Source organism: Bordetella ansorpii, from assembly GCF_900078315.1.
Taxonomy (GTDB): domain Bacteria; phylum Pseudomonadota; class Gammaproteobacteria; order Burkholderiales; family Burkholderiaceae_B; genus Bordetella; species Bordetella ansorpii.
This window is the reverse complement of the sequence record NZ_FKBS01000029.1, coordinates 135,758-193,428: the sequence shown is the minus strand read 5'-3', so window position 1 is coordinate 193,428 and position 57,671 is coordinate 135,758. Positions and strand designations below refer to the sequence as shown.

The 57,671-nt window shown below is 66.1% G+C and carries 43 protein-coding genes; 30 read left to right on the top strand and 13 right to left on the bottom strand.

The window, feature by feature from the left end; genetic code table 11:
* Window positions 1-321 precede the first annotated feature (321 nt).
* The 3 genes from A7W11_RS22650 to A7W11_RS22640 form a co-directional block, all read right to left on the bottom strand.
* Window positions 322-1,101 carry an NRDE family protein gene (locus A7W11_RS22650; protein ID WP_066419653.1) on the bottom strand — a complete coding sequence of 260 codons (780 nt, stop codon included), beginning with the start codon at window positions 1,099-1,101 and terminating at the stop codon, window positions 322-324.
* An 18-nt stretch (window positions 1,102-1,119) separates the two neighbouring features.
* The gene (locus tag A7W11_RS22645; RefSeq protein WP_066419652.1) at window positions 1,120-1,602 is read right to left on the bottom strand and encodes a YbaK/prolyl-tRNA synthetase associated domain-containing protein; all 483 of its coding nucleotides are present in this window, start codon (window positions 1,600-1,602) and stop codon (window positions 1,120-1,122) included.
* A gap of 78 nt (window positions 1,603-1,680) precedes the next feature.
* A complete protein-coding gene (locus A7W11_RS22640; protein WP_066419651.1) occupies window positions 1,681-1,932 on the bottom strand; it encodes a type II toxin-antitoxin system Phd/YefM family antitoxin in 252 nt (83 codons plus the stop codon).
* 163 nt (window positions 1,933-2,095) lie between these two features.
* Between A7W11_RS22640 and A7W11_RS22635 the strand changes: the two genes are divergently transcribed.
* On the top strand, window positions 2,096-2,779 hold the full coding sequence (locus A7W11_RS22635; RefSeq protein ID WP_066419650.1) for a type 1 glutamine amidotransferase domain-containing protein: 684 nt from the start codon (window positions 2,096-2,098) through the stop codon (window positions 2,777-2,779).
* A gap of 106 nt (window positions 2,780-2,885) precedes the next feature.
* On the opposite strand, the gene A7W11_RS22630 is transcribed toward A7W11_RS22635, so the two are convergent.
* From A7W11_RS22630 to A7W11_RS22620, 3 genes are all read right to left on the bottom strand, one after another.
* Window positions 2,886-4,493 carry a glycerol-3-phosphate dehydrogenase/oxidase gene (locus A7W11_RS22630; protein ID WP_066419649.1) on the bottom strand — a complete coding sequence of 536 codons (1,608 nt, stop codon included), beginning with the start codon at window positions 4,491-4,493 and terminating at the stop codon, window positions 2,886-2,888.
* A 370-nt stretch (window positions 4,494-4,863) separates the two neighbouring features.
* Complete coding sequence (locus A7W11_RS22625; RefSeq protein WP_156523207.1) at window positions 4,864-5,988, bottom strand: hypothetical protein; 1,125 nt, start codon at window positions 5,986-5,988, stop codon at window positions 4,864-4,866.
* Between the two features lie 62 nt (window positions 5,989-6,050).
* Window positions 6,051-6,518: a winged helix-turn-helix transcriptional regulator gene (locus A7W11_RS22620; RefSeq protein ID WP_066419645.1), complete on the bottom strand. Its 468-nt coding sequence runs from the start codon at window positions 6,516-6,518 to the stop codon at window positions 6,051-6,053.
* Window positions 6,519-6,655: 137 nt separating this feature from the next.
* Between A7W11_RS22620 and A7W11_RS22615 the strand changes: the two genes are divergently transcribed.
* The 21 genes from A7W11_RS22615 (at window position 6,656) to A7W11_RS22515 (ending at window position 40,822) form a co-directional block, all read left to right on the top strand.
* Window positions 6,656-7,951: a D-amino acid dehydrogenase gene (locus A7W11_RS22615; protein WP_066419643.1), complete on the top strand. Its 1,296-nt coding sequence runs from the start codon at window positions 6,656-6,658 to the stop codon at window positions 7,949-7,951.
* 148 nt (window positions 7,952-8,099) lie between these two features.
* Window positions 8,100-9,281 (top strand): metallophosphoesterase family protein, encoded by a 1,182-nt coding sequence (locus A7W11_RS22610; RefSeq protein ID WP_066419641.1) that lies wholly within the window; start codon window positions 8,100-8,102, stop codon window positions 9,279-9,281.
* Window positions 9,278-11,920 carry an AAA family ATPase gene (locus tag A7W11_RS22605; RefSeq protein ID WP_066419639.1) on the top strand — a complete coding sequence of 881 codons (2,643 nt, stop codon included), beginning with the start codon at window positions 9,278-9,280 and terminating at the stop codon, window positions 11,918-11,920. Before A7W11_RS22610 ends, A7W11_RS22605 begins: the two co-directional genes overlap by 4 nt.
* Window positions 11,921-12,026: 106 nt before the next feature.
* Window positions 12,027-14,954, top strand: a complete 2,928-nt coding sequence (locus A7W11_RS22600; protein WP_066419638.1) for a monovalent cation/H+ antiporter subunit A — start codon at window positions 12,027-12,029, stop codon at window positions 14,952-14,954.
* Window positions 14,954-15,298, top strand: a complete 345-nt coding sequence (locus A7W11_RS22595; RefSeq protein WP_066134168.1) for a Na+/H+ antiporter subunit C — start codon at window positions 14,954-14,956, stop codon at window positions 15,296-15,298. Before A7W11_RS22600 ends, A7W11_RS22595 begins: the two co-directional genes overlap by 1 nt.
* The gene (locus A7W11_RS22590) at window positions 15,298-16,935 is read left to right on the top strand and encodes a monovalent cation/H+ antiporter subunit D (protein WP_066419636.1); all 1,638 of its coding nucleotides are present in this window, start codon (window positions 15,298-15,300) and stop codon (window positions 16,933-16,935) included. The genes A7W11_RS22595 and A7W11_RS22590 overlap by 1 nt, the downstream gene beginning before the upstream one ends.
* Window positions 16,935-17,414 carry a Na+/H+ antiporter subunit E gene (locus A7W11_RS22585; RefSeq protein WP_066419634.1) on the top strand — a complete coding sequence of 160 codons (480 nt, stop codon included), beginning with the start codon at window positions 16,935-16,937 and terminating at the stop codon, window positions 17,412-17,414. The genes A7W11_RS22590 and A7W11_RS22585 overlap by 1 nt, the downstream gene beginning before the upstream one ends.
* A complete protein-coding gene (locus tag A7W11_RS22580; protein ID WP_066419632.1) occupies window positions 17,411-17,692 on the top strand; it encodes a K+/H+ antiporter subunit F in 282 nt (93 codons plus the stop codon). Before A7W11_RS22585 ends, A7W11_RS22580 begins: the two co-directional genes overlap by 4 nt.
* Entirely contained in the window at window positions 17,689-18,039 is a 351-nt protein-coding gene (gene mnhG, locus A7W11_RS22575; RefSeq protein ID WP_066419629.1) for a monovalent cation/H(+) antiporter subunit G, read from the top strand. Before A7W11_RS22580 ends, mnhG begins: the two co-directional genes overlap by 4 nt.
* Before the next feature lie 208 nt (window positions 18,040-18,247).
* Complete coding sequence (locus tag A7W11_RS28315) at window positions 18,248-18,781, top strand: hypothetical protein (protein ID WP_066419627.1); 534 nt, start codon at window positions 18,248-18,250, stop codon at window positions 18,779-18,781.
* Window positions 18,782-19,098: 317 nt separating this feature from the next.
* Complete coding sequence (locus A7W11_RS22565; RefSeq protein ID WP_066419625.1) at window positions 19,099-19,947, top strand: HAD family hydrolase; 849 nt, start codon at window positions 19,099-19,101, stop codon at window positions 19,945-19,947.
* Window positions 19,948-19,957: 10 nt separating this feature from the next.
* Window positions 19,958-20,476 carry a tRNA adenosine(34) deaminase TadA gene (tadA, locus tag A7W11_RS22560; RefSeq protein ID WP_082887435.1) on the top strand — a complete coding sequence of 173 codons (519 nt, stop codon included), beginning with the start codon at window positions 19,958-19,960 and terminating at the stop codon, window positions 20,474-20,476.
* The gene (locus A7W11_RS22555; protein ID WP_066419623.1) at window positions 20,473-21,564 is read left to right on the top strand and encodes an LD-carboxypeptidase; all 1,092 of its coding nucleotides are present in this window, start codon (window positions 20,473-20,475) and stop codon (window positions 21,562-21,564) included. Before tadA ends, A7W11_RS22555 begins: the two co-directional genes overlap by 4 nt.
* 45 nt (window positions 21,565-21,609) lie before the next feature.
* Entirely contained in the window at window positions 21,610-21,810 is a 201-nt protein-coding gene (locus A7W11_RS22550) for a hypothetical protein (RefSeq protein WP_066419621.1), read from the top strand.
* 117 nt (window positions 21,811-21,927) lie between these two features.
* The gene (locus A7W11_RS27650; RefSeq protein ID WP_162270305.1) at window positions 21,928-23,274 is read left to right on the top strand and encodes an AAA family ATPase; all 1,347 of its coding nucleotides are present in this window, start codon (window positions 21,928-21,930) and stop codon (window positions 23,272-23,274) included.
* A 290-nt stretch (window positions 23,275-23,564) separates the two neighbouring features.
* Window positions 23,565-24,164 carry an imm11 family protein gene (locus A7W11_RS22535; protein ID WP_066419615.1) on the top strand — a complete coding sequence of 200 codons (600 nt, stop codon included), beginning with the start codon at window positions 23,565-23,567 and terminating at the stop codon, window positions 24,162-24,164.
* A 197-nt stretch (window positions 24,165-24,361) separates the two neighbouring features.
* A complete protein-coding gene (locus tag A7W11_RS29095) occupies window positions 24,362-38,275 on the top strand; it encodes a S8 family serine peptidase (RefSeq protein ID WP_162270304.1) in 13,914 nt (4,637 codons plus the stop codon).
* Window positions 38,276-38,534: 259 nt separating this feature from the next.
* On the top strand, window positions 38,535-39,110 hold the full coding sequence (locus A7W11_RS28150) for a hypothetical protein (protein WP_156523205.1): 576 nt from the start codon (window positions 38,535-38,537) through the stop codon (window positions 39,108-39,110).
* A 63-nt stretch (window positions 39,111-39,173) separates the two neighbouring features.
* The gene (locus A7W11_RS22525) at window positions 39,174-39,704 is read left to right on the top strand and encodes a hypothetical protein (RefSeq protein WP_156523204.1); all 531 of its coding nucleotides are present in this window, start codon (window positions 39,174-39,176) and stop codon (window positions 39,702-39,704) included.
* Entirely contained in the window at window positions 39,691-39,921 is a 231-nt protein-coding gene (locus A7W11_RS22520) for a hypothetical protein (RefSeq protein ID WP_066419612.1), read from the top strand. The genes A7W11_RS22525 and A7W11_RS22520 overlap by 14 nt, the downstream gene beginning before the upstream one ends.
* Before the next feature lie 484 nt (window positions 39,922-40,405).
* Window positions 40,406-40,822 carry a type VI secretion system amidase immunity protein Tai4 gene (locus A7W11_RS22515; RefSeq protein WP_082887517.1) on the top strand — a complete coding sequence of 139 codons (417 nt, stop codon included), beginning with the start codon at window positions 40,406-40,408 and terminating at the stop codon, window positions 40,820-40,822.
* Window positions 40,823-40,877: 55 nt separating this feature from the next.
* Here the strand turns inward: A7W11_RS22515 and A7W11_RS22510 are convergent, their stop codons facing one another.
* The 4 genes from A7W11_RS22510 to A7W11_RS22495 form a co-directional block, all read right to left on the bottom strand.
* Window positions 40,878-41,672 carry an enoyl-CoA hydratase/isomerase family protein gene (locus A7W11_RS22510; protein WP_066419609.1) on the bottom strand — a complete coding sequence of 265 codons (795 nt, stop codon included), beginning with the start codon at window positions 41,670-41,672 and terminating at the stop codon, window positions 40,878-40,880.
* A 29-nt stretch (window positions 41,673-41,701) separates the two neighbouring features.
* Complete coding sequence (locus A7W11_RS22505; protein ID WP_066419608.1) at window positions 41,702-43,729, bottom strand: TRAP transporter large permease subunit; 2,028 nt, start codon at window positions 43,727-43,729, stop codon at window positions 41,702-41,704.
* Complete coding sequence (locus tag A7W11_RS22500; protein ID WP_066419606.1) at window positions 43,726-44,349, bottom strand: TRAP transporter small permease subunit; 624 nt, start codon at window positions 44,347-44,349, stop codon at window positions 43,726-43,728. Before A7W11_RS22500 ends, A7W11_RS22505 begins: the two co-directional genes overlap by 4 nt.
* Window positions 44,350-44,504: 155 nt before the next feature.
* On the bottom strand, window positions 44,505-45,629 hold the full coding sequence (locus A7W11_RS22495) for a TRAP transporter substrate-binding protein (protein WP_066419605.1): 1,125 nt from the start codon (window positions 45,627-45,629) through the stop codon (window positions 44,505-44,507).
* Window positions 45,630-46,416: 787 nt separating this feature from the next.
* Here A7W11_RS22495 and A7W11_RS22490 point away from each other — a divergent pair.
* The 6 genes from A7W11_RS22490 to A7W11_RS22465 all read left to right on the top strand — a co-directional run bounded on the left by A7W11_RS22490 (window position 46,417) and on the right by A7W11_RS22465 (window position 52,803).
* Window positions 46,417-48,021, top strand: a complete 1,605-nt coding sequence (locus tag A7W11_RS22490) for an ABC-F family ATPase (protein ID WP_066421602.1) — start codon at window positions 46,417-46,419, stop codon at window positions 48,019-48,021.
* Between the two features lie 578 nt (window positions 48,022-48,599).
* The gene (locus A7W11_RS22485) at window positions 48,600-49,373 is read left to right on the top strand and encodes an ABC transporter ATP-binding protein (RefSeq protein ID WP_066134204.1); all 774 of its coding nucleotides are present in this window, start codon (window positions 48,600-48,602) and stop codon (window positions 49,371-49,373) included.
* 96 nt (window positions 49,374-49,469) lie between these two features.
* Complete coding sequence (locus tag A7W11_RS22480; RefSeq protein WP_066419603.1) at window positions 49,470-50,468, top strand: ABC transporter substrate-binding protein; 999 nt, start codon at window positions 49,470-49,472, stop codon at window positions 50,466-50,468.
* On the top strand, window positions 50,465-51,238 hold the full coding sequence (locus A7W11_RS22475; RefSeq protein ID WP_066419601.1) for an ABC transporter permease: 774 nt from the start codon (window positions 50,465-50,467) through the stop codon (window positions 51,236-51,238). The genes A7W11_RS22480 and A7W11_RS22475 overlap by 4 nt, the downstream gene beginning before the upstream one ends.
* Before the next feature lie 121 nt (window positions 51,239-51,359).
* Window positions 51,360-52,148, top strand: a complete 789-nt coding sequence (locus A7W11_RS22470) for a type 2 periplasmic-binding domain-containing protein (protein ID WP_235816983.1) — start codon at window positions 51,360-51,362, stop codon at window positions 52,146-52,148.
* A gap of 67 nt (window positions 52,149-52,215) precedes the next feature.
* On the top strand, window positions 52,216-52,803 hold the full coding sequence (locus tag A7W11_RS22465) for an IMPACT family protein (protein ID WP_066419596.1): 588 nt from the start codon (window positions 52,216-52,218) through the stop codon (window positions 52,801-52,803).
* 151 nt (window positions 52,804-52,954) lie between these two features.
* On the opposite strand, the gene trxA is transcribed toward A7W11_RS22465, so the two are convergent.
* From trxA to A7W11_RS22450, 3 genes are all read right to left on the bottom strand, one after another.
* Window positions 52,955-53,347, bottom strand: a complete 393-nt coding sequence (gene trxA / locus A7W11_RS22460) for a thioredoxin (RefSeq protein ID WP_066419594.1) — start codon at window positions 53,345-53,347, stop codon at window positions 52,955-52,957.
* Window positions 53,348-53,483: 136 nt separating this feature from the next.
* Window positions 53,484-54,521: an LLM class flavin-dependent oxidoreductase gene (locus A7W11_RS22455; protein ID WP_066419592.1), complete on the bottom strand. Its 1,038-nt coding sequence runs from the start codon at window positions 54,519-54,521 to the stop codon at window positions 53,484-53,486.
* 220 nt (window positions 54,522-54,741) lie between these two features.
* Window positions 54,742-56,034 carry an NCS2 family permease gene (locus tag A7W11_RS22450; protein WP_066419587.1) on the bottom strand — a complete coding sequence of 431 codons (1,293 nt, stop codon included), beginning with the start codon at window positions 56,032-56,034 and terminating at the stop codon, window positions 54,742-54,744.
* A gap of 126 nt (window positions 56,035-56,160) precedes the next feature.
* Here A7W11_RS22450 and tsaD point away from each other — a divergent pair, with 126 nt between their 5' ends.
* Together tsaD and A7W11_RS28310 are read left to right on the top strand one after the other, a co-directional pair.
* Window positions 56,161-57,195 (top strand): tRNA (adenosine(37)-N6)-threonylcarbamoyltransferase complex transferase subunit TsaD, encoded by a 1,035-nt coding sequence (tsaD, locus tag A7W11_RS22445; protein ID WP_066419586.1) that lies wholly within the window; start codon window positions 56,161-56,163, stop codon window positions 57,193-57,195.
* Window positions 57,196-57,381: 186 nt separating this feature from the next.
* On the top strand, window positions 57,382-57,671 hold a 290-nt coding region (locus A7W11_RS28310; protein WP_218188627.1), incomplete at its 3' end, for an STN domain-containing protein.

Genomic DNA, 57,671 nt, shown 5'->3' with positions numbered 1-57,671 from the left:
AGTCTAGAGAAGGCGATCCAGGACAACAATTAGAGTTTCATCAAATTAGGCTTGCTGAAAGTAGAAACCTTGCGGCGCGCCGGGCCGTCTCCCTATGAGAGAGGGCAGTATGGCGATGCCCCCGGGAGCGCGGCGGGCGCAGGGGCTTAGGTGAAATCCCCTACGGCGTGTGCGTGCGGAATGGCCGCAACCCGTTGCGGCCAGCTTGTGGGTACTTGAACGTGAACGGGTGGAACCCGCGCGCGATCTCGAGGGAGACGTCGCGGCGCCGCGGTGGCGGAACGGGTCGAAGGCCGTGCGCCCCGGAAGCGGCCCGAAAAATCAGCCGCGGTTCTTCCAGTGGAAAGCCAGGTCGGTGTCCCGGCTAGCCGTGCCCGCCGGGTCGAAACCGCGTTCGTGCAGTTCGCCGCGGCCATCTGCGTGCAATGCCAGGATCGAGGACGCGCGTGTGCCGTAGTGGGGGCTGACGATGAACGGGCTGCTGAGCATGCGTTCGCGCTCCAGTCCCACGCCGGTATCGGGCAGTTCGCTGTCGGCGGCGGGAGAGCGGTCGGCCAGCGCGCCATACAGCGCCGGCAGGTCGGGTTGCGGCGCCCGCGCGATCACCTCGGTGAACGCCGCTTTCAGCCGGGCCAGCTTGGGCCAGGGCGTGTCCAGCAGGTGGTTGGACAGTGCATACACGCCGGGGGGCAGTTCATGCGGCGCCGCGCCCCGGTTGCCGTAATACCAGGCCTCGTGCGCGTCGCCGACGATCAGGTTGAAGCCGTTGTAGCGCTGGCCTTCGCGGGCGACCGCCATCAGGTATCCGGATGGGCTGTCCGTGCCGCGCAGATAGGCCTCGACCAGCGCGCCGCGCGAGGGCGCGTCGGCCATCTGTGTGGACGGGTCGCGGAAATTGGTGACGACGGCGTATCGGCCCGTCTCGGTCACGCCCATCCAACTGCCACCGGCCAGCAGGTCGCGCCCGGCGTATACGGCCGGTCCATCGCCCTCCCAGCGCGCGGCGGGCGCCGTGGGGCGGGCATGGAACTCATCGCGGTTGGCGGCCATCAGCACCGGCAGGCCGGCCACCTGATGCAGGGCGAGTACGGCAAGGCACATGGCGGTCTCCGTCCGCGGTTACGGCCGGATGAAGGTCGCCTGCCTGGGCTGGGCCACGCGGAAGTAGTCTTCCGTGGGCATCAGGATGGATGCATCCAGCCGGCCCGCGTTGAACACGATCTCGTCGTGGCGCGTGCGCAGGGTCGGATCCACCAGCAGGGTCAATTCGGGGTTGAACGAGAAGGGCGGGATGGCGCCGATCTCGCAGCCGGTCAGTTCGCGCGCCAGGTCGTGGTCCACCAGCGAGGCCTTCTTGCCGCCGACGGCCGCGGCAATGGCGTCCAGGTCGGCCTGCCGGTCGGCGGGAAAGACGGCCAGCACGTGCTGGCGCAGGGTCGAGGTGAGCTTGACGCGGCACACCAGGGCCTTGGCGCCCTGGCTGACTTCGGTGCCGCGGATGACGGCGACTTCCTCGGAACGGCCTGCGGGCGGGTGTTCGAGCAGGCGGAAGGGAACGTTGTGGTCGGACAGCAGTTGCTGCAGGCGGTCGAAGACGGTCATGGTGGGCGGAAGGCTAGCGGATGAAGGCATCATACGCCGGGTCGTCATGGCTGCCCCATTGTCGGCCCAGCGCGATGTTCATCGCTCATCGCCGCTGAACAACCCCGCGATTCGTTGAGCGCCCATTTGATCGAAATCACTGGGTATGACGAGGCGTTCCTGAAAGAAGCCGAGCCTGTTCTTGCGCTCTGTATTCTCTTGCGATTTGATCGGCGAGACTTTGACGATTGGGTGGCCAGCCCTGGTAATGATGAAAGGTCCGCCGGTGGCGGCCTGCTCGAGCAGCTTGGATAATTGCGATTCAACCTCTTGGATATCAAAAGTACGCATGCGGGCACCAATGGAAAACCAATCTGATCCCGATCATAGGTTTGAGACGGCAAAGTTTCCGATGGCCATCGAATAAGCGGACGATGTCCGATCCACAGCTTTTTCCGCATGTAGTAGAGTTGCCTTGCAAGCGTCCGCCCGGACCAGACTCGGAGTCTCCCGCATGAAGATCCTGATGATCCTGACCTCGCACGACACGCTGGGCAACACCGGCCGCAAGACCGGTTTCTGGCTGGAAGAGTTCGCCGCGCCGTATTACGTCTTTGCGGACGCGGGCGCCTCGCTGACGCTGGCCTCGCCCAAGGGCGGCCAGCCGCCGCTGGACCCGAAAAGCGACGAGCCCGACGCCCAGACCGACGCCACGCGCCGCTTCGCCGGCGATCCGCAGGCCCAGGCGCTGCTGGCCGCCACGGCGCCGCTGGACCAGATCCGCGCGGCGGATTTCGACGCGGTGTTCTATCCCGGCGGCCACGGGCCGCTGTGGGATCTGGCCGAAGACTCGCGTTCCATTTCCCTGATCGAGAACATGCTGGCCGCCGGCAAGCCCGTGGCGGCGGTCTGCCATGCGCCGGGCGTGCTGCGCCATGTGAAGGCATCGGATGGCGGCCCGCTGGTGGCGGGACGCAAGGTCACCGGATTCACCAACAGCGAGGAAGACGCGGTGCAGCTCACCGCCGTCGTGCCGTTCCTGGTGGAAGACGAACTGAAAAAGCTGGGTGGGCGTTATGAGCGTGGTGACGACTGGCAGCCGTACATCGTAGGGGACGGCATGCTGATCACCGGCCAGAATCCCGCCTCGTCGGAGCCGGCGGCCAAGGCGCTGCTGGATTGCCTGAAGCGGGATTGATGCATGGCGGGTCAGCCCGTCCGGCTAAATGGACGTTCCACTACGAAAGCGATGTGTTCGTGCTCGCCGGGGAAGCGTTCCTGATGAGCCCTGCGACATCGGATGCCTAATCCAGCCGATATTGCGCGGCCACCGTCTCGAAGGCCGCTACGTCGCTGGCCTGCCGCGCGGCATCCAGGCCCAACTCCTCGGCCAGCAACCGCGCCACCTCCGGCGCCGCCTGCCGCGCCGCCGCCACATCCAGGAACAACGCCCGATTGCGCCGCGCCAGCACGTCTTCGGTGCTGCGCGCCATCTCGTGGCGCGCGGCGTAGCGCACATGCGCCTCCGTCAGCCCGCTGCCGGCCACCAGCATGCGGTCGATGCCGGGCAAGGCGCGTAGCGCGGGCAGGTCGCTGCCGTAACAGGCGTCGGGCGTGCCCGGCGCGGGCATGCCGCTGCCCGGCTTGCCCAGCATGTCGGTCGCGCCATGCAGCGCCAGCGTTTCCGTCTTGCACGGCGCGGGCGTCAGCAACTGATGCGACACCGCCGTATTCACCACGTCCTGCGCCATGCGGCGGTAGGTGGTCCATTTGCCGCCCGTCACCGTCACCAGGCCCGATGGCGATACGGCGATGGTGTGCTCGCGCGACAGCGACTTGGTCGACGCGTCGGCGGACGCCTTCACCAGCGGGCGCAGTCCCGCCCACACGCTGGTCACGTCCGCGCGCGAGGGTTTGCGGCTGAGATAGCGGGCGGCGGTCTGCAAGATGAAATCCACGTCGCGCGATTCGGCGCGCGGCTCCAGCGGCAGGTCGTCGCGCGGCGTGTCGGTCGTGCCCACGAGGGTGTGCCCGTTCCAGGGCACCACGAACAGCACGCGGCCGTCGTCGGTCTTGGGGACCAGGATGGCGTCGCGGCCCGGCAGGAAGTCGCGCGGCAGCGTCAGGTGCACGCCCTGGCTGGGCGCCACGATGCCTGCCGCGCCCGCGTCGTCCATGCGGCGCACGGCATCCACCCAGACGCCCGTGGCATTGATCACGCAGCGCGCTTTCAGCGCGAACGCCGCGTCGCCTTGCGCATCCTGCAGGGTGACGCCACTGATGCGGCTGCCATTGTGGGTCAGTCCCGTCACGCGCAGATAGTTGACCGCCGTGCCGCCCAGGTCCTGCAGCGTGCGCATCAGCGCGATCGCCAGGCGGGCGTCGTCGAACTGCCCGTCGTAGTACAGCACCCCGCCGCGCAGCGACCGCCCGCTCATCGTGGTGGACAGGGTGGGTACGTGTTCGAGCGTCTGCCGTTTCGACAGCCAGCGGCTGGGCGCCAGGTTCATGCTGCCGGCCAGCATGTCGTACAGTTTCAGGCCCGCGCCATAGAAGGGCTGGTCGAACAGGCCATAGGCCGGCACCACGAAGCCCAGCGGCCAGGTCAGGTGCGGCGCGTTGCGCGCCAGCAAGCCGCGTTCGTGCAGGGCCTCGCGCACCAGCGCCACGTTGCCTTGCGCCAGATAGCGCACGCCGCCATGCACCAGCTTGGTGGCGCGGCTGGACGTACCCTTGGCGAAATCCACCGCCTCGACCAGCAGCGTGCGATAGCCGCGCGCCGCGGCATCCACCGCGGTGCCCAGCCCCGTGGCGCCGCCACCGATGACGACGATGTCCCATTCGGAATCGGGCAGGCTGGCCAGCAGGGCGGCGCGATTGGCGGTGTCAACGGAAGTCGTGGGCATGGGCATGTCTACTGGCGGTCCGCGGCTGTGGCCCGCGGGCCTTTGGATCCGCCGCAGCGCATCCCGCACCAAGGGGACGCGCGATCGGCATGGAAGCGTCGGGCGTCCTTAGGGCCTGTTCACACTAAAAGGAGCCTCGCACAGCCGGGCAATCGGGCGGCAGGCTAGGCGTGCGGGCTGCCGCGTGGTTGATCCACGCAAGGCCTGCGCAACGACGCCTGCCGCCCGATTGCCCGGCTGCCCGAAGGGTGCGAACAGAAACGTACGCCTGTCTGCGTTGCGAATGCTCGCCGTGGTACCACCACGGCTGCGCTTCGCGCCTTGCCATTCGCACGTTTCTGTTCGCATGCGAGGCTCCTTTTAGTGTGAACAGGCCCTAGGCGGGGAAGTCCGGCAGCACGATGTCCGAGGTGCCCGGCCGCACCCAGCGCGCGCACTCGCGCGTGGCATCGATGCAGCCGCCTTCCTCGTACACGCCCTGCGGGTCGCGGATGCGCAGCATGCGGTCGAGCACCCGCGCGGTTTCGTCCGGATCGGCCAGTGTGACGGCCGAACGCGCCTCGACCACGGATTCGTCCATCGCCAGCTTGCCGGAGGCGTCCGTGCGCGCGCCGTGGCGCCAGTGGTAGATCTCGACGCACTTGGCGGTCAGCGTATAGGGCTGATCGCGCTTCCAGAAATTGTTGAACAGGCCGCTGCCCAGGTAGAACACCCACGAGCCTTCGTACCCTTCGATATTGGACGAATGCGAGTCCGGATTGCGGAACCACAGCCGGTCGCCGGGCACGTAATAGCCGGGCGGCAGGGGATCGTCCAGCGAGCCGTACTCGCGCAGGAATACCTCGTGGAAGCGCCCCGACATGACGGCGCGCGTTTCCCATTGTTGTTGCAGGCGGCCGTACTGTTCGGGATTCACCTGCTCCAGCTCTTGCGCAATGCCCAGCACGGTGACGTACTCGGTGGCGCGATAGCACGAGAAGGCGTAGAGCCTGCCTTCCTCGGGTTGCGTGGCCAGTTGCAGCGCCGTGATGAGCGACTTGCCGGGCAGGACGGTGAAACCGCGCTCGGTGTCGTAGGTCCAGTAGCCGGCCGGACGTTCCGCGGCCTCGGTGTCGAAGGCCAGCGCCGTGCGCCGCGCGCCTTGCACGATGCGGCGGCGGATGCGCACCGCCGACAGCAGTTCCTCGTGGTTGGGAAACACGAACGGCACCGGGCACGCCAGCATCGATAGCAGGATCTCGCGGTCGAGGTCGGCTTCGTCCTGCGTGTCCAGGCCCAGCGCATTGGCCAGGCCGATGGTGCCGCCGTCCTGCAGGGCGCGTTCGCGCAGCGCGTCGGTGGGCGTCAGCGCCAGCGTGGCGCCGGCCTCGATGCGGGTTTCGGCGATGTACTCCTGCACGCCCAGTTGCCGGGCGTATTCCTGGAATTGGGTATGCGCGGCATCGGCCGCGATGATGGTGCTGGCGGCAATGTGGATGCCGCCTTCGGAAATGGCATTCATGGGGGAGGGCATCATGGCGATTGGGGCGGCGGAGCCCGATGTCGGCATCGACGCGAGGCGTGTCAGCGGTCCACGGGCAGGAACAGCGTTTCCTTGATCTCTTCCATTACGACATAGCTGCGCGATTCGGCCGAGGCCGGCAGGCGCTTCAGGATTTCACCCAGCAGGCGGCGGTATTCGGTCATCTCGGACAGGCGCGCCTTGACCAAGTAATCGAAATCGCCGGACACCAGGTGGCATTCCATCACCTCGGGCACGTACAGCAGCTCTTTGCGCACCTTGTCGAACACGTCGCCGGACTTGGCCGACAGCTTGATCTCGAGGAACACCAGCAAGTTCTTGCCGAGCGCCGCCGGGTTCACCCGAGCATGGTAGCCCGTAATCACCCCTTCGCGCTCCAGGCGCTTCACGCGCTCGGAACACGGAGTGGCCGACAGGCTGATCCGCTGCGCCAATTCTGCAATGGAAATGCGGCCTTCGCGTTGCAGAACATCCAGGATCTTGAGGTCGAGACGGTCGAGTTCGCGCATTTCACTTCGCCAGGGCTGGAAGAGGAAAATTGGCAGAGGAATTCACTGCTTAATAGTAATAGTTTAGTGATTTCCCTGGTATATCCGGCCATAGACTACGTTAATTCGTCATCACAATGAAATTTACGGGGAATTCCATGCATGTCATCGTTCTGGGCAGCGGCGTGGTGGGCACCACGACCGCGTATTACCTGGCGCGCCAGGGCGCCCAGGTCACCGTCATCGACCGTCGGGAGGGGCCCGCGGCCGAGACCAGCTACGGCAATGCCGGGCAGGTGTCGCCGGGGTACTCCACGCCGTGGGCCGCACCCGGGATTCCGCTGAAGGCGGTGAAGTGGCTGTTCCAGAAGCACGCGCCGCTGGCGATCCGGGCGGATGGCTCGTGGTACCAATGGCGCTGGCTGGCGATGATGCTGGCCAATTGCTCGGCAGCGCGGTATGCGGTCAACAAGGAGCGGATGCTGCGGCTGGCCGAGTACAGCCGCGATTGCCTGCGCGAGCTGCGCGCCGAGACCGGGATCCAGTACGAACAGCGCACCCGGGGGACGTTGCAGTTGTTCCGCTCCGAGAAGCAGATGCAGGCGGCGCAGCGGGATATCGCCGTGCTGGAAGAATGCGGCGTGCCGTATGAGCTGCTGGACGCGAACCGGCTGGAATCGGCCGAGCCGGGGTTGGCGCATGCGCGCCACAAGCTGACGGGCGGACTGCGGCTGCCGAACGATGAGACGGGCGATTGCCGCCGCTTCACGCTGGCGCTGGCCGAATTGGCGCGCGCCCAGGGTGTCGAGTTTCGTTTCGGCCAGTCGGTTTCAGGCGTGGAAACCCGCAACGGCGAGGTGACGGGCTTGCGCGTCGGCGGCGAGATGCTGCGCGCGGATCGCTTCGTCGTGGCGCTGGGCAGCTACTCGCGGGACCTGATGCGGCCGCTGGGGCTGGATCTGCCGGTGTATCCGCTCAAGGGGTACTCGCTGACGATTCCGCTGATCGACGAATCGGCTGCGCCCGTGTCGACCGTGCTGGACGAGACGTACAAGATTGCCGTCACCCGGTTCGAGAACCGGATCCGGGTGGGCGGCATGGCCGAAGTCGCTGGCTACGACCTGAGCCTGCGCGAAGCCCGGCGGCGCACGCTGGCGTTCGTGGTGTCGGACCTGTATCCCGGCAGCGGCGACCTGCCGCGCGCCGAGTTCTGGACGGGACTGCGGCCGATGACGCCGGATGGCACGCCGATCATCGGGGCCACGCGCTATCGGAATCTGTTCCTGAACACGGGGCATGGCACGCTGGGGTGGACGATGGCGTGCGGGTCGGGGCGGGTGACGGCTGATCTGATCACGGGCAGTCAGCCCGGCATACGTACGGACGACCTGGCGCTGTCGCGTTATCTTCGAGACGCGGTGCCGGTGCACCGCCGGCTTGTTCCGGCAGGTTGAGCAGCGGGGCGCGCCCCACCCGCTCGGCATGCCGTGGACATGACATCCCGCCCGTGATCGCAGGGGGAGACGCCGCGGATGGATGCTTTTGACACCATCGCGGCGGGCCTTGCTCTATCATGTCCTGCCATCGCCCAGCCAGGTCCTCATGCCTCATTTCCTCCACACCGCCGACTGGCAGATCGGCCGTCAATACGGCCAGTTCGAACAGGAAGACGCCGCTGTCCTGGCCGAGGCGCGCATCGACGTGGTGGCGCGCATCGCCGATCTGGCGGTGCAGAAGAAAGTCGACGCCGTCCTGGTCGCGGGCGACGTCTTCGATACGCAGGCCGTGTCCGACCGCACCATCCGCCGGCTGTTCGGCGCGCTGCAGGCCTATTCGGGCCCTTGGGTGATGATCGCCGGCAACCACGACGCCATGCTGGCCGAAAGCGTCTGGACCCGCGCCCGCCAACTGGATTGCATTCCCGGCAACGTGCACATCGCCGATCACTGCGGCGTCATCGAGCTTCCAGAGGCCGGCATCGCGGTATTGGCCGCGCCGCTGACCCAGCGACACACCTACGACGACGTCACGCAGCCCTTCGACACTCTCGAAACCGCCCCGGGCCTGATCCGCGTCGGCCTGGCCCACGGCAGCGTCGAAGGCCACCTGCCTGGCGATATCGACTCGACCAACCCCATTGCCGCCGACCGCGCCGACCGCGCGAAGCTCGATTATCTGGCGCTGGGCGACTGGCACGGCTGCCTGTCGACCAACCCGCGCACCTGGTATGCCGGTACGCCGGAACAGGACCGTTTTCGGGGCAACGCGCCGGGGTATGTGCTGGACGTCAGCGTGTCCGCCCCAGGTGCCCAACCCGACGTGCGGCAAGAGAAAATCGGCCGCTACCAATGGGCCCTGTGGAATGAGCGGCTGGCGCTGCAGACCGATGCCGAAACCCTGGCCAGCAGGCTGGACGAGGTGCAGGCCGATGCGGTGCTGCGCCTGGTCATCGAAGGCGAAGCCACCTTGACCGACTGGGATGCGCTGCAAGCCGCCATCGACCGGGCTGGCGCTCGCGCCCGTGCCTTGCTGTGCGACAGCACCGCCCTCAGCCTGGAACCCCAGGCCGCCGACCTGGCCGCCTTGCAGGCGGGCGGCTATGTGGCCGAGGTGGCCGCGCGATTGCAGGCCATGCAACACGAGGACGAGGCCGGTGGCGCACAAGCGGGGGGAATGCAGCCCGTAGCCGGCCGGGCAGACCTGACGCAAGCCGAGGTTGCCCGGGAGGCCCTGCGCCAGCTATTGCGTCTGCAACGCGAAACCTCCGCGGCGGGGGCCGCATGAAGCTCGAACGCATCGCCCTGGAATCGTTCCGCCGCTTCCGCGATGGCGTCGAGCTGAGCGGCCTGCAGGACGGCCTGAACATCGTGGCCGGCCCCAACGAAGCGGGCAAGAGCACCTACGCCACCGCCATCCGTGCAGCTTTCCTCGAACGCTACAAGACCAGCACGGTGACCGATTTCGCCCCGTGGGGCGTGTCGGGCGCGCGTCCCGGCGTGGAACTGGCCTTCAGCCACGACGGCCACGATTATGTGCTGCGCAAGTATTTCCTGTCGCGCGCACGCTGCGAGCTGACGATCGATGGCGGTGCCCGGCGCCTGGAAGGCGAAGAGGCCGAGAACGCGCTGGCCGCGCTGCTGGGCTTCGAGTTTCCCAACCGTGGGCAAAGCAAGCCCGAACACGCCGGCGTGCCGGGCCTGCTGTGGATCGCCCAGGGGCAGGGGCAGGAATTGCTGGAGCCGGCGGGGCACGCCGCCACGCATCTGCGCGAAGCCCTCACCCAATTGACGGGCGAACTGGCCGCCAATGACGGCGATCGCCTGTTCGATCGCGTGACCGCCGAGCGTGCCGAATTGCTGGATGCCCGCAGCGGCAAACCCAAGGGCGCCTGGCGCGAGGCCGAGGAAGCGTATGCCCAGGCCGAGCAGCGCCGCACGGAACTGGAGCAGGCCAAGTCGCAGCTCGATGCCGACGTCGACCGCCTGGAGCGGTTGCGGGCGGAACACGTCCGCACGCAGCGCGAAGCCCCCTGGGCGGATCTCGAAGCCCGCGCTGCGCAGGCGCGGGAGCGCCTGGCCGGCATCGCGCGGGAACGCGACAGCCTGGCCAGCCTGCGCCGTGAGCAGGACCAGGCCGCGGGGACGCTGGCGCTGTTGCGCGAGCAGGCCGCGCGCGATGAGCGCGATGCCCAGGCCTTGGCGGCGCTCGACGGCCAGGTGGCCGAGGCCCGTTCGGCGGCCGGGCAGGCGGCTGAGACGGCCGCCTGGCACCGCGCGGCGTCGCAGGCGCAGTCCGCGCGGCTGGAGCAGGCCCGGGCGCAACTGGCCCAGGCGCAGGCGCACGCCGCCCGGCGCGACCTGGACGAACAGATTGCCCAGCACCAGCGCGAAGGCAGGCGCCTGGACGAGGCCTGGACCGAAGCCGAGCGCGTCACCCGGCAAATGCAGGCCTTGCAGGCCGAGCGCGTCCGCGACGAAACCGATCCGGCCGAACTGGCCCGGCTGCGCAAGCTCGAGCAGGCGTTGGCGACCCTGCTGGCGCAACAGCAGGCCGTGGCCACCCGCATCCATCACCGGTTGGACACGGGCATCGGCATCGATCTGGACGGCAAGCGGCTGACGGGCGAGGGGGACACGCTGCTGACCGGCGCGGCCGAGTTGCGTATTCCGGGCGTGGGCCTGCTGCGCATCGAGCCCGGTGGCAAGGATCTGCCCGCGCTGGTGTCCGAGCTGGCCGCGCGCCAGGCCGAACGCACCGCGTGCCTGGCCCGGCTGGGCGTTGCCTCGCTGGAAGAGGGCGAGGCGCGTGCGCGTCGTCATGAACGCAGCGGCCATGACCTGGAAGCCCTGAAGCGGGAACTCCGGATCCACGCGCCGAACGGTCCGGATGCCTTGCGATCCTCCATCGACGAACATGCTGTGCGGCTGGCGCGGCTGGTCGAGCGTCAGGAAAAACTGCCTGCTACGCAGAACGTCGGCGAAAGTGACTCAAATTCGGTTATTTCCGAGGCTTCGGCCGTGCAGACGCTGCAAGAGACGGAAGCCGCCAGCCGCCAGGCCGATGCCGCCCTGGCGACGGCCCAGTCCAATCAAGAGGCCATGCAGGCCCAGGCGCGCCTGCTGCAATCCCAACTGGACACCCTGCGTGCCGAAGCGGCCGATCCGGCCCGCCAGGCCCAGCGCGAGGCCCGCGATGCTCGCCTGGCCGATGCGCAGACCGCTGCCGACACGTTGCGCATGCGCGTCGCCCAGGCCGACGAGGCGCTGGCCCGCCAGCAGCCCGACCTGCTCGAGCAGGACCTGAGACGCTACGAGCGCTCCGCCACCCTGGCGCGCGAGGCCCAGCAGACCCGCCATACCGAACTACTGCAGTTGCAGGGCAAACTGGAGCAGGCGGGGGCCCAAGGCCTGGGCGAACGCCTGGCGGAAACCCGCGCCGAGGTCGAGCGCCTGTCGCGCCGCCGAGCCGAGTTCGCCCGGCGCGCCGCTGCCCTCGACCTGCTGTGGCGCCTGTTGGGCGAGCGGCGCACCGCCGCCACCCAGCGCCTGCTGGAGCCGCTGGCGCGCCGCCTGGGCCACTATCTGAACCTGCTGATGCCCGGCGCCCAGTTGCGCCTGGACGATGCCCTGTTGCCCGCCGGCCTGCGTCGAGGGGGAGAAGAAGACACCCTGGGGGCGCTGAGTTTCGGCACCCGCGAGCAGTTGGGCGTACTGGCCCGCCTGGCCTACGCCGATCTGCTGCGCGAGGCGGGCCGGCCGACCCTGCTGATCCTGGACGACGCCCTCGTGCACGCCGACGAAGGCCGCCGGGACCTGATGAAGCGGGCGCTGTTCGATGCCGCGTCCCGCCATCAGATCCTGCTTTTCACCTGCCATCCGCAGGATTGGAAAGACATGGGCGTGCCTGTCCGGCAGTTACCTTAGGGGCGTCGATCTTGTCGGCATCATGCATCGAACGGGGCGTATTCGCCGACATTCATGCATGACTGGAAATAATCTGATATTTTCCGGGTGATACCGCCGGAGTCCCATGCTTTTAATCCTAATCCTCGCATTGCCGTTCGCCGGCAGCTTGTGCGCAGCCATGCTGCCCGCCAATGCCCGCAACGCGGAATCCTGGCTGGCCGGCCTGGTCGCGCTGGGCTGTGCCGTCATCACCGCTCTGCTGTATCCGCAGATAGCGGCGGGCGAGATCATACGGATAGATCTGCCATGGGCCCCCGCGCTGGGGCTGCATTTCACCCTGCGCATGGACGGATTTGCGTGGCTCTTCACGTTCATCGTGTCGGCCATGGGGGCGCTGGTGGTGCTGTATGCGCGCTACTACATGTCGCCCAAGGATCCGGTGCCCCGGTTCTTCTCGTTCTTCCTGGCGTTCATGGCGGCCATGCTGGGGCTGGTGCTGTCCGGCAACCTGATCCAGCTGGTGCTGTTCTGGGAAATGACCAGCCTGGCCTCGTTCATGCTGATCGCCTATTGGCACCATCGTCACGATGCGCGCCGCGGCGCGCGCATGTCGCTGACGGTGACGGCGGCGGGCGGCCTGAGCCTGCTGGCCGGGGTGCTGATCCTGGGCTACATCGCCGGCAGCTACGATCTCGATGTGGTGCTCCAGTCCGGTCCGCAGGTGCGCGCCGACCCCTGGTACGTGGCGGTCCTGGGCCTGATCGCGTTCGGCGCCCTGACCAAGAGCGCGCAGTTCCCGTTCCAGTTCTGGCTGCCCAACGCCATGGCCGCGCCTACGCCGGTTTCGGCTTTCCTGCATTCGGCCACCATGGTGAAGGCGGGCGTATTCCTGCTGGCGCGTTTCTGGCCGGTGCTGGCGGGCACCGACGAATGGTTCTGGATCATCGGCGGGGCGGGGCTGTGCTCGCTGGTGCTGGGCGCCTATGCCGCCATCTTCCAGCGCGACATGAAGGGCGTGCTGGCGTACTCGACGATCAGCCATCTCGGCCTCATCACGCTGCTTCTGGGGCTCAACAGCTCCCTGGGCCTGGTGGCCGCCATCTTCCACATGGTCAACCATGCCACCTTCAAGGCCTCGTTGTTCATGGCGGCCGGCATCGTCGACCATGAAACCGGTACGCGCGACATCACGCGGCTAAGCGGCCTGTATCGTGCCATGCCCATCACGGCCATCCTGGCCATGGTGGCGGCGGCGTCGATGGCGGGCGTGCCGCTGCTCAACGGCTTCATCTCGAAAGAGATGTTCTTTGCCGAAACCACCTTCGTCAGCGGCGATTGGGCCGTTCAGATCGGTCTGCCGGCGCTGGCCACGCTGGCCGGGGCCTTCAGCGTGGCCTATTCGCTGCGCTTCATCGTGCAGGTGTTCTTCGGCCCGCCGCCTGCCGAAGACCTGCCGCGTGCGCCGCACGAGCCGCCGCGCTGGATGCTGCTGCCCAGCGCGCTGCTGGTGTTCACCTGCCTGGTGGTCGGCGTGCTGCCGGCCTATACCGTGGGACCGTTCCTCGAACTGGCCGCGCGCAGCGTGCTGGGCGACGCCATGCCCGAGTACGACCTGGCGGTGTGGCACGGTTTCAACCTGCCGCTGATGATGAGCTTCGTGGCGCTGGGCGTGGGCATCGTGCTGTACCTGGCGCTGCGCGCCCACCAGGGCCGCCATCCGGGCCGCGTGCCGTTCATCTACCGTTTCGACGGGCTGCGCACCTTCGAGTACCTGCTCGAAGCCGCTGGCCAGGGCTCGAGCTGGTTGCTGCGTCATGTGTCGTCCACGCGCCTGCAGGTGCAGATGATGCTGATCGTGCTTGGCACGCTGCTGGTGGCCTGGCTGCCGCTGCATGACGGCGGCTGGCTGTCGGGCGGCGTGCCGCCGTCGATGCCCGATCCCGCCTTCCTGCTGCTGTGGACCGTGGGCAGTGTCTGCGCGCTGGGCGCGGCCTTCCAGGCCAAGTACCATCGCCTGGCTTCGCTCACGCTGGCCGGCGCGGCGGGCCTGGCGGTCTGCCTGACGTTCGTCTGGTTCTCGGCGCCCGATCTGGCGCTGACCCAGCTGGCCGTCGAGGTCGCCACCGCGGTGTTGCTGCTGCTGGGCCTGCGCTGGCTGCCGCGCCGCGTCGAGGACATGGGCGCCGAGGGCGGCAAGGGCGGCCGCGCCCGCCTGCGCCGCGTGCGAGACATGGTGCTGGCCGCGCTGGCCGGCATCGGCATGGCCGCGCTGACCTACGCCATGCTGACGCGTCCCATTGGCGACACCATCTCGGCCTTCTTCGTGCGCAATGCCTTGCCCGAAGGCGGCGGCACCAACGTCGTCAACGTCATCCTGGTGGACTTCCGCGGCTTCGATACCCTGGGTGAAATCACCGTGCTGGGCATCGTGGCGCTGACGGTCTACGCGCTGCTGCGCCGCTTCCGTCCCGCGCCCGAGAGCGTGGCCGTGCCGCGCCAGCAGTACGACCAGGACGGCAGCGCCGCCGAAAAACTGACCGATCTGCGGCGTCCCATTCCCGAGGGCTTCATGATGGTGCCGGCCGTGCTGGCGCGCCTGATCCTGCCCATCGCCGCGCTGGTGTCCGTCTATCTGCTGCTGCGCGGGCACAACCAGCCCGGCGGTGGTTTCGTCGGCGGCCTGATCATGGCCACCTCCATCATCCTGCAGTACATGGTGGGCGGCGTGCACTGGGTCGAGTCGCGCAGCCGCCTCAATCCGCAGTACTGGCTGGGCCTGGGCCTGCTGGCGGCGGGCGGCGCCGCGCTGATGGCCTGGTTCGCCGGCCGGCCTTTCCTGTCCGCGTTGGCCGCGGATCTGCCGCTGCCCATCGTCGGCAAGGTGCACCTGTCCACCGTCATCCTGTTCGACGTGGGCGTGTACATGCTGGTGGTGGGCGCCACCGTGCTGGTGCTGGTGGCGCTGGCGCACCAATCGCTGCGCGCGCAGCGCAAGGCGGCGGCCGATGCTCAGGCCGCCGCGCAATCCGCAACCGAAGGGGGAGCAGCCTGATGGAAGCTGTCTATGCCATCGCAATCGGCGTGCTGGCGGGTTCGGGGGTGTGGCTCGTGCTGCGTCCTCGTACCTTCCAGGTCATCATGGGCCTGTCCCTGCTGTCCTATGCGGTCAATCTTTTCATTTTCGGCATGGGCCGCCTGACGGTCGGCCATCCGCCGGTCATCGATCCGGCCGTGCCCGTCGATCCCGCCGTCATGGCCGATCCCATGCCGCAGGCGCTGGTGCTCACCGCCATCGTCATCGGCTTCGCCACCACCGCGCTGTTCCTGGTGGTGCTGCTGGCGTCCCGCGGCCTGACGGGCACCGACCACGTCGATGGACGGGAGCCGCGATCTTGATGTCTTTGCTGTTGACGCACCTTCCCGTTCTGCCCATCGCCATCCCGCTGCTGGCGGGGGCGATGATGATGTTGATGCCCGAGGCGCAGCGCGCGCTGCGCGGCGTGATCGGCGTGGGCGCCGTGCTGCTGCAACTGGCCTGCGCCATGGCGCTGCTCGTCCTGGCGGGCGACAGCCTGGGGCAGGGCCCGTGGCCCACCGGCATCGGCGTGTACCTGCTGGGCGACTGGCCCGCGCCGTTCGGCATCGTGCTGGTGGTCGACCGGCTGGCCGCCGTCATGCTGGCGCTGACCGCCGTGCTGGGCCTGCTGTGCCTGGTCTACTCGCTGCCGCGCTGGGAACGCTCCGGCGTGCACTTCCATCCGCTGTTCCAGTTCCTGCTGATGGGCCTGAACGGCGCCTTCCTGACCGGCGACCTGTTCAACCTGTTCGTGTTCTTCGAGGTGCTGCTGGCCGCGTCCTACGGCCTGCTGCTGCATGGCTCGGGCATGGCGCGGGTGGGCGCGGGCATGCACTACATCGCCGTCAACCTGGTGGCTTCGTTCCTGCTGCTGATCAGCATCGCGCTCATCTACGGCGTCACGGGCACGCTGAACCTGGCCGACCTGGCGATACGCGCGGGCGGGCTGACCGGCGGCGACCGCCATCTGTTCGAGGCCGGGGCGGCCATCCTGGGCGTGGCCTTCCTGGTGAAGGCGGGCGCATGGCCGCTGAATTTCTGGCTGGTGCGCGGCTATTCCGCGGCCGGCGCGCCGGTGGGCGCGCTGTTCTGCATCATGACCAAGATCGGCATCTACGCGTTGCTGCGCATCGGCTCGCTGCTGCTGCCTACCGGCGCCCCGGCCGCGTTCAGCCTGGACTGGATGTATGCCGCCGGCCTGGCGACGCTGCTGTTCGGCGCCATCGGCATCCTGGCCACGCAGCAACTCAGCCAACTGGCGGGCTACTGCGTGATCGTGTCCGCCGGCACGCTGCTGACCGCGCTGGGCATGCCCGGCGTCACGCTGACCGGTCCGGCGCTGTTCTACCTGATCAGCTCGGTACTGGCCACGGCCGCGCTGTTCATGCTGGCCGAGCTGATCGAGCGCACGCAGTCCTTCGGCGCCAACGTGCTGGCCGTCACCATGGATGCGTTCCATCTCGACGATCCACTGTCCGAGAACCGCTCCGACGACGTGGTGGGCCGCGCCATCCCCGCCGCCATGGCCTTCCTGGGCCTGGCGTTCGTGTCGTGCGCGCTGCTGGTCACCGGCCTGCCGCCGCTGTCGGGCTTCGTCGCCAAGCTGTCGCTGCTGTCCGCGGCGGTGTCGGCCGCCAACGACCAGGTCCGCCACCTCGACGCCTGGATTCTCGTGGCCGGCGTGCTGATCTCCGGCCTGGCGGGCATCGTCACCTTCGGGCGCGTGGGCATCCGCATTTTCTGGAGCGCCGACGACCGCACCACGCCGCGCCTGCGCTGGAGCGAGGCCGGGCCGGTCGGCGTGCTGATCCTGCTGTGCGTGGCCTTGTCGGCCGGAGCGGGCCCCGTGTCGGCCTACCTTGACGCGGCGGCGCAGTCGCTGGACCAGCCCTCGGCCTACATCGAGGCGGTGCTGGCCCAGTCGCCGGTGCGTGCGCTGGGCGCGGGAGGCCACTGATGCGGCGCGATCAATTCGTCATTCTTCCGCTGTTCCTGCTGGTGCTGTGGCTGGTCCTGAATCAGTCGTGGTCGGCCGGACAGATCGTGCTGGGCGCGGGGCTGGCCATCTGGCTGGCCTGGGCGTCGCTGCGGCTGCGTCCGCTGGGCGCCCGCCCACACAGGCTGTGGCGCCTGGCGCCGCTGTTTCCACGGGTGCTCTGGGACATCGTCAAATCCAATGTCGCCGTCGCGAAACTGATCTGGCGTCCGGGACGCAACCTGACGCCCGGCTTCATCACCGTGCCGCTGCGAATGCGCGACCCGCACGGATTGGCCGTCCTGACCTGCTGCCTGACGTATACGCCCGGAACCGTGGTGGTCGATCTCAAGCGCGGCCAGAGCATCACCCTGCACGTGCTGGACCTGCAGAACGAAGCGGCCTGGGCCACGCTGGTCCGGGAACGCTACGAGCGCATCCTGCTGGAGGTATTCGAATGAACACGCTGCTTTTCTGGGCCGCCTGGTTCGCCTTGTTGTGTTTCGTGGTGGCCATGGGCTTCGCCACGTTCCGCATGCTGCGCGGCCCCACCGCGCAGGACCGCGTGCTGGCGCTGGACGCCTTCTACATCAACGGCATGCTGGCCATGCTGGCGCTGGGCGTGCGGTCTGGCTCCGAAGTGTATTTCGACGTGGCGCTGCTGATCGGCCTGTTCGGCTTCGTCGGGTCCACCGCCATGGCCAAGTTCCTGCTGCGAGGCGAGGTGATCGAACCATGACCGATATCCCGCTGTGGGCCGCGCTGCCGGCCTCGATCCTGTTGGTGTTGTCGGGCGTGCTGGCGCTGACCGGTTCGGTCGGACTGGTGCGGTTCCGCACCTTCGTCATGCGCATCCATGCGCCGACGCTGGGCTCGACACTGGGCGCGATGTGCATGCTGCTGGCCTCGGCGCTGGTGTTCTCGGCGCAATCCGGCCGGTTCGTGTTCCACGAGATCGTCATCGCGCTGCTGTTGCTGCTGACCTCGCCGGTGACGGCCATGCTGCTGATGCGCGCGGCGGTGTACCGCACGCGGCGCCGTGACGACGTGCCGCCGCCGGCAAAGGACGCCGCGGATAAGGCGTAGGTTTCTCTGCGGGTCCAGGCGCGCCTTGAGAGCCACGGAATGGTTTGCGCCGCGCTTTTCACTTTTCACGCGCCGTCCCCCATTTACGGTTTAGCGGGGCTTGTTACATTTTCAGGGCGACCGTCCCGTTGCAATCCCGTACCGTATCAGGGTGAGTGAGCTTCGCGGCGGACATCCTGTCCCGCCGACGGTTATTCAGGAGGGAACCATGCAGACTTCCGTTATTTCGCGTCTTACCACCCTGTGCGGCGCCCTGGCCCTGGGCGCCGCCCTCGCGCCCGCCGTGTCGATGGCCCAGAAGTCGGCCACCACGGCGCAGCAGCAGTACCAAGAGGACGTCAAGCGTTGCAACGCCGGCCAGACCAGCCAGGATCGCCGCACCTGCCTGCAAGAGGCTGGCGCCGCGCTGCAGGAGTCGCGCCGCAACCGCCTGGACGACAAGCAGCAAGGCCGCTACGACCAGAACGCCATGCAACGTTGCGCGGCCTTGCCGGCTTCGCAGCAGCAGGACTGCATGACGCAGATGCAATCGCCCACCCGCGTGATCGGCAGCGTCTCGGGCGGCGGCGTGCTGCGCGAGACCGTGATCCAGGTGCCGGCGGGGACGCCGGGCGCCATGCCTTCCACGCCGGCCCAGGGCTATGCACCGCCGCCGGCCGGTGGCCAGGGCGGCTATGCTCCCCCGGCGCCTCCGCCTGCTCCGGGCTCGGCGCCGGGCTATGCCCCGCCGCCGGTTCGCTAGTCTCGCATTGCATTGAAGGGCTCTTCTTTGAAGCCGGGCATTTGCCCGGTTTTTTTTGCCGCCGGGCCGCCCCAAGGCAAAAAAAGCCCCCTCGGGGGGCAGCAAGCCGAAGGCGCGGCGTGGGGGGCTTTTTTTGTCCGCTCAACCCAAAGCAGGCTCACCGCGCCGGGCGGATGATGAGCCGTTTGCACACCGTTGCCTCGCGATCCCTTTGCCCTGCACCCCGATGGCGCCAGTCGACAAAAGCGTTACCAATTTTGGTGAGGCCGCGCCGTTGAGGCAAAATGGCGGCTGTCTCACTGATACCGCCTCCCGCCATGTCCGACGTCATCGCACTGATCTTCGACTTCGACGATACGCTGGCCCCGGACAGCACCACGGGCTTTCTCGACAGCATCGGCGTCGACACCACGGCGTTCTGGAAGGATTCCGTCGATCCGCTGCTGTTGCAGCAGGATTGGGATCCGGTGCCGGCCTACCTGTACCGCATGATCGAGCTGTCGCGCGGCGGGCAGCACGGCGCCATCACCCAGCAGCGCCTGGCCCAGTGGGGCGCCAGCCTGCCGCTGCACGACGGCGTCACCACGCTGTTCCAGCGCCTGCGCGACGCCGTGCGGGCCGATCATCCCAAGGTGCAGCTCGAGTTCTACCTGATCTCCAGCGGCATCGGCGACGTGGTGCGCAACACGCCCATCGCGAAAGAATTCACCGAGATCTGGGCGTCCGAGTTCGCCTATGGCGAAGACGGCGGCATCACCTTTCCGCGCCGCATCGTCAGCTACACCGACAAGACACGCTACCTGTTCCATATCCAGAAGGGCATCATCGGCCGCGAATACCGGGGCAAGCCCTTCGAGGTGAACCGCAAGGTGTCCGAAGACCGCCTGCGCGTGCCGTTCGACCAGATGGTGTTCGTGGGCGACGGGTATACCGATATTCCGTGTTTTTCGCTGGTGCGCCGTGGCGGCGGCATCGCCTTCGGCGTGTGGGATCCGAAGCACAAGGACAAGCGCAGCCGGGCCTGGGGCTTCATCGAGGACGGCCGCGTGTCCAACCTCAACCATGCGCGTTTCGACGAGCAGGCCGAGCTTTATCAGTTGCTCGAAGCGGCGGTCAACAGCCTGGCCGGCCGTATCGCGCTGGAATCGCGCGCGTATCGTGGCTAAGGAGAGTGCAATGACCGCAGGCACCGGCACGACCCTCGATGATCCGGCCGAGACGCAGGCCGAGATCGACGAACGCATGATGAACCTGGCGCTGGAGCAGGCCATGCTGGCCGCGGGCGCCGGCGAGGTGCCGGTGGGCGCCGTGGTGGTGGATGCCGCCGGCAACGTCGTGGGCGCGGGCTACAACCGCACCATCACCGACAGCGATCCCACGGCCCATGCCGAGATCGTCGCGTTGCGCCAGGCGGCGCAGCGCCAGGGCAACTACCGCCTGCCGGGCTTCAGCCTGTACGTCACGCTCGAACCCTGCGTGATGTGCGTGGGCGCCATGCTGCACGCGCGCCTGACGCGCATCGTCTACGGCGCGCCCGACCCCAAGACCGGCGCCTGTGGCAGCGTGCTGGACGTGGGCGCGGTCGCCCAACTGAATCACCAGACCCATATCCATGGCAACGTGCTGGCCGACCCGTGCGGCAGCATACTGCGCGGCTTCTTCCGGGAACGCCGCCGCAAGGAACCGAACGAATGAGTACCCAGAACGACGGCATCACCCAAGCCCCCCGGGCGACGAAGACGCGCGGCAAGGCAGCCGCCGCGGCGCATGGCGATCATGCGCAGGCTCATGCCGCCCATGGGCATGACCACGAGCATGCCGGTCACGGCGAGCATGGCCATGAATGCGGTGAGGCTTGCGGCCACGATCACCATCATGCGCATCCCATGCCCGAGGCCGGCGGCATCTACCTGGTCTCGCCGTCCTCGGCGGTGCAGGATCCCGCCACCGTCGAACTCGCCTGCCAGCGCCTGGCCGCCGACGGCTTCCAGACCCGTGTCGACCGCGGCGCCTTGCTGACGCACCAGCGTTTCGCGGGGACCGACAAGCAGCGCGTCGCCGGCCTGGAGCGCGCCATCAAGCAGAAGCATCCCATCGTGATGGCCACGCGCGGCGGCTACGGCCTGTCGCGCATCCTGCCCGCCATCGACTGGAAGGCCATGGCCGACAGCGGCAAGCGCTTCGTGGGCTTCAGCGATTTCACGGCTTTCAACCTGGCCCTGCTGGCGCAGACGGGCGCCGTCAGCTACAGCGGCGCTTCCGCCGTGGCCGATTTCGGCGGCGCCGAGCCGGACGAACTGACGCCGCTGCTGTTCGGCGAGATCATGCGCGGCGAACTGGAGATCCTCAGTTTCGAGACGCGCGACGCCGATTCCGTGGATGCCCGTGGCGTGCTGTGGGGCGGCAACCTGGCGGTGCTGTGCTCGCTGCTGGGCACGCCGTACTTCCCCAAGACGCGCGGCATCCTGTTCCTGGAAGAAGTGGGCGAGCATCCGTACCGCGTCGAACGCATGCTGGCGCAATTGGCGCAGGCCGGTGTGCTGGATAAACAGAAAGCCATCGTGCTGGGGCATTTCTCCAACTACCGCCTGGCGCCGCACGACGCGGGCTTCGACATGCCCGAGGTGGTGAAGTGGCTGCGCCGCACGGTCAAGGTGCCGGTGGTGACGGGGTTGCCTTATGGTCATATTCCCACCAAGGCCACGTTGCCGGTGGGGCAGAAGGTGGGCATCGCCACCGAGCGCGGCATGGCGCATCTGGTGATCGACGAGCATGTGCACTAAGGTGCCGTGCCTGTGTCACGCCCGGTGTGCTGGCGTTGACGCATCGTGAGCCTGCATCAGGTACTGATCCTCGCCGCGCTGGTCATCGGCGGCCTGGCCGTCTTGGCCGTGTGCCGGCGCGCCTGGCGGGTTCTTGGGGCCACTGACGAAGGCGAGGCACGCAAGCCCGCCGGCAGATGGTTCTATCCGGTGATCGCGGTCTGTCTTGCCGCTTGGATGGCAACGCTGTATCTGCGTTTCGGCTGAAGCCGGGCGCTCGACAGGGAAGGGGCGTCAATGGCTGAGTGTGCCGCTACTGATCCGGGTAGCAAGGGCGATGGGGATGGCACGGTATCCGCCCTTGGAGGGGCAGAGCTGGCTCGCGTGCTCGATGTGGAGCTGAACTGGCTGGCGAGGGTGCTGGACACGGCTGTGCGCCTGCACTTCGGGCAGCCCTGCGACGTGGAAGACGTCACGGAGATTCCCGCGCCAGGCTTCGGTGACGACAGCACCGAGTATGCGCAGATCCTCCGGAGGGTCATGCCGTCATTCGACGAACGCCTTGTACTGATCCTGGCCCTGGCGCCTTATCTGCGTCCGCAATTGCTCGACCTCCTGCTCTTGCGCAACGAGCGTACCGGACGTGGGTTCACGGAATTCGGCGGCATGGTGGATGGGCCTCATGCCGGTTTCTGGCCGACTTTCGAAACGGCTGCGTTTCTCGTGGGCGGGACCCTGTGCCTGCAGCGCCGCCTGCATCTGGCACGGCTCATGGATCCGGCGCATCCCCTGCAGCGAGACCAACTGCTGCATTCCATTGTCCAGGCGCCTGCGCAGAATGGGTTCGCCGCGCCGTTGCGTGCGGGCAGCGGACTGTTGAGCCGTCTCTTGCCCGGCATGACGCCGGATGACGCCCTACCGGGGGCGCTTGCCTGCCGCCGCATGACCACCTCGCTGGATTGGGGCGATCTGGTGTTGCCGCAGGACACGCGCGAGGATGTCCAGGAGCTGCTTGCATGGATCCGCAATGCCGATGCCTTGCGCGGCATGGGGAAGCTTGCCCGCCATATCGGGCCTGGATGCCGCAGCTTTTTTCATGGACAGCGTGGCACGGGCAAATCATTGACCGCGGCGCTGTTGGGCAAGGTAATGGGCCAGGTTGTCTATCGCGTCGATACGCGGCAGGCGATTTCGGAAGTCTCGGAGGCGGCCGAGGCCTCTGTCGCGCGTCTTTTCGATGATGCTTCGCGGCACCGGTGGATCCTGTACTTCGATGAGGCGGACGCCTTGTTCCGCGAGCCGGGTGGCCTGCGGCTCGCCAGCCATGGCGAATGCGGCACGTCTGCTGCGGCGAATCGAGGATTTCCCTGGGGTGGTCATCCTCGCATCGCATCTGGACGATGGGGGCGACGGCGCTTTTGCGCGTCTGTTTCCAACCTGCATCCATTTTCCGATGCCGGGCCCCGAACAGCGCCTGGCCTTGTGGCGCAACGCTTTCTCAGCGTGCCCGTCACTGGCCGAAGGCGTCGACTTCACGGGCATCGCAACCGATTACGCCCTGACAGGCGCCGGGATTGTCGACGTGTTGCGCCGCGTGTCGTTGGCATCGATCCAGCAGGCAGGCGCGACAGTGCAGCACGCGGACATCGTCGCGGCCATACGGCGCCATCTTTCGCAGGCGCGGTCAGCAGCAGGCGGCCTGGCCGCTTCTCATTGATCTGCTGCCGGTGAGGCGTGGTTTGAGCTTGCGCCGCGCGCCGCCTGTTCCATACGGCGTTCATGCCTGGCGCGGATACCCTGTCGAATATCAGCCATGCCAATGCGTTTCGTTGGCGCGGATTTTTTCGCATGCCGTGAGGCGGAAATGATGACGTATTTGTGATGCCGGCTTGCACGGGTTCTGAAATGTCATTTTGCAGTCACCCTTTCATTTTTCTTTCCAATTATCATCCCATCCCTGTCGAGGGGTGGAAGCGCTGCGACTCATGAGTCGTATCTTTCAAGAATTACGAGGTTTTCCCATGAATCAAGATTCGAATCAAACCCGCGATTATTTTGTCCTGATCCAGGAACTGACCGGCTTGTCTGCCACGCCGGGTCGTATCTGGTTGAATGAAAAGGAAATCCTGGCGGGTACGCGGCTGGGCCCGGGCCCATTCCGCAATCTCAGCTTCCGCGAAAACCCCAAATTTGCATTCGATCGCACCAAGCGGCGCGGCGCCCTGTGGGACGCCTATGCAGTCGGCATGTTCGGATGGCTGGTGTCCGATCGGTTGAAGACGCTGCTGGAACAGTCCGGGTTCGGAATGCTGGCCTTCCAGCAGGTCGACGTCGACTACACGAACTTCGACGCGCCGGGCCCGGATTACTGGCTGTGCGATTTCATTGAATACCTGGATTGCGTGGACGAAGAAAAATCGGACATCGAATACCAGGACGACGCGCCTTTCAAGAATTATCTCGACTTGCGCCGGACCGTCATGAAGCAGGACGTGGTCGGGCAGCGGCACGCCTTTCGTTTGAAACATGCCACGCAGAAAGTGATTGTTGACGATGTTTTCGTCGCTGCGATGCATGCCGGAAAAGTGACAGGTTTCGATTTCCAGAAACTCAATCAGTGATTGCCTTCATATTTCGATAGGGATTGGTTATGGCACGGGCAGTAATGGAGCGCCACCACGTTCTTCAACAGAATGTTGGCGAAGCAAGTCCGGTTCTAGAGTTGCTGATCAAGGCGAATCTCTACGAAGTCGATGCCAAGGAAAACCTGCTTTTCCTGCCCCGCAATCAGGACATCTCCAGGGCTGCTGGAGTGCCGATGCATGAAACCAATCACAAACCCATCGAACTGGCCCAGCGGGCAATCTTCGATAAGTTCGGCGCCCGGGTGACGCCCTCGGGCATGACCTACGCCGACTTGATGGCCACCGCGGACGCCAATCTGTCGGCAGCCGAACGCGCTCTCAAGCCACAGGTCTTTTCCCAGGCGCAACAGTTGGCGCTGGACGTGCGGGACTATACGAACAAAGCCATCGTCAACGGCGATCTCGTTCTTACCGCCCGCGATCAGAAGTACGCGGCACTGAGCCCCGCCGCGGCGGCGACGCAGTGGCAGGCGGACATCGACAGGATGTTTGGCTCGGGCCCCGGCGGTTTCGACACGGGACGCCAGAACCTGGCTGCATTTCGTGCGGAGACGGCCGCGATCAGCGCCAGCGGCGGCGATCCGCGTTGGCGTGTGTTCAACACGCAGCAGAAGCTGGACAACCTGCTGGCCACGGCCAAGTCGAAGAACATCCAGCTGTTCGGCACGACGCATGCCTTTCCGGCGGATCTGGACGCGTTCGCCCGATCCCGAGGGCTGACGACCTCCGGCGCATCCGCGTCGCAACTCAAGGCCATGCTATCTTCGCAGCAGCAGAATCTGCAGAAGATATCCAACGAGATCGATGGCGCCAGGCTGGCGCGAGGCGTGCTGAGCGTGGGCGGCAAGGCGCTGGACCGGGCCATCGCGACCAGCGATTTCACGGTCAACTATCAGAAGGCTCGGCAAGAGGGCCAGACCGTCTGGCAAGCCGACGTCGCCGCCGGCAAGCAATTCCTGCATGACGCCGCCATCGGCCTGTTGGTGGTGGGCGGCACGGCGGCGCTGGTGGCCGTGGGCGTACCGGCCCTGACGGCCGGTGCGATCGTGGCGGGCGTGGGCATCGTGGGCGCGGTGGTGGACAGCGCCTGGGAGTACGCGGGCGCTCCGCTGGTGCGCATGGCCGGTTCCCTGAGCGATGCCGATTTCAGCCAGGCGCTGAAAGACCTGGAGGCCGTGCATGCCGGCATTCTCAAATGGACCCAGGAAGAGGTCATTCCTTTCCTGAAGAACGTCCAGTTCAACGCCGCGGCCTTCGCCAGCGATCCGGAAGGGTATCTCAAGGCGCTGGGGCAATCCGTCTGGAACGCCACGCGCCAGGGGCTCAGCGAGCGTTGGCGAGCTGGCGGCACGATGGTCGAAGAGAACATCTCGGCGCTGGATGCCGCCGTGCATGCCAATCTGCTCAATCCCTTGGGCCGTGAAGTGCATGGCCTCGTGCAGGGCTTCGGCGATACGGTGGGTGAACTGAGCACGGGTGTCCAGGACCTTACGAACCGCGTCTCCAGCCTGCTGGATCCGGTGCTTGCGACGACGCCGCGCAACGGCACGATGCTGGATGTGGCGACCGACACGCAGACCATGCAACCGCCCAATCTGGTACTGGGCTCGAGCAGCGCGGGCCAGGGCCTGGTGCAAGCCGGCGCCGGTTACGCCGTGACGATGCCGGAGCGCTACGTCAACCTGGATGGCATGCCGTACGTCTCGCCCGGCAACGTCGCCACGGGCGGCACCCGTCCGGGCAACAACAGCCTGAACGACCTGTCGGGCCAGTTGGCCGGTCTGCGCGCCCACGTGCAGCAGACCATGGCGGTGGAGTCCGATGGCCAGATCCAGTTGATCAAGGCGCCTAACTCGTTCCGCTCGGACGTGGTCACCTTCCGTGGCATGCAAATTGAAGCCACGGTCTATTTCGATGCGCAGGGCCAGTGGATCGGCTTCACGCCGAAGGCTGGCCAGGGCTCGATCACCAAGGCCGACGGCACGGTGGTGCAGCTCGATCCGGGCGTGACGATTCTGCTCGGGGACAACCGGGTGGGCAGCGACGGCGGGTTGAGCGCCTATCAATGGGTATCGATATCAGCCGAATCCATGGAGCAGGCGCTGGTCTCGCAGCAGGCCGCGAACCAGAGTCCCTATTTGGATCCCGTAACGCTGGATGCCGGTAACGACGGCGTCAGCCTGGGCGCGTTGCCGGTCAAGTTCGACCTGGACGCCGATGGCGTGCCCGAGTACGTGCGCTGGACATCGCCGACCGATCCATTGCTGGTCATGGATCGGAACTTCGACGGCCGCATCTCCACGGGGGCCGAGCTGTTCTCGCTGACGGCGGGCGCCGGCGGCAGGCCCACGCTGGGCAGCCTCGATACCAACGCCGACGGCAAGCTCGACGAAGAGGATTCGCATTGGTCCGACCTGAAGGTGTGGGTGGATCGCAATCAGGACGCCTACGCCAGCGACGGCGAATTGACCACGTTGGCCGATCTGGGCATCCGCTCCATCGATCTGAGGCCCGTGACGGGCACCGTGGCGGGTCAGGCAGGCATCAAGGGCGTGGTGGCCACCTATGCGGACGGCAGCCGGCGGACGCTATGGGACGTTCCCCTGGAGACAACCGCCGCGGCCGTATCGTCTTCCCGCAGCACCTATACCCAAGATATCGACCGGGTCACGCTCAATGGCCAATCGGCGCTGGTCGCCAAGAGCCTGCACGGGGTGCGGCTGGACCTGAACGGCAGCGGGGCGACCCAGGCGCAGGGTCAGGCGGGCAACGATACGCTGATCGGCGCCGCGACCAATGACTGGCTGATCGGCGGCGCGGGTTCCGACACGTTCTCGGGTGGCGCGGGCAACGACCTTCTGGTCATCGACGCGGACGACCTGCAGGCGAACATCAATGGCGGCACGGGTATCGATACGGTGCTGATCGCCGACGACCGTGGCGTGACGCTCAATCTGTACCAGGCCAACGTCGAAGTGGTCTACGGCGGCTATGGCAGCGATGTGCTGGTCGGCGGCGGCGCGGACAACTACTTCATCGAAGGCGCGGCGGGCAACGATTACTTCCGCGGCGGCAGTGCCGACGACGCGCTGTCCGGCGACGATGGCGACGATACGATCTATGGTGGCGATGGCGACGACCTGATCCGTGGCGGCCGGGGCAACGACCAGTTGTTCGGGGGCAATGGCGGCGACGTGATCGATGGCGGGGCGGGCGACGACATCATCGACGCGGGGGCCGGCAACGATGTGATCTCCGCCTCGGCGGGCCGCGACGTGATCGATGGCGGCGCCGGGATCGACCTGATCGAGCTGTCGGGGGCCTTGTCCGACTACCGCTTCGTGCGCACGGCCAACGGCGGTTACCAGATCACGGACAGCGTGGCCGACCGGGACGGCACGATGGTGCTGACCAACGTCGAGAAGTTCTCGTTCAAGACGGGCACGTCGACGACGACGCTGGATTTCGGGCTGGACGCCCCTTTAGCCGTGGATGATCGTATCTCGGTCGCCCAGGCCGGCACTATTTCCGTGGCGGCCAGCAGCTTGCTGGCCAATGACCTGGACTTCCAGCATCTGGACGCGGCGCAACTGTCGATCTCCTGGGTGGGAGACGCCGTGGGCGGCACCGTGACGCTCAGTAGCGACAGGAAGACCATCACCTTCACGCGCAAGCCCGGCTTTTCCGGGCCGATCGAATTCAGTTACCGGGTCAAGGACGCCCAGGGCAATACCGCGCCCGTCATCGCCAATGCCGCCGATCCGTCGGTGGCCGGCCAGATGAAGGCTCGCGTGATGATGGTGCCCGCGGGCGCGCCCGCCGATCCCGACTACGTCAAGCAATGGTACCTGGGCGCCATCGGCGCACCGACCGCGTGGAACTACGGCTATACCGGCAAGGGCATCGGCGTGCTGGTGCTGGAGCCGGGCGGGCCGTTCGCGGTGGACCGTCAGGTCGCGAACCTGAACCATGCGGATCTGGTCGCCAACAAGAGCGCGTACTTCAAGGACACGGTGGACCACGCGTTGCACGCCACGCAGGTGGCGGGCGTGATCGGCGCCGCGCGTAACGGCATCGGCGGCGTGGGGGTGGCGTACGACGTGACGCTGGACGCGAAGTCGTTCATTCCGTTCTCGAATCCGACATCGACGGTCGCGGCTTTTCGCGCCGACTTGATGACGATGAGCTACTACGACGTCGTCAACAACAGCTGGGGCCAGAGCAATCCCGATCAGTTCGGGTGGTACGCCGCCCTGTCCGCGGGTGATCTGGCCATCACGCTGCAGACCGAAGCCGAGTTCACGGCGCAACGCACGGCCGCGACCTTGGGCCGCGGCGGCTTGGGTACCGTGATGGTCTATGCCGCTGGCAACGATCGGGCAAAGGGCTACGACGCCGGACTGAGCACGCTGGCCACGAACGAATACACCATCACGGTCGGCGGCGTGAATCTGATTGGCGACGTGGGCGGCAGCAGCCAGCCTGCCAAGCCTTTCAGCCAACGGGGCGCCAACGTCCTGGTGTCGGCGCCGGCCTCGAATATCGTCACCACGGGCCTGAAGGTCGAGACGCCCAACGGCGAGTCGATCGGTACGGAAAGCTCCGAGACCCAGGGGACGTCGTTCGCCACGCCGATCGTGGCGGGCATTGCCGCGCTGATGCTGCAGGCCAACGCCAAGCTGACCTACCGCGACGTGCAGACCATCCTGGCGCTGACCGCCACCCGCAACATGGGCGCGGGCGCCAATGCGGCCACGGCCTGGCTGAACAACGGCAATCGCGACTGGAACGGCGTGGGCATGCACTACAGCCACGACTTCGGCTTCGGCATGGTCGATGCCGCCGCCGCGGTGCGCATGGCCGAGACCTGGGTGTCGAACAAGGAGGGCGCCCAGTATTCGGCCGCGGTCGCGGCCTCCGCCGAGCCCTTGGCGGACATGGGCAGCCGGGTGCTGACATTTGCCGTCGAGCAGCATCTGGGCGCCGAGCAGGTCCTGCTGCACCTGAACGTCGGCCACACGCGTTGGAGCGATCTGGTGGTGACGCTGGTCTCGCCGTCGGGCACGCGCAGCGTGCTGTTGGACCGTGCGGGCCTGGCCAGCGGCATCCGTAATCCGATGGGCGCCACGACGCTGGACGTGGACCTGATGAGCGTTCATTTCCGTGGCGAGGACGTCGCCGGGCAATGGCAGTTGATCGTCGAGGACAAGGCGGCGGGCAATGCCGGCGTGGGCCGCATCAACGCCACCTTGCAGGTGGTGGGCAGCGGGCAGGGCGAGGTCCGGCGGTATGTGCTGACGGATGAGTACAGCGGTGGCTGGACGGTGCCGTCCCAGGACAACGTGTCCGAGCTGAATGCGTCGGCCGTCACGGGCGCGGTGCAGATCGATCTGTCCGGCGTGACGGCCAGCCGTGTCAACGGCAATGCCATTTTCGTCAATGCAGGTATCGACCGTGTCGTCGGCACCGACGGCAATGACACGTTGACGGGAGGCTCGGGCGACGACGCGCTGGTGGGCGGACGGGGCAACGATATCCTGAAGGGCGGCGCCGGCAAGGACCGCCTGGAAGGCGGGCAGGGCAGCGATACGCTCGATGGCGGCGACGACAAGGATCTGCTGATCGGTGGCGCGGGCGATACCCTGACCGGCGGCAAGGACGCCGACATCTTCGTGATCGAGGATGATGGCACGGCTCTCACCACCATCACCGATTTCAGCGCCGCGGCGGGCGACATGCTGGCCATACGCGCAGAGACCCGGATCGCGTTCGAGAACATCGGGCAGTCGCTGCAGGCGGGTGGCCTGATGGTGACCTATTCTGGCAAGACGGGGCAGCACAGCGTGTGGCTGCAGGGCGTCACGCAGGCACTGACCGCCGATCGGCTGAGCTGGTTGTCTTCCGATGGCACGATCAAGTTGAACCCGACCTCGGGCGCCGTGACCAGCAAGAACGTCATCTATGTCTCGGCGATTCCATCCATCGCCCACAAGAAGCCCTATTCGAAGGGCGGGATGCTGGTTACCGACCACGGCGTGTACTTCAGCGGCGTGCTCAGTGGCGGCGCGCTGTCGTCCGCGCAGATCCGTAACGTCAGCTATAACCCGGTGCTGCGGCAGGAGAAGGTCGACGGCCAGATCGTCAATCGATACGAGGTGGACGGGGAGGGCTACACGCTGGAGGAGCTGTCGCGGTTCTTCGAGATCGACGCGGTGAAGTGGGGGCCGCAGGGCACGGCTGGCGACGATCTGATGCTGGTCGGCACATCAGCCATCAACCCGGTCGGCTTGTCGGCCGAGTGGGCGCGGGCGCTGGCCAACACGCCGCGGCTATTCAGCGCCGGCGAGGGCAACGACGAGGTGATCGGCGACGACAGCAAGGAGATCATGTTCGGCGGCAAGGGCGACGACGTGCTGACCGGTAACGGCGGCGACGACGTCCTGTCGGGAGACGAAGGCGCGGACCTGCTGTATGGCGGCGCGGGCAACGATACGCTGAGCGGCGGTGACGGCGACGACATGCTGGACGGCGGCGCGGGCAACGACGTCATGATGGGCGGCAATGGCGACGACACCCTGCGCGGACTGTCCGGCCAGGACCTGATGGAAGGCGGCAACGGCGACGACATCCTGCTGGGTGCGACGACCACGGGCGCCAGCGCGGTCATCCGCGACGGCGTATTCATGTGGCGCTCGCTGCAATACTCCACTTCCGACGTTTCGACGATGCGCGGCGGCGCGGGTAACGATACGCTGACCGGTACGGGGCTGTTGTCCGGTGATGACGGCAACGACAGCATCACAGGATCGGGCGTGCTGGATGGCGGAGCCGGCAATGATGTGCTGACGTCCTATGGCGGCACGCTGATCGGCGGCAGTGGCGCGGATCGTTTCGTTTTCACGTCCGGATTCAAGACTTCCGGCATCGAGGATCTGGAAAGCCAGGACACGGTCGAGTTTCTCGATGCGGCCGCCTTGACGTTCACCGTCGGCACGACGTATTCGGTCATCGACGCCAATAACTTCTCGGCCAGGATCGCGTTGATCAACGCGGATGGACGGCGCGTCGATTTCCAGGTTCCCTATGCGTTCACGGTGGACCGTCTGGCGGCGGGCAATATCGAACTGGTGCCTGCCAATATCGTCTTCCAGGGCGGCAATCGCGCCTCGCTGCTGCTGACGGGTAAGAGCCTGACCCAATCGGCTGACGTCGTGGTGCAGGAGAAACTGGGCGCCACTTCGTTCAACACCCTGGGCGGCGACGACATCGTCTATGCGCGGGTCAATCGCGGGCTGACGATCAACACAGGCGACGGCAACGATACGGTCTTCGCGCTGGCGGGCGGCGACCGCATCGACGCGGGAGCAGGCAACGACCGCATCGAGATGCTCAACGGTTCGGCTACCACGGCCGTGGACACGCTGATCGGCGGCGCGGGCAACGACACGATCCGCGCGGGCAACAACGGCGCGATCCTGTACGGCGACGACGTCGCGGGCACCCTGTCGGGCGACGACACCCTGATTGGCGGCGCCGGCAGCGACACCCTTTACGGGGGCGGCGGCGCCGACGTGCTGGACGGGGGCGGGCTGGGTAACGACACGTTCTATGGTGGCGCGGGCAACGACACGCTGCGCGGTGGCACGGGCCGGGACATCATGGATGGCGGTGCCGACGACGACGTGCTGACCGGGGGCGCGGGCGACGACGACCTGTATGGCGGCAGCGGCATCGACTCGCTGCAGGGCGGCGACGGCAACGACAAGCTCTACGGGGGCGACGGCGACGATACGCTGATCGGCGGCGATGGCAACGACGAACTGCGCGGCGATGCCGGTAACGATATCCTGGCCGGCGGCAATGGCGCCGACACCCTGTATGGCGGCGCGGGCAACGACACGCTCAACGGCGGCGCCGGCAACAACATCCTGTACGGCGATGATGGCGACGACCTGCTCAACGGGGGTGACTACAACGACGACCTCTACGGCGGCGCGGGCAACGATACGCTGATCGGCGGCGACGGCGTCAATCTGTACGACGGCGGGGCGGGCAATGACCTCATCATCGCGCGTTCGGGTGTCGACACGATCCGTGTCAGCGCCACGTCCGGCCACGATACGGTCTGGGCGCTGTCCGCGGTCGACACCATCGACTTCACCAATGTCGCGCTGTCTTCGGTCACGTTCGACCTGCACCACGAGGTCGAGGGCACCATCAAGTGGGGGGCGAACTCCCTCACGCTGAAGGACTATTCGGACAACACCACGCTGCGCTTCGCCAACGGCGTCACGAAGAAGCTGGCGGATTTCGAGCCCGACGACGGCATTGTGCCGACAGACTTCGGCTGGGTCGCGGTCTATGACACGGGGCTGATCGGCGACAAGACCAAGCTGAGCGCCTATGCGGGCACGCCCTACGACGATCATCTATTCGGCGGCCCTATCCTGGCCTCGGAGGCCGCCTATTGGTATGTGGTCGGGCGGGAAGGCAACGACAACCTGGCCGGCGGCGCGTCGGGTGCCTTGCTGGATGGCGGGGCGGGCGACGACAAATACCTGGGCACCAACGGCATCACCATCGTCAGGGGTTCCTACCAGGACGATGGGCAGGACACCCTGGTGATGCCTGCGGGACAGACTGCCGACACACTGGTGTTCTCGCGCATCGCCAATCCGCTGGAGCGCATCGACTACGGCATGGGGGGCGAACCCCCGCGCAATGGCCTGACCGAGCTGCAGTGGTACCTGCAGCAGACCCGTGATCCGTTCCAGATCGGCTATAGCCAGGGATACCATGCCTTGAATCCCCTGCGCGCGTTCAATACGCTGCGCATCCAGTCCCGCGACGGCAAGGTCACCGTGGACATCGTCGGCTATTTCGACTCCGGCATCAAGCAGGCGGACGTCAGGAACGTGTCGTTCACGTCGCTGGTGGACGACCAGGGCAAGCCGCTGGTGTTCGATCTGGCGCAGATCGTGCAAAGCAAGGGCCGCATGGTGCGTATCGACCCGGATGCGCAGATGTCGTTCTATGGCGGCACGTACTCCACCGGCAATGCCTACCAGAATTACGCGTTGAACCAGTTGTTCAATCTGGACAAGAGCCGGGATTCGTCGATGGTCTCGGGCAGCGAGGCGGGTGAGTACATCGAAGGGCGCATCAGCTATACCTATACCAACAAGAAGCAGCTGCCCCCCGACAGTCCCTACTATTACTACAACTACGGCCAGAGCCAGTTCGATCTGACGGCATCCGCGGGCGTGAACGGCTACCTGCCCGGCGACATGATCCAGCAGAATACGACGCTGTATTCCATCGGCCTGGCCGACGTGCTGTTGGGCCATGGCGGCAACGATGTCCTGTGGGGGGGCGGTGCGTATGTGGATCGCCGGAACCTCTACACCGGTACCTACGAGCGAGACAGCTCGGCCTCTGCGCCAAACCAGACCTGGTCGAGCGGCATGGGCACCTCGCAGACGCTGTTCGGCATGAATGGATCGTCGCAACTGATCGGCGCGACGGCGGCCGACGCCTATCTGTTGCGCGATTTCCTGAACGGCGGCGACGGCGACGACACCTACATCTATCGCCGCGGCGATGGCGGCATGACCGTCATGCGCCTGAGCGGCGATGTCTATGCCGGCGCACGCGGCACGGATCGTCTGGTGATGGAGGGCTACAAGTCCAGCGATGTCAATATCATCTATGGCACCGGCGGTGCCGGCGCGATCATCATCACGGGCAAGGTTCCCGGCTATCTTGCCGCCGATGTCACGGTGCAGGCCGGTGCGAACGGCGAATGGCAGGTGGACTTCATTCAGTTCGACGATGTGACCATCAACGTCAGGGCGGCCGCACCCGTATTCGCGGCCGCGCCAGCCTCGGGCGACATGCCGGCCGATACACGCAACCTCGAGGCGGGTCTGCGCGAGTCCGACGTCCAGATCGGCACGGCCAACGCCGACACGTTCGTGCTGACCGGATACGCTTATGCCCGTGGCCGGGAAGGCGCGGACTCTTATGTGTTCAACCGCGACACGATAGATTTCGCCGTCGTCCGGATGGACAAGGGCGATACCGTATACGAACTCACCTCGCCGACGTCCGGTTTGACGCGCTATAACGCGCTCAACCTGATGACGCGGCCGGACAGCCGCCAATTGACGTCCATCGGCTACCTGGACCCTACGCGCATCGTCGACGGACGCTTTACCCTGGACGCCTGGGTGCCTGTCTCGGCCGGCAACGACCTGGGGACCGATCTGCTGGTCACGTTCCAGACGACACTTCCCGACGGCTCCATCCGGAACAGCTATCTGGTGTTGGCTGACGTGATGAATCCCACGACGGGCGTGTTCTACGACCCGATGCTGGCGGAGCGTTACTCGACCACGCTGGCGCCCAATCCCTCCTGGGAGAACGGGGGATTCGGCGTGCGCACCACCTACGCCACCATGGGCAATGACACCATCCAGGGCGCCAGCCAGACCGGCAACGTCATCTATGGCCGTGGTGGCAACGACACGATTAGCGCTGGCGTGCTGTCGCGGGTCGAGTTCTACGGCGGCACCGGCAATGACCGCCTGACGGGCGGCAGCTATGACGACATCCTCGATGGCGGCGATGGCGATGACATCCTGTCGGGCGGCGCGGGCGACGATACGCTGATCAGCGGCAAGGGCGTCGACACGCTGATAGGCGGCGTCGGAGACGATCTCTACGTGCTGGACGTGTCGGACGGGCTTGGTTCGGGCACCCGGCTCTTCGAAGGCGTGGATCAGGGCAACGATACGATCCGCGCGCCCTTCGACGTGGATCTCAAGGACTATCCGAACTTCGAGAACGTCGAGCTGACCGGTTCGCAGGCGTTCACCGCGATCGGCACGGACGTCGCCAACCGCCTGGCGGGCAACGGCATGGGCAGCACGCTGATCGGCCATGCCGGCGATGACGTCTATGTGGTCCTTGGGCCCGACGCCGTCATCGAGCAGGCCGGCGAGGGCTACGACAGGATCGAGACGGGCCTGAGCGTGTTGCAACTGGCCGCCAATGTCGAAGTGCTGGTCTCGCTGGGCAAAGGCCTGATCATGGCGGGCAACGAGCTGGACAACGAGATCTATGGTGACGCCGGCGACAACATGATGCGCGGCCTGGCGGGCAATGACCTGCTGAGCGGCGGCGACGGTGACGACACGCTGGATGGTGGCAAGGGCAACGACGTGCTGTATGGCGGCGGAGGCAATGACACGTATCTCCTGCGGCGCGGCGACGGGCAGGACATCATCGTCAATGGCCTGGAGCGCAGGCGAACGGCCAAGGCGGGCACGCTGGTGCTGGATAACGATGTCGGATCACGCCAGCTGTGGTTCCGGCGCGCCGGCAACGATCTGGTGGTGCAGGTCCTGGGCGCTTCGGACAGCGTGACCGTCAAGGATTGGTACGTGCAGAAGTCGTTCCAGTTGGAGCGTGTGAGAGCCGGCGATGGCGTCGATCTATACCAGATCGATGTCCTGGCGCAGGCGATGGCGGCGTACCAGGCCGCCAATCCCGGGTTCGACACGGCCACGGCGACCGAGATCCCGAACGTGTCGGCGTTGAACACAGCCCTGGCCAATGCGGCGGTGGCCGTACCCGAGCCCATTGTCCTACCGCCGTCGGGCACGCCGGTGGCCGACACCATGACCGGTGGCGCTGGCGACGACATTTTCTATGTCGACCATGCGGGCGACAAGATCAATGAAAAGACGGATGAAGGCATCGATACCGTCTACCTTTCGCTGTCGACCTATTATTCGACGCCCTGGAACGTCGAGCGCGTGCGTATCCTCAATCCGAACGGCGCCTCTGTTCAGGCCGGCACGGGGCTGACGAGCATCGTGTATGCGGGCGACGGTGACGACGTGATCAGCGGCTACAGCGGCTTCGTCAGCTATGAATACGCGAAGTCGGCGGTGCGTGTCGAGTTGGACGACTACTACACCAATACCGACACGACCGGGGGGTCGGGCAGGGACATTATCCAGAACATCCCCAACATCATCGGCAGCGGCTACAACGACACGATCATCGGCGACAGCAAGGCCAACATCATCGATGGCGCGGGCGGCGCCGACCGGATGGAGGGGGGCGCAGGCGATGATACGTACTACGTGGACAACGCGGGCGACGTGGTCATCGAGGACGCGGGCCAGGGCAACGACACCGTGTATTCCTACATCGGCAGGTACACGCTGGGCGCCAACGTCGAGAACGGATACATCATGCATCCGGGCGCGGCCAACATGACCGGCAATGCCCTGGACAACGTCATCTACGCCAGCGCGGGCGACAACGTGATCGACGGCGGGCTGGGCAAGGATACGGTCAGCTACCAGGGCATGGGTTCCTCGGTGACGGTCTCGCTGGATGCGCAGGCAGTCCAGGATACGGGCGGTTCAGGCTGGGATCGTCTGCTGGGCATCGAGAACCTGACGGGCTCTGCCTACAACGACGTGTTGACCGGCAACGCGGGCGCCAACGTGCTGGATGGCGGCGCGGGCGCGGACCGGATGACGGGCGGCGCCGGCGACGATACGTACTACGTGGACAGCGCGGGCGATATCGTCGTTGAGTTGGCCGGCCAGGGAACGGATTTCGTGTTGACCACGCTTGCTTCGTACACGCTCGGAGCCAATGTGGAGAACCTGCGGCTGTTGGCGGCCGGTCCTGCCAATGGCTATGGCAACGCCTTGAACAACGTGTTCTACGCGGGCCAGGGCGCCAATGTGCTGGACGGCGCGGGTGGTGTCGACACCGTGTCGTACCAATACGTCACCTCCAAGGTCGTGGTGGATCTGTCCAAGACCGGGCCCCAGGCCACGAAGTCCGGAGGGCAGGACACGCTGATCAGCATCGAGAACGTGACGGGCAGCAATTCCGCCGACACGCTGACCGGCACGGATGGCGACAATATCATCGATGGCGGAGGCTCCTGGGACACGATGTCGGGCGGGCTGGGCAACGACACGTATTACGTGGACAACATTTCCGACAAGATCATCGAGAACGCCGGCGGCGGTATCGACACCGTCATCACGACAGTGGGGTATAGCCTGACCTTCCTGTACCAGGTGGAAAACATCACGGCGATCGGGCTGGCCGCGATCAACATTTCCGGCAACGGGATGGCCAATCGGATGGTCGGCAACGCCGCGGCCAACGTGATCGATGGAGAGGGCGGCGCCGACATCATGATCGGTGGCGACGGCAACGACACTTATGTGGTGGATGATGCCGGCGACATCATCATCGAGCTGGCCGACGAGGGTACGGATACGGTCAACACCACCGCCTCGTCCTACACGCTGAGCGACAATATCGAGAACATCCGCATCGTGGCGACGGGAGCCGCGGCGGTCACCGGCAACGCGCTGGCCAACTTGATCTTCGCCGGCTCGGGCGACAACGTCATGGACGGGGGGGGAGGGACGGATACCGTGAACTACCTGTCGGCTACCGCGGGCATCACGTTGAACCTGTCGCTGACCACGGCGCAAGCCACGGGAGGGTCCGGCACCGACACGGTGCGGAACATCGAGAACGTGACCGGCACCCGCTTCGATGATGTGCTGACCGGCAACGCCGCCAACAATGTCCTGATCGGCGGCCTAGGCAACGACACGCTGTCGGGGGGCGCGGGCAATGACATCCTGACCGGGGCTTTGGGCAACGATACGTATCTGCTGAACCGTGGTGATGGCTCCGATGTCATCAACGACCTCGACATCAGCCCGGGCAATCTCGACGTGGCCAGGTTCGGTGCGGGAATCGCGGCGGATCAGCTGTGGTTCAGCAAGGTGGACGATGACCTGCAGATCAGCATCATTGGAACGTCCGACACGTTCACCGTGAGTAACTGGTATCTGAGCGGCAACTACCATATCGAGCAGTTCCGCACGCAAGCGGGTCAGGTGCTGCTGGATACGGACGTGCAGAACCTGGTGACGGCGATGGCGGCGTTCTCACCGCCGGCCGCGGGTCAAACGGCGATGCCGCAGGCGTATCGGACGGCGCTGGCGCCGGTGATCGCGGCCAACTGGCATTGAAGATGAAGCAGGGCAGGCGGCGCTTGCCTCGCTGATTTCCGTAAAGCACGGCCACCTTCGGGTGGCCGTGTTTTTTATGGTCTGGCCAGCATGGGCGCATTCCTGCGGGCGCCGGTCCGACCGTACTGTCACGATAATTTCATTCTTTCGTTCAGCTTTCATTGGAATTCTTATATGTCATCTTGTTTCTAAAAATAGTCCAATGTCACAGTCTCCGGTGAACATGATTTTTCAAGCTTCCGGTCTTTGTTGAATTTTCATGGCTTTTTCTGAAAAACCTTCCGAGAGCCTGGTTCCCGTATCGCCAGAGCAAAAGAAGAAAAAGTTCCGCCGGCAGGTTGCGAAACACGTATTCGGATTCTTTGTCCTGAACTTCATTGCCATATACATGATGTGGATTCCGGAAAAGGCTGATTGCAGCCTGGAGGAAAAGCAGTACTCCGGAACCGTCCGGGTGTCCTCAGATAACAAGAATGGAAACCACTATCTGTCTCTGGGCAATTTTCTTGTCAACTGCTCGTTCAGTGGAATAGGGATCGCTAATTGTCCAATCAAGCCATCCGTCGAGCGTCTCAAGGATGTAGGCCAAGCGACGGCCGTGTATCGAGAGTGCCCCTCGACATTCGGCGTGGAAAGACTGACGGTAGAGCTTCGGTCGAACGGTCGAGTACTGCAAGGGTATGACAGACGTACGATGGAACAGGATCGACGGAATATGGAGGATTTTCTTGGAAACCACGTTGGCTTTTACTTCATAGTGGGCGTGTTTTTATATACGGTTTTTGATTTTCGATCCGCCATCAGGAGGCTTAGGGAAGAACGGGATGCAGAGTGATGGTTGCTCCGGATTCTGGTTTGCCTGGGTCCAGGTTTGGGGGTTGGCCGCAGTGGGGATGAAGTGAAGGAAAATCGTGGGCGACAGGTTGCAGCCAGTATTGCCGGCTTTGTCCTGTTCAATGTGTTCTTCGCCTGGATGCTATGGATACCCGGCGACCTCGTCTGTGATCCCGAGCGAAAGACGGCTTCGGGCATCGTCTCGATTGAATCGAGCAAAAAGAGCGGAAGCATCGATCTTCGTCTGGACAAGCTCATCCTGGATTGCTCGCGCGACATATATGGATTGGCGGGTTGTGGCATCAAGCCTGCTCTGCGCCCGCTCATGGGCGTTGAGACGGTCACGGCGGTTTACCAACGGTGCGAGATTGGCATGGACCACCAGAATTTGACGTTGGAACTGCGCTCTGCGTCCGGGCAGCCGTTGTCAGGATACGAAGAGAGTCAATTGAGATATGAAATGAAGCTGGCGCGAGAAAGTACGCTGGAGTATTTCTCCATGCCTTTCATGGCGCTGGTTGTTTTCATGAGTTCTCTTCGTCTGCGTGCTTCGTTGAGGAAATCGCGAGGCGGTGTGAAGAATGACGGTGCCTGAGGCGACGGTTTCGCAGCCCGGCCTGCCGGAAGGCTTGGTCACGCAACAAAGAAAGGCCTGTAGTTGCAAGGTCGTTCAGGATGTTTTCGGCTTCATTTGCCTGAATTTGTTGGCCAGCTGCATGATGTGGATTCCGGGAAAAATGGACTGTGTTGGCGTAGACCGCTATACCGGAACGATGCGAATTACCTCGAACAACAAGAATGGCATCGTCTAACTGTCGCTGGACAATTTCTAGTTAACTTTTTTCTGGATTTGGCGGCGCGAATTGCCGGACAAAGCCCAGCGTGCGCAGGCTGCAGGACTTGGCAGAAGTGGCTGCCGTCTACAGCACCTGCCCATCATTTTTCGGCGCGGAATTCCTGACGCTGGAGCTGCAGTCCAGGGCAGGCCCCTGCCAGGATACGAGAGAGAAGTGCTGCTACGAGAAACGATCGAGGGACGGGAACGGTTGTTGCCTTGCTTGTTTCTGTCCTGGGCCGTTTTCGTGCTTTGCTTGAGTTCTTTGTTGTTCTATCTGTCGCTGAGGAATACCCGCGAGTCGCTGGGATGGGCTTCGTGGCGCGGCACCCGCGACGCCTGACCGCGGTTTGCGTGCAATTCCTGGCTGGCGCGAATTTGCACCGGGTTGCCGGACAGCGCAAGCCAATTTTCTGGAGCCTTTCGTGAACAAGCTTTGGTTCGGCATCGTGGCGGCTGCCATGCTTCATGCACCGCTTTGCAGCGCAGCAGGCACCCAGCCGCAATCTCCCCGGGCGCCCGAGCGCACCTATGCCCAGAACTACAAGGACATGGTGCTGGCAACCTGCATGGCGAAGGCTTACCAGGGCGACAGGAGTGCGGCCATGGACGCGGGAAGCAGCATCAGCGCATTGAGGGATTGGACCTACTACGACCTGGAAAAGAGCCCGGACGCCGTGAATGCCTTGGTCGATGCGTATCTGGCCCGTGACTATCGCAATCCGCTGGCCGAGTCGGAAGTCAAAGGTGTGCGGTTCGATATGCTGAAGTGCCTGGATCTGTACCACGGCAAGGAGCTGGATGCGCTGGTCAAGCAGGTCGTTGTCAACCCCAAGCGTACGTCCATTCAGGACAATCCGCCTGCCAGGCAGAAATGACAGGCGGGTGGGTCACTGAGCCGAGATAAACCCAATCGGCGGAGTTCGCCGCTCGCTATTGGGTCTGTCCCGGCACCCACGCCGGCTTGCGCTTCTCCAGGAACGACGCCATCCCCTCCAGCGCATCGTTGCTGGCGCGCCGCGAGGCCAGGCGCCCAGCCACGTCTTCCATCAAGGCATCGTCGATCGGCGCACCCGCCACGTCCCGCACCAGCGCCTTGCAATCCGCCACGGCTTCGGGCGAGGTCATCATGAAGGCGCCCAGCAGTTCGTTGACGCCCGCATCCAGCTCATCGGCCGGCGCCAGCTCATGCACCAGCCCGAGCCGCCAGGCCTCGGCCGCGTCGAACTGCTCGCCCGTCAGGAACCACCTGCCCGCCGCCCGCGCGCCGATAGCGCGCAGCACGAACGGCGAGATCATGGCCGGAATCAGGCCCAGCCGGGTTTCGGACAACCCGAAACGGGCTTCGTGCGCCGCCACCGCGATGTCGCAGGCCGCCACCAGGCCCATGCCGCCCGCCAGGCAATGGCCGTGCACACGGGCGATGGTGGGCTTGGGGCAGGTGTAGATCAATTGCAGCAGCGTGGTCAGCGCCAGGGCGTCGGCGCGGTTCTCGGCAGCCGGGGCCGAGGCGCTGGCGCGCATGTGGTTCAGGTCGGCGCCGGCGCAGAACGCCTTGCCGCGCCCGGCCAGCACGATGGCGCGTACGTCGCCATCGCGCGACAGGGTGCCGAACACCTCCGTCAGCTCGGCGATCATGCGCGGGTCCATCGCGTTGCGCTGGTCCGGGCGGTTCATCCAGACCACGGCCGTTTGCGGGCCGTAAGCGACTTCCAGGGTTTGCAGCATGTCCGTCTCTTCCTGTTTTTGTACGTGAATCACCGGTATAGCACCGTCGGCAGCCACATGCCGATGCCGGGGAACATGTACAGCAGGAAGATGGCCACGACCTGGATGCCCATGAAGGGCATCATGCCCAGGAAGATCTGGTTGAGCGTGACGTGCGGCGGGGACACGCCCTTCAGGTAGAACGCCGACATGGCCACGGGCGGCGACAGGAAGGCCGTCTGCAGGTTCAGCGCCACCAGCAGGCCGAAGAACAGCGGATCGATGCCGAAGGCATTGAGCAGCGGCACGAAGATCGGCATGAAGATGACGATGATCTCGGTCCACTCCAGCGGCCAGCCCAGCAGGAAGATGATGACCTGGGCCAGCAGCAGGAACTGGATGGGTGTCAGGCCCAGCGACAGTACCCATTGCTCGATCAGGCTCTGGCCGCCCAGCAGCGCGAAGGCCGCCGAGAAGATCGACGAGCCCACGAACAGCCAGCACACCATGGCGCTGGTCTTGGCCGTCAGGAACACCGATTCCCGCAGCACGGGCAGGGTCAGCCGCCGGTAGGCCAGCGCCAGCAGCGCGCCGCCCATCGCGCCCATGGCCGCCGCCTCGCTGGGGGTGGCCAGGCCGAAGGCGATGGAGCCCAGCACGGCGGCGATCATCACCGCCAGCGGGAAGAACGACCCCATCAGCATCTTGAAGATTTCCAGGCGCGCCCAGGTCAGCACGCCGTAGAAGGCGGCCAGGATGGCGACGCATACGCCCAGGAAGATCCAGAAGCCTCGGGGCGCGGAAGGGCGTTCATTGTCGGCGGCCTCGCTGGCGGCGTTTGCCGCGGCCGATGCGCTGGCGGATGCGGGCGTCGCTGCCTGGGCGCCTGGCGGCTCCGAGACGCCGCCGGTCTGCGGGGCCCCGGGCGGTTCGGACAGGGCCGCCGCGCCGTCCGCGGAAGGGGGCTCCTGCAAACTGCCCTCGGCGGGCGGTTCCTGCAGGCCTCCTTCCGTCGGCGGCTCGGCCAGGCCACCGTCCGTGGGAGGCTCTCCCAGCCCCGAATCGAACTGGCTGGCCCCCAGCCGCAACTCGTCCGGAATATCGTAGGTCTCGGCCGGCGTGGTGACCATCCTGTGCACCGACCAGGCCAGCAGCGCGATCACCAGCAGCGGCAGCATCGCGGTCAACAGGTTGCGCGCCACGTAGCCGCCGCCCACTTCCCGGGGGCGGCGTGCGCTGAACAGCGCCGACAGCATGCCGGGAACGGCGTAGCGATGCGGGCCGCGCGCCAGCGCCTCGGACTGCGGCGGCAGCGGCACGCCGCGTTCGCTCATGGGCAGCGGCGGGGCCATGTCGGGCCGCAGCTTGGCCACGATGATGACGTACAGCATGTACAGCGCGGCGAGCATGAGACCCGGAAACAGCGCACCGGCGTAGAGCTGAACGACCGAGGTGCCCGTGGTCGCGCCATACACGATCAGCATCACCGACGGCGGCAGCAGGATGCCCAGGCAGCCGCCCGCCGTGATGGCGCCGGCCGTCAGCCGCACGCTGTAGCCGGCCTTCATCATCGCGGGCATGGCCAAGAGGCCCATCAGCGTGACCACCGCGCCGACGATGCCGGTGGCGGTGGCGAAGATGGCGCAGGTGGCCAGTGTGGCGACCGCCAGGGCGCCCGGCACGCGCGCCAGCGCCAGGTGCATCGAGCGGAACAGCTTCTCGATCAGGTTGGCGCGTTCGACCAGATAACCCATGAACACGAACAGCGGAATCGAGATCAGCGAGTCGTTGGTCATGGTGGCGTAGGTCCGCTGCACCATCAGGTCCAGCGTCTGGCCCAGCGAGCGGCCGCCGTCGCCGCTTTGCATGAAATACGCGAAGAAGGTGAACAGCACGCCCATGCCCATCAGCGTGAACGCGGTCGGAAAGCCCAGCATGATGGCCACCACGATCAGCGCCAGCATCAAGAGGCCGATGTGCCCCGTCTCCAGGTTGCCCCACGGCGTGAGGAACGCGATCATCAGCAGCACCAGGCCGATGCAGGACAGGCCGAACCACAAAGCCTTGTTGATTTTCATCGGGTCTGCTCCCCTTGGGCGGCGTATCGGTCCAGCTTGGCAATGTCCTCGTCTTTCACGTTCACCATTTCCTTGAGCTTGTCGACGTCGACTTCCTCGACGTCCTCTTCGCGGGACGGCCACGCGCCGCGCTGCAGACAGAGCACGCAGCGCAGGATCTCGGCCACGCCCTGCAGCAGCAGTACGGCGCCGGCCAGCGGAATGAAGGCCTTGAAGGGATAGATGGGCGGCCCGTTGGCCATCAGCGAGGAGTGCTCGCGGATGGCGATGGAGTAGCCGGCGTAGTACCAGCCTGCCCACACCAGGGCGACCACGCCCGGGATGAAGAAGGCGATGTACAGGATCAGGTCGAGCGTGGCCTGCACGCGGGGTGGCAGGAAGCCGTACAGGATGTCGCCGCGCACGTGGCCGCTCTTGGCCAGGGTGTAGGCGCCGGCCATCATGAAGAGGATGCCGTAATACATCATCTGCATGTCGAAGGCCCAGGCGCTGGGCTGGTTCAGCAGGTAGCGCGCGGCCACCTCCCAGCACACGTGCAGGGTCAGCACGACGATCAGCCAGGCGAAGGCCTGGCCGACCCAGGTGGAGATGCGGTCTATGAAACGTATGAAGCGGATCATCTGACGTCCCGGTGTAGACGCGTGGGCGCCCGGACACGGCATGCGGCGCGGAGGCTGCCGCCGGGGCGGCCGGGCAGGGCGTGGCGGCCGCGCGCCATGCCGCCCGAAGCCGGCGAGGCGCCGGCGGCGGTACGGCGGGACGCGGGCCGAGGGACTTACGCGGGCTTGTTGCTGCGCGCGAAGTAGTGGTTGTAGGCCATCCGGTAATTGACCGAGGTGTCGCCGTGCCAGCGTCCGATGCGCTGGGCGAAGGCGCGCTGCGAGTCCAGCACTTTCTTGAACAGCGGGTTCTCGGCCGAGCGCTTGGCGATCATGTCGTCCCAGATCTTCAACTGGGCCTGCAGGATGGCGTCGGGCGTCTTGTAGAACTTCACGTTGTGGTCGTTCTGCAGCTTCATGTAGTCCTGCGAGTACCGTTGCGCGGCCTTCCAGGACATGTCGGCGCTGCTGGCCTGCGCGGCGTAGCGCAGCAGGTGGCGCAGGTGTTCGGGCAGGGCGTCGTACTTGGCCTTGTTGAACATGACCTCGAACTGCTCGGCGCTCTGGTGGAAGCTCTGCAGCATGCAGATCTTGGACACGTCGGCGAAGCCCAGCGACAGGTCGGACGAGGCGTTGTTGAACTCGGCGCCGTCGAGCAGGCCGCGGTCCAGCGCGGGCACGATCTCGCCGCCGGGCAGGGCGTTCACGGCCGCGCCCATGGCGCTGTACATGTCGATGGCCAGACCGACGGTGCGGAACTTCAGGCCCTTGACGTCCTCGACCTTGGTCACCGGCTTCTTGAACCAGCCGAAGGGCTGGGTAGGCATCGGGCCGTACATCATCGACACCACGTTCACGCCCATGGCCTTCTGGATTTCCTGCAGCAGCTCCTTGCCGCCGCCGTATTCATGCCAGGCCAGCAACTGGTTGGCGTCCATGCCGAACGAGGGGCCCGAGCCCCACAGCGCGACCGCGGTGTTCTTGCCGTACCAATAGGCCACCACGCCGTGGCCGCCATCGAGCGTGCCGGCCGACACGGCATCCAGCAGGTCGAAGGCCTTGACCACCGCGCCGGCGGGCAGCACCTCGATCTTCAACTGGCCGCCCGCCATGTCGTTGACCTTCTTGGCGTAGTCGGTGGCGAACTCGTGGAAGATGTCGTTGGCGGGCCAGGTGCTCTGGAAGCGCAGGCTGACGGGCGTCTGGGCGCTGACGATGGCGGGAAAGCCCAAGGCCGCCGTGCCCGCGACGGCGGTGGCGCCAGAAATGAATTTGCGGCGGGACTGCGTAACGTGTTGCATGGTTCGTTGTCTCCTGGATGGACTACATGGACCAGCTTGTTGTTACTGCGAGGATGTGTTGTCTCTTGTCCGGACGTGCTGCGGGCGTCTCGGGCGGCTCGGTGGTTTTCCTTGTTGATGCCTATGCATGGATGCAATGGGGAGCCGCATGACGATTAAAGCTTTCTGAAAGAAATCTGACAATAAGCTGGTGGTCGGGAATAACCCTGGGGAAGGGAGCCGTACGGTTGATGGCTTTCGGCGATGGTTTTGGAATCGCGTCATGCGGCGGGTAGTGTTCTTCTGGCGCCGCGGAGGTCCCTGCGAAGTCTCGTCCTCGCGCTCTCGCGCTGCGGGCGCGACCTCTCCGGAACCTCCGCGGCGCGCAGCAGCGTCAGTCGGCGAGTACTGCACGAGGGCGTCGGGACTGGGGAGAGAGGGGGGCAGTGACGGCCGCCGATTCGATGGGATGCGCTGAGCATGCGGAGGTCTTCAGTGGAGCGATCTTCGTTTGGCCGAACAGCGGGCGTTTTATGGTGAGTAATAGACGCCTTGAGCCTGGGGCATGACGGAGGGTTCGCGCCCGCAGCGCGGCAGCGCGAGGACGAGAATCCGCAGTTGTGCCCCAGGCGCTCAAGAACCCTTGTTTCGCCCTGAACGGGATCACGAGTTCGCCCAGAAAAGCTCCCAAGCAGGCAGCCGAAACGCCGCCTTGGTAAACTCATGGGTTTCGTCCTGCCGCCCCGCTGCGATGCACCATCGCATCCGCACCGACGGGCCGCAACCGTCCAAAGAGCTTCCTGCCACCGTGATCTCCACTGCCAACCTCACCATCCAGTTCGGTCCCAAGCCCCTTTTCGAGAACGTCAGCGTCAAATTCGGCGAAGGCAATCGGTACGGGCTGATCGGGGCCAACGGCTCGGGCAAGTCGACGTTCATGAAGATCATCGGCGGCGATCTCGAGTCCACCAGCGGCAACGTGTCGCTCGAACCCGGCGTGCGCCTGGGCAAGCTGCGCCAGGACCAGTTCGCCTATGAAGACGTCCGCGTGCTCGACGTCGTGATGATGGGCCACACCGAGATGTGGGCCGCCATGTCCGAGCGCGACGCCATCTACGCGAACCCCGAGGCCACGGAAGACGACTACATGCGCGCGGCCGACCTCGAGGCCAAGTTCGCCGAGTTCGACGGCTACACCGCCGAGGCGCGCGCCGGCGAGCTGCTGCTGGGCCTGGAAATCGCCGTCGACCAGCACAACCTGCCGATGCGCGAGATCGCGCCGGGCTGGAAGCTGCGTGTGCTGCTGGCGCAGGCCCTGTTCTCCAATCCCGACGTGCTGCTGCTGGACGAACCGACCAACAACCTGGACATCAACACGATCCGCTGGCTGGAAGACGTGCTGAACAGCTATCAAAGCACGATGATCATCATCAGCCACGATCGCCACTTCCTGAACCAGGTGTGCACGCACATGGCCGACCTGGATTTCCGCGAACTGCGTGTGTATCCGGGCAACTACGACGACTACATGCTGGCTTCGACGCAGGCCCGCGAGCGCCTGAACGCGAACAACGCCAAGGCCAAGGAACGCGTGGCCGAGCTGCAGGACTTCGTGCGACGCTTCTCGGCCAACAAGTCCAAGGCCCGCCAGGCCACTTCGCGCCTGAAGCAGATCGACCGCATCAAGGCCGAGCAGGTCGAGGTCAAGCCGTCGTCGCGCCAGAACCCGTACATCCGCTTCGAGCAGTCCAAGCCGATGCACCGCCTGGCCGTCACGATCGAGAACCTGTCCAAGACCTACGACACCACGCCGGTCATCAAGAGTTTCTCGGCCATGATCGAGGCGGGCGAGAAGATCGCCATCATCGGCGCCAACGGCGTGGGCAAGACCACGCTGCTGCGCCTGCTGGCCGAAGACCTGGAGCCCAGCGGCGGCATGCTGAAGTGGTCGGAGAATGCCGACCGGGGCTACATGGCTCAGGACGTGTCCGACCAGTTCCAGCAGACAGACATCAACCTGTTCGACTGGATGACCAGCCATCGCCAGCAGGGTGACGACGACCAGGCCATCCGTTCGGTGCTGGGCCGCCTGCTGTTCTCGGGCGACGACCTGCCCAAGGCCCCCAAGGTGCTGTCGGGCGGCGAAAAGAACCGCATGACCTTCGGCCGCCTGATGCTGGGCCGGCACAACGTGATGCTGCTGGACGAGCCGACCAACCACCTGGACATGGAGTCGATCGAGTCGCTGCAGTTCGCCCTGGAGCAGTACAAGGGTACGCTGATCTTCGTCTCGCACGACCGCGAATTCGTGTCGGGTCTGGCCACGCGCGTGATCGAGATCATGCCCGATGGGCAGATCATCGATTACCGCGGCACGTACGACGAGTACCTGGCGTCGCGCGGGGTGGATTGATTTTTTCTTGCCTGCAGCGGTGCCTGCGTAGGTGCGGTTTGCGGGGAAGTGTGGTTTTGCTTGGGTGGTCGTTTTTGAGTTCTTGAGCGCCGGTGGCACAACTGCGAAGTCTCGTCCTCGCCCTTTCGGGCTCCGGGCGTGACTTCTCCGTCATGCCACCGGCTCATGTTGTCTCGTGTCCGGCGCGTCCCATGCACAGCGTTCAGTACGCGGATGTCGTATCCATGGGGAAGTTCGTCGTGGGTTCAACGATGGGTCATCGATCCAGGGCCCCTGGATAGTGGTGTAAAACATACGGGGCTTCGCCTGAAGCGGGTGTTTAAAGGCCACGGCATTACGTGGATGTGAGCCGCGGGCGTGCCGGAGAGGTCGCGCCCGGAGCCCGAAAGGGCGAGGACGGGACTTCGCAGGTACGAGCGCGGCGTCACAAGAACGCAATCCTTGACCCTGCGAACCAGGCTTCAGAAGATCTCTATATTTCTAAAAGCTATTAATAAATGATGGAAATATAGTTTTCTCTCATATGCCGTGTAGGTAGAGTGCCATGTGACCAAATTTGTCCTCACCCGGCCTGCCTCATGAATCTGACTTTCGACCACGTCCACAAGCGCTTCGGCTCGCTGCAAGTGGTGGACGGCTTTTCCAGCGAATTCAAGACCGGTGAACTGGTCGCGCTGGTCGGTCCGTCGGGCTGCGGCAAATCCACGCTGCTGCATCTGGCGGCCGGCCTGGAGAAGGCCTCCGAGGGCAGCGTGCTGGCCGATGGCAAGCCGGTGCAAGGGCCGCATCCCAGCCGGACGCTGGTGTTCCAGGAGCATGCGCTGTATCCGTGGCTGACGCTGCGCGACAATGTGTCGCTGGCGCTGGAGTTCCAGCGGGTGCCCAAGGCGCGGGCGCGCGAGCAGGCCGTGGCCTGGCTCGAACGTGTCGGCCTGGGCGGCTTCGAAGGGTATTTTCCGCATCAGGTGTCCGGCGGCATGCGCCAGCGCGCGGCGCTGGCCCGCGCGTTCATCGCCAAGCCGCAGACCATGCTGATGGACGAGCCCTTCGGCGCGCTGGACGCGCTGACGCGCCTGAGCCTGCAGGATGTGCTGCGCCAGCTGATCGAGCAGGAAAAGCCCACCGTGCTGCTGGTCACCCATGACGTGGACGAGGCGCTGTTCCTGGCCGACCGCATCGTGGTGTTCAGCCCGCGCCCGGCGCGCGTGCTGCGCGAGTTCAACCTGGCGCACCGCACCAAGACGCACGACCTGGCCGACCTGGCCGGCGAGAAGCGCGAGATCCTGCGCCTGCTGGGCATCGCCGTCGGCGGCCATGGCGCCGAGCAGGACGATGCCGCGCTGACCGCCTGAACGTCGCTGCAACCGCCAGCACGCCGTCCTTTCATCACCCCATAACGATTCTGCCCGCCATCGGCGTGGCTGCCCCATTACCGAGGAGTCCTCATCATGAAGATCAAGCACTCGATTTCGCTGTCATTGGCCGCCGCGCTGCTGGCCGCCGGTCCGGCCATGGCCGCCGACAAGTTCCGCGTGGGCTACCTGCGCGTCATGGACGACGCCCAGGCCATCGTGGCCCAGGAAGGCGGCTACTATCAGAAGGCCGGCCTGGACACCGAACTGGTCGAGTTCAAGTCGGGCACCGACCTGATCAAGGCCATCGTGGGCGGCCAGATGGACATCGGCGTGCTGGGTTTCACCAACGCCGTGGCCTGGGCCTCGAAGGGCGCGGACCTGAAAGTGGTGGGCGGCGCGCAGCAGGGCTACCACTCGCTGGTGGTGCGCGACGATGCCGGCGTGAAGGACATCGCCGGCCTGAAAGGCAAGACCCTGGCCTCGCAAAGCGAAGGCAGCACCGCCGACGTGGTGTTCAAGGGTGTGGTGCTCAAGCAGGGCAACCTGTCGGCCGACGACGTGAACATCATGGGCGTCAGCCCGGCCGTGGCCGTGCAGTCGCTGGTGGGCAAGCGCGTGGACGCCGCTTTCCTGTTCGAACCCTATGACCGCATTGCGCAACTGGTCGCGCCGGTCAAGCAGATCTATGAAGTGGGCCAGTCGTGGCCGTTCCCGTGCATGGTGGTGATCACCTCGGGCGAGGTCTTGTCCAAGCGCAAGGACGACGTGTGGAAGGCCCTGGACGCCCAGTTGCAGGCCACCCACCTGCTGCAGAAACAGCCCAATGAAGCCGCCAAGCTGATTTCCTCGTACTTCATCGCCGAGCCGACGCTCAAGACCCTCAAGCGCGGCGAACTGCCTCGCGACACCGTCATCAGCGAAGCCATCGGCACGCAGGTGTTCACGCCCAAGCTGACGGACAAGGACACGGCCCGCATGCAGGAGATCGCTGACATCCTGCAAGCCCAGGGCGCGCTGAAGACCCGTGACGGCAAGCCGTACGACGTCTCCAGCATCGTCGATCTGTCCTGGCAAGAGGCTCGCAAGCTTTGAGCACTTCGACCCGCGTGACAGGGCTGCGCAAGACCCTCGCCGGGGTGCTGGGCGTGGCCTTCATCTTCCTGCTGTGGCAGGCCGCCGCCTGGATGCTGCCCGACTTCCTGATGCCGGGCGTGCCCACGGTGCTGGGCCGCCTGGTCGAAGAGCTGGGCAAGGACAACTTCCACCAGAGCCTGTCCGGCACCCTCAGCCGCCTGGGCCTGGGCTACGGCCTGGCGCTGGCTGCCGGTATCGGCTTCGGCCTGGTGGCCGCGCTGCTGGTGTTCTTCCGCGAGGTGCTGCGCAGCGCCATCGTCATCCTGCAGGCGATTCCGTCGATCGCCTGGGTGCCGCTGTTCCTGATCGTGATGGGCTTCGGCAATACGCCCATCATCATCGTGGTGGCGCTGTCGGCATTCTTCCCGGCCGCGCTCAGCGTGATGAACGCCACGGAATCGGTGCAGCGCGTGCACGTGTCCGCGGCGCGCGTCATGGGCGCCACGCCTTGGGACCTGGTCAAGCGGGTGTACCTGCCGGCGGTCATGCCAGAGCTGATCACCGGCGCGCAGCTGGCGTTCGGCAATGCCTGGCGCGCGCTGATCTCGGCCGAGATGCTGATCGGCTTCGGCAAGGGCCTGGGCCGTTCGCTGGCCTATTCGGGCGAGATCGCCGACATGACCGGCGTGATGGCCAATATCCTGGTCATCGCGGTGCTGGCGGCGTTGATCGACCAACTGGTGCTGGAGCGGCTCAAGCACCGCCTGCTGCGTTATCAGTACGTCTGACGGGGCTTTGATCATGCGGCGCCTGGTGTCGATTCGTGCAGGCAAGGCCCGGATGGCGGGCGGCGTGGCCGCGTTGCTGCTGGGCGCCTGGCTGGCGGGCGGCGCGGTGGCGCCGTTCGCCATGCCGCATGCCGATGCCGCCGAGCCGGCCGCGTCCGAGGCCGCGTTCGCCAGGGCGCGGGCGCGCGGCACGCTGGTGATCGGCGTGCCGTACCTGGCGCCGCCGCCCGCGGCCGGCGCCAAGATCCGTACCCCGGATGGCCTGGATGCCCTGATGGCGGAACGGCTGGGTCAGAAGCTGGACTTGCCCGTGACGTTGCGGCAGGTCGATGCCGGCGAGGCCGCGAGGCTGCTGGCTGCCGGTGAGGTCGACGCCGTGCTGGCGAGCCAGCTCGAAGGGCAGTCGTCCCCCGGTGCGCAGGCGCCAGAGGTGGCGCGGGTGCCTTCGGGCTACGTGACCCGTCCGCAGGCCGTCATCCGCAACGACACCGCCATGCGGCGCTGGCAGGACGTGAAGGGCCGCAGCGTCTGCATGTCGTCCGCCGCGGTGCAGGCGCAGGAACTGGCCAGGCAGTCGGGCGCCACCGTGCGCACGCATCGTGTGCCATCCGATGCGCTGGTGGCCACGCGCGAGGGCGCCTGCGACGTCGCCGTGATCGACGACGCGGTATGGGCGCCGCTGATGCGCTATCCCGAGTGGAAGAAGTTCTCGTCCACCCTGACGCTGGAAGGGCCGCGCGCCGAGCGCGTCTGGCTGGTGGCTTCGCAAGGCGGGCAGGCCGGACTGCTGGCCGAGGCCATGCGCGAATGGCGCCGCGACGGCGCCTGGAAGGCCATGACGGACAAATGGGCGCGCGACGTGGCGTTCGACGTCTATCTGGACCAGGAAGTGCCGGACTGCCACGGCTGAGCGATGCTCAGGCCGCTGGGGCGGCACGGGACAGCTTCGCCGCGCCGCCGCGCTTACAATCCGCGCCATGACGCACACGCTGGCCTCCCTCTGCACGCACGAAGAAGAGATCAAGAAAAGCCGATTCCTGGCCGTCGCGGGGCCGGTGGCCTCGATCGACGAGGCGATGGCGCTGTTCGCGCGCCATGGCGATCCCGCCGCCACGCACAATTGCTGGGCCTATCGCATCGGCAACGAGTACCGCAGCAACGACGACGGCGAGCCCGGGGGCACGGCGGGCCGTCCCATCCTGCAGGCCATCGACGGCCAGGGGCTGGACCGCGTGGCGGTGCTGGTGGTGCGCTGGTTCGGTGGCGTCAAGCTGGGGGCGGGCGGACTGGTGCGGGCCTACGGAGGCTGCGCGGCGAACTGCCTGCGGCTGGGCGAGCGGGTGGAGATCATCGAAACCGTGGACGTGCGTTGCCGATGCGACTTCGCCGAACTGCCGCTGCTGCGCGCCAGGCTGGCGCAGGGGGGCGTGACGATAGCGGGCGAGACCTTCGACGCACACGGTGCGGACCTGGCCTTGCAGGTGCCGCGCGGCGTGCTGGCCGAACTCGAACAGGTCGTGGCGAACATCACGCGCGGCAAGGGGGAGTGGCGCGTCTCATCGTGACGCGCGCACAGGCGCGCACGGACCCGTCGTGACGCGCCCACGGCCGCGCGCCCAGACCCGAAAAGTGCTGCCGTGCGCCGGCTGGGCGGGCCCGATCACTTTCGGGCCGAGCGACCAGGCCCGGCCCGCAGGCCGGACCCGGCCGTGCCCATCAGGCCTGGGCGCCGTCCGCGCCGTCGGATTTCGCGCGGGCGTCGGCGATATCCTTGTGGACCTGGGTCATGTCCACTTCCTTGATCTTGCCCAGCAGTTCGTTCAACTGCCCCGCGCTCAGGGCGCCGGGTTGCGAGAACAGCAGCACCTGCTCGCGGAACACCATCAGCGTGGGGATCGAGCGGATGCCCAGCGCGCCGGCCAGTTCCTGTTCGACATCGGTGTTCACCTTGGCGAACGTGACGTCGGCATGTTCCGTGGCGGCCTGTTCGAAAACAGGCGCGAAGCCCTTGCACGGGCCGCACCACGGGGCCCAGAAATCGACGATCAGGGTGCCGTCGGGGGTAATGGCTTCCTGGAAGGAATCCTTGGTGAGTTCTACGATGCTCATAACGCCATCCTTGCCGCGCCGGACGCGGAAGTGGGGGCCGGCGGGCCGGCCCGGTTGTACGCGGCGAACTTCGGCGCGCCGCGATGGGTGCCGCAACTGACGTGCCCGCCAGCCGCAACCATGCGATTCAGGGACTTCAGGCCGGCAGACAGGACGCCGGATCCTGCGAGCTGGCGCGCTCGCCCTTGAGCGAGGCCACGATCTCGTACGAGCGCAGCCGGTCTTCCAGGCGATGGAAGTCGGACACGATCATCACCTCGTCGGCCTCGGTCTGCGCGACCAGGGCTTCCAGCTTCTGGCGCACCGTGTCGGGTCCGCCCACGATGGACGCCGCCAGCTTCTGGTGGACCGCCTGGCGTTCCCATTCGTTCCACAGGCCGTCCATGCTGTCGACCGGCGGCTGCAGCGCCAGGCGGTTGCCGCGCACCAGCGACAGGAACTTCAACTGCTGCGTGGTGGACAGGTAGCGGGCTGCTTCGTCGGTGTCGGCCGCGATGACCGGCACGCCGATCATGGCGTACGGGCGGTCGAGGATCTCGGACGGCTTGAACAGGTGGCGGTACAGCCGCATGGCGGCCATGCCCTCGGGCGAGAAGTGGCCCGCGAACGAGAAGGGCAGGCCCAGCTCGGCCGCCAGGCGCGCACTGAAATCGCTGGAGCCCAGCAGCCAGATGGGAATGCTGTCCAGGCCGGCGCCGGGAATGGCGCGCACGGGCTGGCCGGGTTGGGCGGGCGCCAGGAAGGCGCGCAACTCGTCCAGTAGCGCCGGGAATTCGAGGCCGCTGCGCGGACCCCGGCGCAGCGCATGCTGCGTGGCGCCGTCGCTGCCCGGCGCGCGGCCCAGGCCCAGGTCGATGCGGCCGGGGTAGAGGGTTTCGAGCGTACCGAACTGTTCGGCGATGATCAGCGGGGCGTGGTTGGGCAGCATGATGCCGCCCGAGCCGACACGCAGCGTGGTGGTGTGGCTGGCCACGTGGCCGATGAGCACGGCGGTGGCGCTGCTGGCGATGCCGGGGATGTTGTGATGCTCGGCCAGCCAGAAGCGGTTGTAGCCCAGCTTCTCGACATGCTGCGCCAGGGCCACCGTGTTGCGGAAGGCATCGGCGGCGCTGCCATCCTGGACGATGGGCGCCAGGTCGAGCACGGAAAAGGGCACGTTGGCCAGGACGGTCATGGATACCTCTGCAAGAGAACGGCGGGATGCGCGGCGGGACAGCCGGCAGGGCGCCCGGCCGGGCGGCGCGGCATGCGCGCCCCGCCTGTGATTCATATGGAGAGTGTATCGGCGAAATCAACCAGGGACCCGAGCAACCTTGCGGGCGGCCGGGTCGATAGCCTGGGTATATGACGGCGTTAGCCTGTTCGCGGACCGCGCATGCGGACGGCAGGCGCGCTCATTCGGGGAAGAACGCGAACCGGACCACGAACAGCGCGGCCACCAGCCACGTGGCCGGATGCACCTGGCGGATGCGGCCGGTGCAGGCCTTGAGCACCGCATAGCTGATGAAACCGAAGGCCAGGCCGTTGGCGATGGAGTACGTGAACGGCATGATGAGCGCGGTGAGCGCGGCCGGCGTGGCCTCGGTGACGTCGTCCCAGTCGATGTCGATCAGCTCGCGCATCATCAGGCCGGCCACGTACAGCAGGGCAGGCGCGGTGGCGTAGGCCGGCACGGAGCCCGCCAGCGGCGAGATGAACAAGGCGGCCAGAAACAGCAGCGCCACCACCAGCGCGGTCAGTCCCGTGCGGCCGCCGGCCTGCACGCCAGAGGCGCTTTCCACATAGGCGGTGGTGCTGCTGGTGCCCAGCATCGAGCCCGCCACGATGGCGGTGCTGTCGGCGAACAGCGCGCGGCCCAGGCGGTTGGGCCGGTCTTCGGGAATCAGGTTGGCGCGCTTGGCCACGCCCATCAGCGTGCCGGTGGCGTCGAATACCTCGACCAGCACGAAAACGATGATGACATGGACGAAGCCGGTATGCAGCGCGCCCAGGATGTCCAGTTGCAGGAACGTCGGGGCCAGGCTAGGCGGCGCGGAGAACACGCCCCGGAACTCGTTGTAGCCCAGCGCCATGGACAGCACCGTGACGGCCAGCACGCCGATGAGGATGGCGCCGCGCACGCGCAGGGCATCCAAACTGGCGATGATGAAGAAGCCCAGCACGGCGAACAGCGGGCCGGGCTGGCGCAGGTCGCCCAGCGCCACCTTGGTGGCCGGGTTGGGCACCACGATGCCCGAACTGGACAGCGCGATGATGGCCAGGAACAACCCGATGCCGGCGGCGATGGCGCTGCGCAGCGAATGCGGAATGCCCTTTATCAGCCAGGCGCGCACGCCCGTCAGCGTCAGGATGAGGAAGATGATGCCCGAGATGAACACCGCGCCCAGCGCCTGTTCCCAGGTGTAGCCCATGCCCTTGACCACGCCGAAGGCGAAGAAGGCGTTCAGGCCCATGCCGGGCGCCATGCCGATGGGCCAGTTGGCCACGAACGCCATGATGAGCGTGCCCAGCGCGGCGGCCAGGCAGGTGGCCACGAACACCGCGTTGCGGTCCATGCCGGTGGACGACAGGATGTCGGGATTGACGAAGATGATGTAGGACATCGTCAGGAACGTCGTGATCCCGGCGATGATCTCGGTGCGCGCGGTGGTGCCGTGCTCGCGCAGGCGGAATAGCTTCTCGAGCATGTTGGTCAGGTCCCCTTCGTTCCCGTGATGAGTGCCAGCCGCGGTGCGTGCCGACGTCCGTGCGTGGGGCCGCGTGGGCGCGGCTGTCAAGCCGGTATTCTCGCACCAGTTGTAAAATCCGTGCCCATGATCATCCTCGGATTCGAAAGCTCCTGCGACGAGACCGGCGTGGCCGCGGTCTGTACCGAACGTGGCCTGCTGTCGCACGCCCTGCACACGCAGATCGCCATGCACCAGGAATACGGCGGTGTCGTGCCCGAACTGGCCTCGCGCGACCACATCCGCCGTGTGGTGCCGCTGACCCGCCAGGTGCTGCAGGAAGCCGACCTGCAACTGTCGGACGTCGACGCGGTGGCCTACACGGCGGGCCCGGGCCTGGCCGGCGCGCTGCTGGTGGGCGCCAGCGTGGCGCAGTCGCTGGCGTGGTCGCTGGGCCGTCCGGCCATCGGCATCCATCACCTGGAAGGGCATCTGCTGTCGCCGCTGCTGGCCGATCCCAAGCCGGAGTTCCCCTTCGTGGCGCTGCTGGTGTCGGGCGGCCATACCCAATTGATGCGGGTCGATGGGGTGGGGCGCTATGAACTGCTGGGCGAGACGCTGGACGACGCGGCCGGCGAGGCCTTCGACAAGTCGGCCAAGCTGATGGGCCTGGGTTACCCGGGCGGGCCGGCGCTGTCGCGCATGGCCGAGAAGGGCGACGCCACCCGCTTCGAACTGCCGAGGCCCATGCTGCACAGCGGCGACCTGGATTTCAGCTTCAGCGGCCTGAAGACCGCCGTGCTCACTCGCGTGAAGGCGGCCGAGCAGGCGGGCGGGCTGGATGAGCAGACGCGCGCCGATCTGGCGGCGGCCACCCAGGCGGCCATCGTCGACGTGCTGGCCGCCAAGGCCATCCGCGCGCTGAAACAGACCAAATTGCGCCGCCTGGTGGTGGCGGGCGGGGTAGGGGCCAACAGCCTGTTGCGCGCGCACCTGGCCCGCGAGCTGGGCAAATTGAAGGCGCAGGCCTATTTCCCGCCGCTGTCGCTGTGCACGGACAACGGCGCGATGATCGCCTATGCCGCTGCCGAGCGCGTCAAGGCCGGCCTGGCCGAGTTGCGCGAGGATGGCCACGCCTTCACGGTGCGGCCGCGCTGGGATCTGGTCGACATCACCGTGTGAGGCCGCGCGTGGACGCGCAGCTGTAACCTGACGTTAACCTTAGATTCGTACGATGCCGGGTCCCCCGGCTTCAGACAGGCCTGTCCGGCCCGCCGCCCGCACCATGATCCTCGCGCTGCCGTGTTTCCGCGCTTTCGCGGCCGTTCGTATGCCTGCGCCATGCCGGGCGTCGCGAGGTTGATGCGCATGGCCCAAGCCTGCCTCGGCATGGCCGCGTCCTGCCTGCTGCCTTCTTCCGCCCAGGCCGCAACGCCGGCCGGCGCGCAGGTGCAGGCCCCGCGGCACGAGCCTGCCCGTGTCGCCTTCGACATTCCGCGCCTGCCGCTGCACGAGGCCCTGACGCGCTACAGCGAATTGACGCAGTATTCGGTGCTGTACGAGACCGGCCTGGTCGCCGGCCAATACTCCCAGCCCGTGATGGGCGCCTATTCGGTGGACGGCGCGCTGATGCTGTTGCTGCAGGACAGCGGCCTGCA

Excerpts from the sequence above, each read along its gene's own strand:
- A7W11_RS22650 (WP_066419653.1), bottom strand. The coding sequence starts at position 1,101 with ATGTGCCTTGCCGTACTCGCCCTGCATCAGGTGGCCGGCCTGCCGGTG.
- A7W11_RS22645 (WP_066419652.1), bottom strand. The coding sequence starts at position 1,602 with ATGACCGTCTTCGACCGCCTGCAGCAACTGCTGTCCGACCACAACGTT.
- A7W11_RS22640 (WP_066419651.1), bottom strand. The coding sequence starts at position 1,932 with ATGCGTACTTTTGATATCCAAGAGGTTGAATCGCAATTATCCAAGCTG.
- A7W11_RS22635 (WP_066419650.1), top strand. The coding sequence starts at position 2,096 with ATGAAGATCCTGATGATCCTGACCTCGCACGACACGCTGGGCAACACC.
- A7W11_RS22630 (WP_066419649.1), bottom strand. The coding sequence starts at position 4,493 with ATGCCCATGCCCACGACTTCCGTTGACACCGCCAATCGCGCCGCCCTG.
- A7W11_RS22625 (WP_156523207.1), bottom strand. The coding sequence starts at position 5,988 with ATGAATGCCATTTCCGAAGGCGGCATCCACATTGCCGCCAGCACCATC.
- A7W11_RS22620 (WP_066419645.1), bottom strand. The coding sequence starts at position 6,518 with ATGCGCGAACTCGACCGTCTCGACCTCAAGATCCTGGATGTTCTGCAA.
- A7W11_RS22615 (WP_066419643.1), top strand. The coding sequence starts at position 6,656 with ATGCATGTCATCGTTCTGGGCAGCGGCGTGGTGGGCACCACGACCGCG.
- A7W11_RS22610 (WP_066419641.1), top strand. The coding sequence starts at position 8,100 with ATGCCTCATTTCCTCCACACCGCCGACTGGCAGATCGGCCGTCAATAC.
- A7W11_RS22605 (WP_066419639.1), top strand. The coding sequence starts at position 9,278 with ATGAAGCTCGAACGCATCGCCCTGGAATCGTTCCGCCGCTTCCGCGAT.
- A7W11_RS22600 (WP_066419638.1), top strand. The coding sequence starts at position 12,027 with ATGCTTTTAATCCTAATCCTCGCATTGCCGTTCGCCGGCAGCTTGTGC.
- A7W11_RS22595 (WP_066134168.1), top strand. The coding sequence starts at position 14,954 with ATGGAAGCTGTCTATGCCATCGCAATCGGCGTGCTGGCGGGTTCGGGG.
- A7W11_RS22590 (WP_066419636.1), top strand. The coding sequence starts at position 15,298 with ATGTCTTTGCTGTTGACGCACCTTCCCGTTCTGCCCATCGCCATCCCG.
- A7W11_RS22585 (WP_066419634.1), top strand. The coding sequence starts at position 16,935 with ATGCGGCGCGATCAATTCGTCATTCTTCCGCTGTTCCTGCTGGTGCTG.
- A7W11_RS22580 (WP_066419632.1), top strand. The coding sequence starts at position 17,411 with ATGAACACGCTGCTTTTCTGGGCCGCCTGGTTCGCCTTGTTGTGTTTC.
- mnhG (WP_066419629.1), top strand. The coding sequence starts at position 17,689 with ATGACCGATATCCCGCTGTGGGCCGCGCTGCCGGCCTCGATCCTGTTG.
- A7W11_RS28315 (WP_066419627.1), top strand. The coding sequence starts at position 18,248 with ATGCAGACTTCCGTTATTTCGCGTCTTACCACCCTGTGCGGCGCCCTG.
- A7W11_RS22565 (WP_066419625.1), top strand. The coding sequence starts at position 19,099 with ATGTCCGACGTCATCGCACTGATCTTCGACTTCGACGATACGCTGGCC.
- tadA (WP_082887435.1), top strand. The coding sequence starts at position 19,958 with ATGACCGCAGGCACCGGCACGACCCTCGATGATCCGGCCGAGACGCAG.
- A7W11_RS22555 (WP_066419623.1), top strand. The coding sequence starts at position 20,473 with ATGAGTACCCAGAACGACGGCATCACCCAAGCCCCCCGGGCGACGAAG.
- A7W11_RS22535 (WP_066419615.1), top strand. The coding sequence starts at position 23,565 with ATGAATCAAGATTCGAATCAAACCCGCGATTATTTTGTCCTGATCCAG.
- A7W11_RS29095 (WP_162270304.1), top strand. The coding sequence starts at position 24,362 with ATGCATGAAACCAATCACAAACCCATCGAACTGGCCCAGCGGGCAATC.
- A7W11_RS28150 (WP_156523205.1), top strand. The coding sequence starts at position 38,535 with ATGGCTTTTTCTGAAAAACCTTCCGAGAGCCTGGTTCCCGTATCGCCA.
- A7W11_RS22520 (WP_066419612.1), top strand. The coding sequence starts at position 39,691 with ATGACGGTGCCTGAGGCGACGGTTTCGCAGCCCGGCCTGCCGGAAGGC.
- A7W11_RS22515 (WP_082887517.1), top strand. The coding sequence starts at position 40,406 with ATGCTTCATGCACCGCTTTGCAGCGCAGCAGGCACCCAGCCGCAATCT.
- A7W11_RS22510 (WP_066419609.1), bottom strand. The coding sequence starts at position 41,672 with ATGCTGCAAACCCTGGAAGTCGCTTACGGCCCGCAAACGGCCGTGGTC.
- A7W11_RS22505 (WP_066419608.1), bottom strand. The coding sequence starts at position 43,729 with ATGAAAATCAACAAGGCTTTGTGGTTCGGCCTGTCCTGCATCGGCCTG.
- A7W11_RS22500 (WP_066419606.1), bottom strand. The coding sequence starts at position 44,349 with ATGATCCGCTTCATACGTTTCATAGACCGCATCTCCACCTGGGTCGGC.
- A7W11_RS22495 (WP_066419605.1), bottom strand. The coding sequence starts at position 45,629 with ATGCAACACGTTACGCAGTCCCGCCGCAAATTCATTTCTGGCGCCACC.
- A7W11_RS22485 (WP_066134204.1), top strand. The coding sequence starts at position 48,600 with ATGAATCTGACTTTCGACCACGTCCACAAGCGCTTCGGCTCGCTGCAA.
- A7W11_RS22480 (WP_066419603.1), top strand. The coding sequence starts at position 49,470 with ATGAAGATCAAGCACTCGATTTCGCTGTCATTGGCCGCCGCGCTGCTG.
- A7W11_RS22470 (WP_235816983.1), top strand. The coding sequence starts at position 51,360 with ATGCCGCATGCCGATGCCGCCGAGCCGGCCGCGTCCGAGGCCGCGTTC.
- A7W11_RS22465 (WP_066419596.1), top strand. The coding sequence starts at position 52,216 with ATGACGCACACGCTGGCCTCCCTCTGCACGCACGAAGAAGAGATCAAG.
- trxA (WP_066419594.1), bottom strand. The coding sequence starts at position 53,347 with ATGAGCATCGTAGAACTCACCAAGGATTCCTTCCAGGAAGCCATTACC.
- A7W11_RS22455 (WP_066419592.1), bottom strand. The coding sequence starts at position 54,521 with ATGACCGTCCTGGCCAACGTGCCCTTTTCCGTGCTCGACCTGGCGCCC.
- A7W11_RS22450 (WP_066419587.1), bottom strand. The coding sequence starts at position 56,034 with ATGCTCGAGAAGCTATTCCGCCTGCGCGAGCACGGCACCACCGCGCGC.
- tsaD (WP_066419586.1), top strand. The coding sequence starts at position 56,161 with ATGATCATCCTCGGATTCGAAAGCTCCTGCGACGAGACCGGCGTGGCC.